Origin of the sequence: Microcoleus sp. S13_C5, from assembly GCF_036700845.1 — a bacterium.
Classification (GTDB): domain Bacteria; phylum Cyanobacteriota; class Cyanobacteriia; order Cyanobacteriales; family Microcoleaceae; genus Microcoleus.
Window position 1 is genome coordinate 1 of record NZ_JAUBPR010000052.1, and the last position, 41,693, is coordinate 41,693.

A 41,693-nucleotide genomic window follows, 5' to 3' on the forward strand; every position below is an offset into this window, starting at 1 on the left:
TTTTGGCTGGCATACATTATAACTAATGATCGCTTATTTTATATTTATATTATACAATCTAGCTGCGTATCAGCTTAACTTAACAATATTTTTCTAAAAAATACTACATTTTTAACTCAAAATCTAGTATTTTTTATTTTTGAATATACAATATGAATATCTGTTCATACAATCAAGTGTTGGGAAAAACCCAGGAAGAACTATGCAAAAAGCCAAATCGAGCGATTCCGGTTGCTGTAGTCACGACGCACACCACGAACACAGCCATGAGAATCATAACCATGACCACGACCACGACCATGACCACGGGAACGGAGATTTTAACCTCAAGCAAGAATTGATTCCTGTGATATCGATTGTTGTACTGTTTATCGGCGGTTTAATTTTTGAAGAAAAGTTGCACAACACGCCTTATTCTATAGGTGAATATCTGGTTTTCATCCCAGCCTATCTTTTAAGTGGATGGAATGTTTTAACCAGTGCGGCTCGCAACATTCTGCGAGGCAGAGTGTTTGATGAAAATTTTTTAATGACAATAGCAACACTCGGGGCTGTAGCTATTCACAAACTCCCTGAAGCAGTCGGGGTGATGTTGTTTTTCAAAATCGGAGAACTTTTTCAAGAATTTGCGATCGGGCGATCGCGTCAATCGATCAAATCGCTTTTAGAAATTCGCCCAGATTATGCCAACCTCAAGGACAACGGCGACATCAGAAAAGTTTCGCCAGAAACCGTAGCAGTCGGTGATATCATCCTTGTCAAACCAGGAGAAAAAATCCCCTTAGACGGTGAAATTATAGACGGCAACTCTCAGATTGACACATCTGCACTAACTGGAGAATCAGTACCTCGAACCGTGAAAGTTGGAGAAACAGTTTTAGCGGGAACAATTAACCAGACAGGAGTTCTCACCGTCAAAGTTACCAAACTCTTCGGCGAATCTTCAATCTCCCGAATTCTGGAATTAGTAGAAAATGCCAGAAGTAAAAAAGCTGAAACTGAGAAATTTATCAGCAAATTTGCCAGTTACTACACGCCTTTTGTAGTATTTGCATCGCTAGCAGTGGCTTTAATTCCGCCTTTGTTGATTTCAGGGGCAACTAATGCCGATCGCTTTTTATGGGTTTACCGCGCCCTTGTCTTGTTAGTTATTTCCTGCCCTTGCGGATTGGTGATTAGCATTCCTCTGGGATACTTTGGGGGAATTGGCGGTGCAGCCAAGGGCGGTATTTTGGTTAAAGGCTCGACTTTTCTAGATAGCCTGACAGCAGTCAAGACAGTGGTTTTGGACAAAACAGGAACTCTGACTAAAGGAGTGTTTAAAGTATCACAAATTGTGCCTCAGAATGGTTTTTCCCAAACAGCCTTAATGGAAATAGCTGCTAAAGTAGAATCTCAATCAAATCACCCCGTCGCGAAATCTATTATGGAAGCTTACGGCGGAAAGATAGATTCATCGGATGTTAAAGATTACGAAGAAATAGCGGGACATGGCATTCGAGCAACAGTAAATAATCAAATTGTGCTTGCGGGAAATGACCGTTTGCTGCACCGAGAAAATATCCCTCACGATGTCTGCACTGCTGAAGGTACTGTCGTCCATTTAGCAGTAGACAACCGCTACGCTGGCTATATTTTAATTGCTGACGAGCTTAAGGAAGACGCAGTACAGTCTATTCGCTCCCTCAAGAAACTGGGTGTTGAGCGAATCGTGATGCTCACAGGGGATAATCAAGCTGTAGCCGATAGTGTTGCGAAAAAGCTCGGTTTAGATTCCTACTTAGCTGAGTTATTACCCGAAGGAAAAGTAGAGGCGATCGAAAAACTGATCGGCGAATCTAAAAAAGGCGACAAAATTGTTTTTGTCGGGGATGGAATTAATGATGCACCAGTGCTTGCAAGAGCTGATGTTGGCATAGCAATGGGGGGTTTGGGCTCCGATGCGGCGATCGAAACTGCCGATGTTGTAATTATGTCAGATGCACCGTCAAAGGTGGCTGAAGCCATTAAAATTGCCCGAAAAACTCACAATATTGTCTGGCAAAATATCATTTTTGCCCTGTCAGTCAAAGCGATATTTATTGGTTTGGGTGCTTTTGGTTTAGCGACAATGTGGGAAGCAGTTTTTGCCGATGTTGGGGTGGCTTTAGCTGCTATTTTTAATGCTACTAGAGTTTTGAAATAGAGTATTCGCAGACAAGGGTGATTTTTGCCGATCGACCTCATCATAGTCGATCGCGCGCACCTCGGTTCAACCTCAAAAATATACACACCTTAAAATATACGGTGACTCCGCCGGATTTTGATCCATACGAATGATGAAATTCCGCTAAACTTCTCATATTATGAAAAGAATATGAAAAGCCTTGAACGATAAAACCAATGACTCACCCCGAAAACAGACCCAGCCTTCCTGAAGTCCACCGCAGCATCCCCGTTCCCAACAGCAAAGGTTTCTGGCGTACAATGCTGGCCTACGCAGGGCCTGGATATTTGGTTTCAGTGGGTTACATGGACCCCGGAAACTGGGCGACTGACTTAGCGGGGGGAGCAAAGTTTGGCTATGCGTTATTAAGTGTGATTTTGCTATCTAATTTGATGGCAATTTTGCTGCAATCACTCTGCGTGCGCTTAGGAGTGGCAACGGGACGGGATTTGGCACAAGCTTGTCGAGATTATTTCAGTCCGCGAGTCAGTTTTTTGCTGTGGATACTTTGTGAAATTGCTATTTCAGCTTGCGATTTAGCCGAACTTGTTGGAAGTGCGATCGGACTGCAATTGCTATTTGGTATTCCCTTAGTTTGGGGCGTGTGTATCACTGCGCTAGATGTGATAATGGTGTTATTTTTACAAGGTAAAGGCTTTCGTTATATCGAAGCCTTGGTAATTACCATTATTGCAATTATTGGCTGTTGTTTTATTGCCGAAATTATTTTTGCGAAACCAGATACCGGAAGACTTTTACTCGGTTATGTTCCCAGGCTAGAGATTTTGCAAAATCAGGCAATGCTTTATATTGCGGTTGGTATTTTAGGGGCAACTGTGATGCCCCACAATCTCTACCTGCATTCATCGATCGTGCAAACTCGCTCTTGGGAAGAAGCTTCTGATAAAAAATGGGAAGCAATTAAATTTGGCACAATTGATTCTACCGTAGCGCTGTCAATAGCTTTGTTTATTAATTCAGCTATTCTGATTTTGTCTGCTGCCAGCTTTCATTTTGCCGGCTATCAAGAAGTAGCAGAAATTCAAGATGCTTACAAACTGCTTTCTCCTGTGCTGGGTGTGGGTTCTGCTAGTGCAATTTTTGCCTTTGCTTTATTGGCTTCGGGGCAGAACTCAACCTTGACTGCAACTCTAGCAGGACAGATTGTGATGGAAGGGTTTCTAAATTTTCGACTGCGGCCTTGGTTGCGGCGCTTGCTGACTCGACTGGTTGCCATTGTGCCAGCTTTGATTTCAATTATCTTGTTTGGGGAAGGTAGTACAACTAATTTACTGGTTTTCAGTCAAGTGATTCTCAGTTTGCAATTACCCTTTGCAGTAATTCCCTTGGTAATGTTTACCTCAAACCGCCGCTTAATGGGAGAGTTTGTGAATCCATTTTGGCTGAAAGCGGTAGCTTGGTTAGTCGCTAGTATTATAGTAGGATTAAATAGTTGGCTGTTATTACAAACCATTTTCTAGCAACCTGAAGCTAAATAAAACTACAAAAACAAAACCCGCCGGCGCGGGTTTTATCTTAAAGCTAATTGTTAAGAACTGACAATTTCAACTACTTTTTAGGAACAACAACCTCATTAGCAGCAACGGGACGCGCCGACGAAGCGGTAGTTTTCAACAGTGCGATCGCCTGCGCGTAGCAAGGATCGTCCTTAGTCGCAACTAACGTCGGTTTGTTAGCTAATTTCAGCTTTTGTTCGTTAGTGACTTCGACTTTAACATCGGGAGTAACGCCTTTGTGGCTGATATCCGTACCGTTGGGAGTATAGTAGTGAGCGATCGTCACCGCCAATCCCGAACCGTCACCCAAAGAATGCACCGACTGCACCAAAGCTTTGCCAAAAGTTTGGCCGCCCATCACAGTTGCGCGCTTGTTATCCTTCAGAGCACCGGCCAAAATCTCGCTGGCGCTGGCTGAGTTATCGTCCACGAGCACCACCAAAGGCTTGTTAGTGATTGCAGTGCGGTTTGCCCGCATTTCCTGAGAATCGCCCGCCCGATCGACTGTACGGACGATCGCCCCTGTATCCATCCACATCCGAGCGATATCAATACTCACTCGCAGCAACCCGCCGGGATTGCCCCGCAAATCCAACACAAAAGCGTCAGCTTTCTGATCCGAGAGCTTTTTAATCGCCGCCTGCATTTGATCGCCAGCGTGAGAGCTAAACTCTTGCAAACGGATGTAACCCACATTCTGACCGCCTTCCTTCTTAAGGCTGTAGCGAACCGCTGGTACCTCAATTCTCGACCTAGTCAGAGTGATGTCAAAGTCGCTTTTGCCCTCGCGAGCAATCCGCAGCGTGACTTTCGTGCCTTCGTCGCCCCGAATTACCTGAGCCGCATCCGAGACAGTCATACCTTTGGTAGTTTTGCCGTCTATCACCAAAATCCTATCGCCCGCTTGAATCCCTGCCTTCAGGGCGGGGGAATTTTCCATTGGCTCGACTACGGTAATCGCTTTCGTTTTCTCGTCTTCTTCGAGCCTCATTCCCACCCCTGTCAGTTCTCCAGAGGTTTGATTCGTCAGCGCTTCGTACTGCTTCGGGTCCATGAAGCGCGTGTACTGGTCGTTTAATTTCTCTAGGGCTTTGCGGAGAGCGGTGTAGGCTGCTTCGCGAGAGGTATAGTTTTTGCTCAACAGTTCTTGGCGGGTCAGTTGCCAGTCAGTCTTGTTAAAGCTGCCATCAACATACTCTCGGTTGACAATTTGCCAAGCTTCGTCTAAGACAGCTTTGGGGCTATCTTGAAGCTCGGCGCGGACTGATTGACTCAGCCCGGGAACGAGTAAAGAGATCGAAGCGGTTGTTGCCATCGCCCCACTGAACAGGGCTGCCTGTAATTTAGAAAAGCGTTTGCGGGCTTGATTCATTGAATTTGGCTCAATTCGATTTTAGATTTTTGATGTGAGATTTTATATTGCTAAAAAATCTCACACTACTACTTAAACTATTGTGTGGAGGCTCCACCATCCCTTTGGACAGTTTAACGAGATTCATAGTCGATCGCCAACCAATTATTACTCTCTTTCAATAAACTTAATTTAAAACTTGGATTTGAAAGTGCCGTGGAAGCTAAAATCGAACAATTTTCGCGTAAGTGGTTGAGCCTGCTCGTTAATGGAGCTATCGGTCTAGCAGCGCTGGCGGGGGTCGTTACCATGCAGTCGAGCGGGCAGTTGGGCGGAATGTCCCCAGTTCGCGTTCAGGGGCAAAAGCCGCTCTCTGCAATGTCTGCTGCCAGTTTCAAGCAAGCCGCACAGCAAGAAGCGCAACAAGAAGCCCTGCAGCTGAAAATGCTCAAAAATCTCCCTAGTTTTGGGTTTGACAATTTAATTGCAGATTGGACATTTCTCAAATTTTTGCAGTATTTTGGCGACGACGAAGCCAGAGAGGTGACGGGCTACAATCTAGGCCAAGATTATTTTGACATAGTTACCCAGCGCGACCCGCGGTGGGCTGACATCTACCTGTTTCTTTCCACAGCTATTTCTTTTTATCAGGGAAAGCCTGAAACTGCTGTTAATTTGATAGAGCGTGGTACTAGGGCCCTTGCCGTTTCGCCGCAACTTCATTCGCAATCGTGGATAGTGTGGCGAACTAAAGGTCTAGATGAGTTGCTGCTGTTAGGGGATATTCCCGAGTCAATTCACTCTCACGAAATGGCCGCTGATTGGGTGGAAGGAAGCCCGGAATGGCAGAAATTGGCGCCGATGTTTCGAGCAACTGCAGAGTATTTGCGCCGAGATCCCGATAGCGTGCCGGTGCGGTTTACTGCTTGGAGCACAGTTTATGCTCAAACAACTGATAAGTTGGTGCGTCAAAGGGCAAAACAAGCTCTTGTCAAGTTGGGAGCTCAGGTGCATAAAGATAAGGATGGAAACGAGAGTTTTATTTTGCCACCTAGAAAGTAGTTGACTGTTGACTGTTGACTGTTGACTGTTGACTGTTGACTGTTGACTGTTGACTGTTGACTGTTGACTGTTGACTGTAATTCTCAAATCTCAAATCTCAAATCAGCTTGAGTTAGTTCGCGCCATTCACCGGGCTTGAGACCATCGAGACGCAAATGCCCGATCGCACATCTGACTAACCGCAGCGTCGGAAACCCTACTGCTGCGGTCATCCTGCGGACTTGGCGGTTGCGGCCTTCTGTGAGAGTCATTTCCAGCCAAGCTGTGGGCACGTTTTTGCGAAATCTAATCGGCGGTTCGCGGGGCGGCAAAGGGGGTTCTTCTAACAATAATTGCACTTTTGCCGATCGAGTCCGATAATCTTGAATTGTGACACCTGTCTGCAAAGCTGCGATCGCACTTGCATCGGGAATTCGTTCCACTTGCACCCAGTAAGTGCGGGGATGAGCGAATTTCGGGTCACTGAGGCGGTGCTGAAGGGGTCCATCATCGGTTAGCAGCAACAAACCTTCACTATCGCGATCGAGCCTTCCTACTGCATAAATATTAGGAATAGGAATATAGTCTTTGAGAGTGCTGCGTTTAGTCTCGCTGGAGTTGTCAGTGAATTGAGTTAAAACATCGTAGGGTTTGTAAAATAGAATGTAACGATAGGGCATAAGAAATTAACAAAAATCTACTAATCTCAATAATCCTGTAAGGGCGGGTTTCACCGACAATAATTGCCTAAAACCCAAAATCTCGAAAACCCGCCCCCACTTGGACGGCAATATGAATAAACTTACACCTAATTTTACCATGCCCGAACCCACACACCGCGTTTGCATCGTCTTAGGAACTCGCCCGGAAGCGATTAAACTAGCCCCAGTAATTCAACAGTTCAAAAGTTCTCCCACCTTTGACACCCAAGTAATTTTAACCGGTCAGCACCGAGAAATGGTCGAACAAGTAATGCGAATGTTCGATCTAAAAGCCGATCGGGATTTAGCAATTATGCAGCACCAGCAAACCTTGACAGATATTACATCCCGAAGTTTGCAGGGTTTGGAAGCCTTGTTTAAAGAATTGCAGCCCGCAATCGTGTTAGTTCAGGGCGATACAACGACTGCGTTTGCCGCTACTTTGGCTGCATTTTACCAGAAAATACCCGTAGGTCACGTAGAAGCCGGATTGCGGACAGACGACGTGTTCAATCCTTATCCCGAAGAGGCTAACCGACGGTTGATATCTCAGCTCACACGGCTGCATTTTGCCCCGACAGCGCTGGCTGTAGAGAATTTAGGGCGATCGGGCGTTTTAGGAGAAATTCACCGTACAGGCAACACAGTAATCGATGCTTTGCTTTCTGTCGCCAAACGCCAACCCGATTGCAACATTCCTAACTTAGATTGGAGCAAATATCGCACTATCTTAGCAACAGTTCACCGCCGCGAAAATTGGGGAGAACCTTTAGCAGGAATTGCTCACGCATTTCTCCAAATCTTAGATAAATTTCCCGATACAGCCTTGCTCTTACCTCTACACCGAAATCCCACAGTCAGAGACCCTTTGCAAGCTCTTTTGGGCGACCATCCGAGAGTCTTTTTAACTGAACCTTTAGATTACGCAGAATTAGTAGGAGCGATTCAGAGATGTCATTTAATCCTCACCGATTCCGGTGGCTTGCAAGAGGAAGCACCTAGTTTAGGCAAGCCAGTTTTAGTTTTACGAGAAACCACAGAAAGACCCGAAGCAATTTCTGCAGGTACTGCTAAACTGGTTGGTACTAATTCTGATATAATTACAGCAGCAGCGGCAGAATTGCTCAGGAATTCCGAAGCATACAACGCAATGGCAATGGCAATTAATCCCTTTGGGGACGGTTTGGCGGCTTCGCGGATTTTGAAAATTGTTGAAGAGTATTTTAGTTAGCTACCCCTCGATTACTCGGCGGTTGAAACCGGAACTATACAAATTTTTGTCCCCGCAGAGGGGGACTAATTCCTGTTAAAAAAAGTCGGTTTCTGTCTCCATTCCCGAATTACCAATCTCCACCGCCACCCCCACTACTGCTGTAGTCGCTACTGCTACTGCTACTGCTGTAGTCGCTACTGCTACTGCTGCTGTAGTCGCTGCTGTAGTCGCTACTGCTACTGCTGCTGTAGTCGATACTGCTACTGCTACTGCTGTAGTCGCTACTGCTACTGCTACTGCTGCTGTAGTCGGCGCCACCGCAATAATCGCTACTGCTGCTGTAGTCGCCACCGGCACCGCCACCACTGGAGTCGCCACCGCCAAAGCTACCCCCGCATTCACTACTGCTAATGCTGTAGTCGCCACCGGCACCGCCACCGCTGGAGTCGCCACCGCCAAAGCTACCCCCGCAGTCGCTGTTGCTAATACTGTAGTCGCTGCTATTAGTGCTGTAGTAGCCACCCCAATCATCGCTGTTACTGTTACTGCTGTAGTCGCTAGTGCTACTGTAATCGATGCTGTTACTGCTGTAGTCGCCAGCCCCACCGTAATAGTTGTGGCTGTTAATGCTGTAATTGCGATTGTTACTGCTGTAATTGCGCGGATAACGGCGGTGGCGGTAACGAGATATCCGAGAAAATAAGTTGCGAAATATCCTGAAGATAATGAAGCAAGGTATAAATGCTATGAATGCTATGAATAACAACCCAAGTAAGCCATAGATTAAATTCGATGAATCTTCACCTCTGGATGTACTACTGCTAATAACTGGCGATTGACTAGGTATTGGTGACGGTTTCACCCCTTGAGAGGGTACGATCGGAGCCAAAGGGAGCGTGAGTTGAGATTGAGCATTTACGATAGGAGTTTGTAAAACATTCACTAACGCCTTTGTCCCGGCTAATGTGCCCCCGTCAAAGTCCTGCTTTTTAAATCTGGGCGTAATTTCGGTTTGAATAATACCCACTACCTTCGCATCCGGCAAAATGCTTTGAATGCCAGAGCCTGTTTCAATTTGAACGCGGCGTTCCCCCGACGAAATCAACAATAAAACTCCGTTATTTTTACCTTTTTTGCCAATCCCCCAAAAGTTAAATAATTCTGTAGCAAACGCTTTTGGTGTCGCCGATGGCTTAGTATCAGGCACTGTCACAACAGCGATTTCTGAGCCGTTTTTCGCCTCTAAATCCGAAATCATTTGATTTAGCTGAGTTTCGGTGCTGTCGCTGAGAATGTTAGCCTTGTCCGTTACCCAAGTGTTATTTACTTGACGGGGATTCGGTACTTCTTGTACTGTTATAGCTTGGCTTGTTACGGGAAATGCAATTGCTGAAAAACACAGCAAACTGATCCAGATTATTTGTTTATTGCTAAATTGTAACTGCATTGCTTCAGTCTCCTGAATAACTGCTAGTCTGAAATGCACATATCTATCTCCGCCTAATTACAATTAAATAACCCGCTCACTGGCATGTCAATTCATATTATTCAGAAGTTTGATTCATAAAAATCATAATTTTAGGTGCGCCATCAGCACCTTACATTTATAGTCTAGGACGCAGCGGTGGCGAGAAACCGGGTTTTTAACCAAAATAATTGCTGAAACCCGTCAATCTCGGTTCAAAAACCCGGTTTCTTAGTGGGCGAGTGCGAACTAATTTAGATATTTTTAAGGAGAGGGAACTGGTGGCACAAAATTGCTGCTGCCTTTATAACCGGATAAAATAGCCAGTTTTTCCAAAGATTGCCGGCCCGTGTAATATTTACCCCGAATTTCCCAAGTGGGATAAGCTTTAATATTGGCAGCTTTGCACAAATCCGGTTGAGCATCTTTGCCTCTGGGATCGCACTCAATGTAAGTAATTGCGGTAAATGCTTCTTTGCCGAAAAGTTCTTGTTGCGTGTGACAGTGAGGACACCAGTAAGCACCGTACATTCTAGCTTTGATGGTCTGCAAATGAGTTGCTAAAGCGATTTGAGCCGGTACGGATTCGCTGCGAATAGGTGGCGCTTCTTGTTCGGTAACAGGCTTTGCGACAGGGGGAGGAGGAGGGAGGGTTTGTGCTAATTTTTGAGTGGATTTGTTGCTGAAACTGAACTGTGCAATTCTTCCGTCTGCTTTGGTAGTGACGAAAATCCCCAAAGTCAGGAAAATGCCGATCGCACAAAAGTTGAATTTACTTAGTCTCATCTTGGATTTCATCTTGGATTTACTAGGATTTCGCGAGCTTGATTCATAGCCTCTACAGCATTGTTTACCACAAAGATATTAAATTGTGCTAAACCTTTAAAAAAAAGTTGACTTTCGGCGCTGTCATTTAACAAGATAACTTGTTTGTTAGCTTTGAGGGCGAGGGCAATTTCCGAAGCTGTGCCCGTGCCCATACCGCAGGCAATTATTACATCTGAAGAAAGAACGTTAATGTTATTTCTGGCGTTTCCCATATCGGTGACAATGGCAATATCTACAGCTTCAGAAATGCCGCCAGTGTCATTGCCCGGAAGGATGCCGACTGTTAACCCGTTAGCTGATTTTGCTCCTTTGTTGGCGGCATCCATGACGCCGACATTTCTGCCGCCAGTTAGCAATATCCATCCTGCTTCGGCGATGAGTTGTCCGAGTTTATAGGCATTTTCTAAGTCGGTTGATGTGGCACTATCGCCAGGACCCATGATGCCAATGATGATTTTTTTCATATCATAGTTTTGGGGTGAATATATCGGATTATTGAAATATCGAGAACCCTTCTGAATGTGGGTGATAAATGGCTCTAGATATTTCTTAGCCAGATGCCGCAGCCTCACCAGTCACAATCGGTTTCTCTTTATTTTTATCCAGCAATATTTAGTACAATGGAGTATAATTTTGTGTAACACAAAAAATATATCAGTTTTTAGAAGCCTGCACATCATTAATTTATGTAAAAGTTTTAATTTAATTGGATTGATAACCAAGTATATTTAACTAAGTATATTTCTGTATAATAATCCTGGAAAAGGGGGAATAAGCGATCGCACATCCCCCCTTTTTCAGGTGCAGCCGTTGGAGACTTCGATAGAAAGCAGAGAGACACAGGCTTTCAGGCTGAAATCGCTCGGAAGCTCTTCTTTCCAACTTCAATCATTCGAGTTTCACACCCGTTTCCTGCGGGAAAAGCCCTACAAAAAAATCAAAAATCTCCCCAACAATCATCCCGGCCAAGTAGCAATTTTTCAACTATCTGTGAAGGTAAGGTTCGCTGTGTGCACCCTAAAGATAGTGTCTGTGCGTAAGCCCTGTAGTTGATTTTGGATGAAAAGTATTTTCTAGTTGTTTTGTTGTCATGCCATCGTGACATCAATAATTTTCATCCTAGAAAACTGGCTGCTGATTTTTTGCATCCCAGTAGAACAAAAACAAAACTATGATGGGCAATGCAGCAAGAATACTCGCAACGCACTCATAGATTAATGCGACTCCAAAGTTATCCTGTTGTCCCATCAATGATAGCGGTAGATACAAAACAAAAGACACAATCATCGAAGCAATAAACAATCCAAGATAGGTCAGAATCATCGTCCCAAATATCTTCCCTCTTTTCCCTTGAGTCAAATTTGCACTAACTTTTTGAGCCTTCGATCCTTCTACACCTTCCAGCACAACAGCGGCATCAATTAGTGCATAGCGCAATGCCAAAATGACACCTGGAACGATGAAAAGAATTAAACCACCTACCACAATCAATCCAGTAACAAAACGAGTTCCGAACATCTTGAAACACTTTCGTCCTGCGTGGGTCATGGACTCACGATAAGTTGGATGAAGTCCCCGCTTCAACTGAGCAAGTGCATGAAGTAATGCACCCACATAGATCGTACCAAAAGAGCCTTCAATGAATTGCGACACTCGCAATTCTTGCATGGTTATACGCAACTCGTCTCCGCCAGTCATCTCTGGAAAAACGTACAGGCGCAAATATATCAACAGAATTGACCCCGGCAACCATACTGTTAGCACTATCACACTAAACAGCACTAAGTTTGAGGCGAACAATCCAATAGCTTCACGGATTTTTTGAATCATAAAGTCTAGGGTCTACATTATGAATAAATTTTTATATTACAATTTAAATGTAGAGGTGCTTTCACACTAGCTTGTAAGTGTTATTTTGTCAAGTAAATAAACTGAGTTGGTGGTGATCGTCGATCGCTTTAATCTTAACTGGTACTCTTTCTTTGCTTTCACTGGGTGTTTCTGCTTCGCGCTTTTTATCTCTCTGCTTCACGATTCATATCAAGGGTAAGTTTTGTTTCGCGAGCGTTCAACCTAACCTACACTTGATATTGGCGAACTTATCAAAAAATCTCCCCAACAATCATCCCCGCCAATATGACAAACCCCACCCAAACATTTTGGCGAAAGATTTGACCGTAAACAGGCTTAGGAATATCCGCATTTCGGAGTTGACTGTACTGCAAAAACCACAAAATCGCCGCCGCACTAATTGCCATCCAAAAACCAATGTGCAAGTGCAGATTAAATCCCATTGCCGTCAATAAACCGACTGTACCAACAAAGAAAAAACCTACAGCATTAGCGGCATTATTCCCGAAAAATATCGCGCTGGAATTCACCCCCAAACGCAAATCGTCTTCGCGATCGCTCATCGCATAAACTGTATCAAATCCCATCGTCCAAAACACGACTGCACCCCACAGCAGCCAAGTAGCTAATTCTAATTCGTCAACGGCGGCGCTCCAACTAATTAAAACTGCAAAACCCCAGGCAATTGATAACACTAATTGCGGCACTGGAAAGAATCTTTTTGCCAGCGGATAGCAGATAATTACTGGTACGGCGGCGACGCACAGCCAAAAACTTAACGGATTAAGATACAAAGCCAGAATCGCCGCGCATACCAAGGAAATTAATGCAACTCCTATCCCTGTTTGCACGGTGAGGGCGCGGGATGCTAGCGGGCGCGATCGCGTTCTTTCTACTTCGGGATCAATATCGCGATCCCACAAGTCGTTGATGACGCATCCGGCCGCACTCGTGGCTAAGGTACCCAACACAATCACACCCACCAATGCTGCAGGCGGTTTCCCGTGGGCTGCTAAAAAAACGGCCCAGAGGGCTGGAATCATTAAAATGAGCCTTCCTGCTGGTTTGTCCCATCTCAAAAGCCTCACGACGGTTAGTAATGTGGATTCGGGTTGGCGATCGAGCTCTTTAAGCATTTCAATTCTAGATTTGATATTTTTAACTCTAGATTTTATCAAATTTTAGGCACAATCACTTACTATCTCTGCTGGCGAGCATACTTCTAGCGAAATTTAAAACAGGTGAAAGTCTTGCCCAGTCAGCATTTCTCGATTTTGGCTAATTTAATAGAATGCCTAACTGGATTCGTGAAATAATCATAAATATCTGTCAACCCCCATACACTCCAATGGTTAATTCACTTGCTGCTGCGGAGTCAAATCGCATTATTGCTGCTATTGATATGGGTACTAACTCGTTTCACATGGTGGTGGCGCGGATCGATCCGAAATTGCCCGCATTTACGATTATTGCTAGAGAAAAAGATACGGTTCGGTTGGGCGATTGCGAGGCAAAAACAGGGTGCTTGAAGTCCGAGGTTATGGAAAGGGCGATCGCCACTCTGGGCCGCTTTCTTGATATTGCTAAAACTTTCCATGCTGAACAAATTATCGCGGTGGCGACGAGTGCTGTTCGGGAAGCTCCTAACGGGCGAGATTTTCTCAAACAAGTTGCTAAAGAATTAGACCTGAATGTTAGTTTAATTTCCGGTCAGGAAGAAGCGCGCAGAATTTATCTCGGCGTTCTTTCGGGTATGGAGTTTAACAATGAGTCGCAGGTGATTATTGATATTGGGGGCGGTTCTACGGAGTTGATTTTAGGAGATAGTTCTGAGCCTCGCTGTCTCACCAGTACAAAAATTGGTGCTGTTCGCTTAACAGGACAATTTGTCCAAACTGACCCGATTAGCAGGGAGGAGTTTGCTTATTTGCAAGCTTATATTCGGATTTCGTTGGAAAGACCGATCGACGAATTGCGATCTCACTTCAATGCGGGCGAACCTTTGCGCTTAATTGGCACTGCTGGAACCATCGAAACTCTGGCTGCAATTAATGCTCGCGAAAAGTTGGGGACAGTGCCTAGTCCCCTAGCCGGATATCAATTAAGTTTAAAAGATTTACGCGATTTAGTCAATCGTTTTCGCAAACTTTCTTACTCGGAAAGGCTGGCAATTCCGGGAATGTCGGACAAGCGGGCGGAAATTATTCTAGCAGGTGCCTTGATTTTGCAAGAAGCGATGACACTATTAGGAATTGAATCGCTGACTGTGTGCGATCGCTCTCTGAGAGAAGGCGTAATTGTTGACTGGATGCTGGCGCACGGTTTAATTGAAAACCGTTTGCGCTATCAAGGTTCAATCCGCCAGCGCAGCATTCTGCACATGGCTAACAAATATCAAGTCAATTTAGAACAAAGTGAAAGAACCGCAGCATTTGCACTCAATTTTTTCGACCAAACCCAAGGAATTCTACACAATTGGGGAACCGAAGAACGCGAGTTACTGTGGGCTGCCGCAATTCTGCACAACTGTGGTTTGTATGTCAGTCATTCGGCGCACCACAAGCATTCTTACTATTTAATTCGCAATGGTGAGTTATTGGGATACACTGAAACAGAGATTGAAGTAATTGCCAATTTGGCTCGCTATCACCGGAAAAATCCTCCTAAAAAGAAGCATGAAAACTTTACTACCCTTCCGAAAAAATACCGGGATTTTGTCAGTAAACTGCATCCTTTTCTGCGGCTGGCTGTGGCTTTGGATAGGCGACAGATTGGCGCAATTTCGGATTTTAAATGCGAACACCGTCCGGAAGTTCGAGAGTTTCATTTGCGGCTGCAACCGCTCAATCCAGAAGACGATTGCGCTCTAGAAATGTGGAGCTTGGATTATAAAAAGCCGTGTTTTGAAGAGGAGTATCATCTCAAGTTAGTGGCAACTTTGGAACCGACACTCGTTCCAGTTTAAATACAAGACAGAGCCTGGAAATGAGAAACTTTAGGGTGCGTAGTACCAGAGAAAGTCAAGGTGGTGAAGGAAACCTTCAAACATTTGAAATCAGGCGTTGCTGGATACAGGTATGAATTCAAGATTTCCCAATTGCTATAAACTCTCGGAGGGTGAGTTTTGTAACTTCCGATAAAAGGTGATTCATACTGTGAATCAGCAACGCCTGAAATCTCGAAGGCTGCGATGCTTAAATCTTTTTCTTTCAACAGGCGATAGGCAATAAACCTAGTTTATTGCTGATCGCCAGCCGATCGGATGTAAAGTCTATCGCTCACACCCCTACGCTGTTTGAGGGCAGCGCGCAGCTACAAACTAGGAGATTGCAAGCATTTGAGGGAGTTCGCTTGACCAGGCTCGGCACTCACGCCAGACAGGGCTGATTATATAGTGCTTACCCAAAGATGGTAAAATCATTGAGATCGATCGCACTAGCTTGCACTCCATTCAAAGCAGCCAACAGTTGACCGTTCTGACCAATCCTGATGAAAGCTGTATTAGCGTTTTGGGTAATACTAAGTTGACCAAAAGTTAGACCGCCCGCTAACACCAGCAAATCTTCACCTTTTGTGAAATCAGTAATTAGATCGCTGCCTTCACCTGCTATTAAAACAAAGCGATCGCGCCCAATGCCGCCGCTGAGAATATCATTGCCCATACCGCCAATCAAACAATCGTCGCCTTTACCGCCGTAGAGAGTATCGTTACCCTCCTCGCCGCATAGCTTGTCACTACCGCCGTTGCCAAACATCAAATCATTGCCAGCACCGCCGCACAAGGAATCAGGCTCGCCGTTAAAGCCGATCGCACTGTCTCCCAAAATAGTATCGTCCCCCTCGTCGCCACAAATGCTATCACTGCCGCGATCGCCCAACAGCAGATCGTTGCCCGTACCCCCCACCACAACGTCATTGCCCTTGCCGCCATAAACAGTATCATTGCCCTCGCCGCCGCTTAGAGTATCCGCAGCATCTCCCCCATTCAAGAAGTCGTTTCCAGCACCTCCAAACAGCAAATCGCGTCCATTCGAGTCAGGGCTAGACGGGTCAAAACTGCCTCCAAACAAGCTGTCGTTACCTTGCTCCCCAACCAGAGTGTCATTGCCTTTGTCGCCCCAAATCAAGTCATCGTCTTTGCCGCCGATCGCCACATCATCGCCCTTACCCGCGAAAATGAGATCGTTGCCGGCATTGCCGTTGAGGTAGTCATTGCCATTGCCGCCAAACAGCACGTCATTGTCTGTATCCGGGCCAAGGGGGATATTGCTGGGCAATCCCCCGTAAATATTGTCGTTGCCCCTTTCACCTAGCAGAATGTCGTCGCCGTTGAAACCGCTAATAACGTCGTTGAGATTGCTGCCGATGAGGAAGTCGTCGCCGTCAGTGCCATTGAAAGTGCGATCGACTGAATTCGGGCCTGGAATCGAACTGATCGCGGGTAGGGTAATTTGTTCGCAAATGCAATCAGTATCCCCGCCGCGAACGCTGTCAGAGTCAACAGGAGTTCCTGTGGGAGTCGGAGTCGGCGTCGGAGTTGGAGTTCCCGTGGGAGTTGGAGTCGGCGTCGGAGTTGGAGTTGGAGTTCCCGTGGGAGTCGGAGTCGGAGTCGGCGTCGGAGTTGTCTGAGTTGTCTGAGTTGTCTGAGTCGGACTTGTCGGAGTCGGAGTTGTCGGCGTCGGAGTTGTCGGCGTCGGAGTTGGAGTTCCCGTGGGAGTCGAAGTCGGAGTCGGAGTCGGAGTTCCCGTGGGAGTCGGAGTTGGAGTTTCCGTGGGAGTTGGAGTCGGCGTCGGAGTTGTCGGCGTCGGAGTCGGAGTTCCCGTGGGAGTCGGAGTCGGAGTCGGTGTTGGAGTTTCCGTCGGTGTTGGAGTTTCCGTCGGAGTTGTCGGCGTTGGAGTTGTTTCCGTCGGAGTTGTCGGCGTTGGAGTTGTCGGCGTCGGAGTTGTCGGAGTCGGAGTTGTCGGAGTCGGAGTTGTCGGAGTCGGAGTTGTCGGAGTCGGAGTTGTCGGCGTTGGAGTTGTCGGAGTCGGAGTTGTCGGCGTTGGAGTTGTCGGCGTTGGAGTTGTCGGCGTTGGAGTTGTCGGCGTTGGAGTTGTCGGCGTTGGAGTTGTCGGAGTCGGAGTTGTCGGAGTCGGAGTTGTCGGAGTCGGAGTTGTCGGAGTCGGTGCTACATCGTTATCTAAAATTGTCAAATTCGCCGTACTTTGCGCTCCCACACTCGCACCATTTGTGGGATTATTCAGACTAAGCGCAACAATCTCACTTCCCTCTACTAAGGTGTCATCGTTAATCGGAATCGTAAAAGTTTTGCTTGTTTCCCCGATCGCAAAGTTTAAGGTTCCTGATGTTGCCGTGTAGTCACTGCCCGCATTAGCAGTCCCGTCGGAAGTGCTGTAGCTGATATCAGCCGCCACATTAGTATTGCTTGTCCGAGTCACGGTAATTGTGGCAAAACCACCGCTTTCACCGATCTCGTAATTGGCAGCACTAAAATTAAAACTGCCTGGGTTGGGAATATTGACATTAAAGCTTCCCAAGTTACTGGCTGCGACAAAGTTATTATTGATATCGCTAACTTGGCCCGATTCGATCGCGATCGCATAATTCCCATTGTCGCCCAAATCCCAACTACCACCTGGTGCGGTAATCTGATAGGTACCCGTGCGAAGAGTGCCGTTGCCAGTTGGGGTAAAGCTTACCAGTGTCCCTAATTGGTTAAATCCGTTCGGTCCAGTCACCCGGATGTCTGAATTATCCAAACTGCTGCTGTTGACAGCAACGTTGTCGCTGTAGTCTACCGTAAAAGTTTCTGTAGTGCCGCCACTGACGATTATGTTGGTAGCGGCTAGATTGGAAGCAGCAGGAAGGATCGTATCGGCTGTGATGTTGATGTTGAAAAGTTGGGCGGCGGAAGTGTCTACACCGTTATTGGCAATACCGCCGTTATCCTTTAACGTCGCAGAGACAGTTGCAATCCCACTGACACCGGAGGCCGGAGTGTAGGTGAGGTTGCCCGCTGCGTCGATCGCAGGCTGCACGGTAAATAGAGTGCTATTGTCGTTGCTAAGGTTGAAGTTAACGGTTTGAGTGGATTCGTTGGCAGGGCCCTTAGAGATACTTGTTGCCCAGTTGTTGACTGTTTGTGATCCCCCACCTGCGATCACGATTAAGTCTCCCCCTTTAGTAAAGGAAGGTGGGTCGTTGACAGGATTAACGGTAATTGTTGCTGTCTCGGATGCTGTACTGAAAGCTGCTAACCCCCCGATACTGCTGGGAGTCGAAATATCAGCCATCCCGCCGTTCGTGAAGGTAGTAGTGGTGCTAGAGTCTGTTGTCGTTCCATCCCATGCCTGATAAGTGATATTGGCAGTGCCGTTGTAGTCAGGATTGGGAAGAAAGCGGATGCTGGCATTGCCTGCTAGCAGTCTCGCTGCTGCTGTTGACGGGGTGCCGAATGCCGTCCAAGTCGCACCGCTATCAGTTGAATATTCCCAACTGCCGTTAGTATTGTCTGTCGCCGTGACAGCAATTCCTTGAGTGTCGGCGGTGTCGGGATCTGTAACAGCACCTGCAATTAAAGCAGAAACTAAGGTACTGGTATTGTTGGCAGCAAGTACATCTTCATTAATTGCTGTTAGTACCGGGGAACCGCTGTCGTTGAGTACAGGCGCGTTGTTGGCTGCAAACGCTGCGAATCTCGTGGGAATGGCAAAATTGTTGTCGCTGACAAGAATGAGCGATCGCTTCCCAGTTGCCGTTTGAGAAGGCCCAAATGTCATCCCTTCAAAATTGTCAACGAGTGGCGGAGTGCCTGTATTGACGAAATAAGTAGTATTAGCGATTAGAGTTTTCGATACCGCTGTAATGCCAGTAACATCACCATTCAAGCCAGTATTGCTTTGAATGTCAGTCGCACCGTTTAAAGAAATTTGATAAAGCTTCAAATCGCCTGAAGCCGGCGGCCCTGGGTTGAAAAAACGTTCGAGAACCAGCAGCGTATTATCATCAACGGCCAGCATTTCAGAAATGCCGTTGCCTGGATCGGTGTTGTAAAGAAATTCCCCGTTTGCGGTGTTTGTGCTTAAGTCATATCTTAAAATTCGCGATCGCGTGCCAATTGTAGGCGATGTATTTGTAGCAAGGCCGTCTTGTTCGAGAGCATTTTCTGTTGCTGTAAACAGAAAACTTTGACTGGGAGTAATGGTCAGACTTTCAAAAGCTTGATTGTTGCGGATGCCGCTGGTAGTATCTGCTGATGATACGTCGTATTTGGGAGAAGAAATAGGCAGCGCTAGGTTTTGTTGTCCTGTTGCAATGGCGAATCTATTGATAAAAGGCTGGGTAGTTGTCGAGAAATTTCCTTCAGAAGAGACGAAGACATTAGTGCCGATTAAGGCAATGCCCTCTGTATCCGATGTATCTGCGGCAAAGGGAGGCGGATTGCCAATCGTTCTCACCGCTGTAGGAAGCACTCCTGTCAAGCTACCCGCACTCACATTCGGTATGCTGAGGGTGTAAAAGCGAGACGGGCCGGGACTGCCAGAAATATTGCGGCCGTCGGAGATAGCGTAGTAAGTGTTGCTGCCCGCGTAGGTAAGGCCCGACAGTCCACCTACCTGGGTTCCTCCAATAGTTGTAGCTGCCGGAAATCCTGCTTGTCCCAAAAATTGTAGACCGAACACAAATTGATAGGTAGCCATTGTGGCTGGGTCGATCGCCAGCCCAGAGGACACCGCTCCTGTTGTATAATCTAATTCCCAATCTCCGCCCATAGCGGAACTGCCGATCGGCGATCTAGACGCAGCAATTTTTGCCTTCGTTAGCTGACTCAGTTGCTGCACGAAGTTAGCGCCCTGTTCGCCCGCCGCTACATCGCACCCGTACAGCAAAATCTCTGCACTGTCTGCCAGCGATCGCGACCAACGCTGCAATTGTTTTGCATAATTTTTTAAATTTGTCAAGTTTAGATCGATCGCGCCTAGCTGCAAACTCGCGGGGCGGCCGTGGGAGAGGATATGAATGCTTTTGATATTGCTGCGACTCGCTAGCGCGGCTGTGATTTGTGCTACTCCATCCCGCGCCGCATCAAGGATAATTACTTCTGTCCCCGCTGCTATGCCGTTGCGGAGAGATTGGCTGTCGGGAAGGGCAGAGTCGAGAAAGGCGATCGAACTAAAAACTGAACTAATAAAATTTGGCATAATACACCTTTGGTTAGATGACGGTAGGAAAATTAAGGCATACCTAGCTTAGCAAGTTCAAAAATCAAATGTCATCAATAAAATTAACAATCAAGGCGAATAATACTAATTTCCCGTGAGCCTGCAACAGAGGCATCTTTATAGGGGCGGGTTTAGCCAATAATTCCTTTAAAAAAGCGACAATTCTGGTACAGAACCAGCCCTATCAAGGTTCGATCGCCAAAAGTTCTTCTGCTACCAATCCTTTCTCAATAGCGATCACTGCTGCTTGAGTGCGATCTGGCATCTCTAACTTTTGCAAAATCGCGTGCACATGAACCCGGACAGTACCCGGAGCAACGTACAATATTTGTGCAATTTCCTGATTGCTTTTCCCTCCGCAACTAAAGCTAATATCTCCTGTTCTCGTTTCGTCAGCGGGTTTTCCAAAACTTCTGATTTTGACCCTACTTTCACAGGTTCAGGATTAGCAAAAACCGCCCGAATTTCCGCAGTTACCGCCTTATCCCACCACGAAGCACCCGCCGCTACCGATCGAATTGCCCAAACCAAAGTTTCCGCCGCAATTCCCTTGAGGAAATATCCCTGAGTTTCGGCTAAAATAAACCTTTCAATTAACGATTTTTGGGCGTAAGATGTTAAAATTAAAACAGGAATTTCTGGATACCCCTGTTTAATTTGGTGGCACGCTTCAAGGCCGCCCATTCCAGGCAAACCGTCATTTAATTGCTTGGCGAGAACTCCCCCTGTGAGAAGTCGCAGACAATTTTGAAGACGACGCAGCAACTTTAAAAGGTCAATCTTGCAACATTCACTAACGAGTTTTAGTGTGCAGCTCGACTTATCCAAATTCCTTGCAACTGCTGCGGGGCGCGAGGATGGCTAGCTACATGAATGCCCCCTTTTATGCTGTTTTGGTCAACCATCCCGACCGATTTTTAACAAAAGCACAAAGCTTGCACGTTGAAACTTATGGGAAACTCTGTGAAGAATTTAACAGGCAATTTTTGCTGGTAAACGGCACTAATATAGCCAAAGCAATTTCGGAGGTAGCTAAAAAGTATCCCATTATTTAAATTGTGATTGGCGAAAGCCAGCAATCCCGCTGGACATTGCTGCTGCGCGGTCTTTTGACTCAACAGTTATTGAGATATATCAAACACGTAGATTTGCACATCATTACTACCCAAAAAAGTCAGTAGTCATTAGTTATTAGTCATTAGTCATTAGTCAGCAGTCAGTAGTTGTGAGTTGTTAGTTGTTAGTCATTTAGCATAAAAACTGCAACTTCCGGAGGATAGGTGAATCTAGCGGGTGGTGGATGCCGCAGAAGCTTTTATCTGTAAAAATCGCACTTGGTAAACCTTATTAAAAGTGCGATCGCTATCGTGGATAATTACATTCTCAAATTGCTAGTTATTGGCATCCTCCTGCTGAGCGTCACCTTGGGTTCGGGATGGATCTCGCGAATGCCGATGTCTTATGCCTTAATTTATCTAATTGTCGGTATCGGATTGGGGCCCTACGGCGTCAAGCTGATTGAGTTGCGCCCCGAAGCTCAATTTTTAGAAAGACTCACAGAATTTGTAGTTATTGTTTCTCTGTTCAGTTGCGGCTTGAAAATGAATCGCCCCCTGCAACTTTGGGCCTGGAATTCCACAGCGCGGCTGATCGGTTTTTTAATGCCAATTTCGATTTTTGCTGTTGCTGCGCTCGGTCATTGGTTTGTGAAATTAGATTGGGGCCCGGCGATTTTACTTGGAGCAATTCTCGCTCCCACCGATCCAGTTTTGGCCTCAGAAGTTCAATTAGCTCATATAGAAGATCGCGATGAATTGCGCTTTGGTTTAACATCAGAAGGCGGTTTAAACGATGCTTTAGCTTTTCCCTTTGTTTATTTCGGCATTTATTCGCTAAAAGGTAATAACTGGTCGAAGTGGTTTTCACAGTGGGTAGCAGTTGACTTGATTTGGGCGATCGCCGCAGGTATCGTTATGGGAATTTTAGTAGCTAAAGCCGTCACCTGGATAGATCGCCGACTCCAACGCTATCGACCGGCAGATCAATTAATGGAAGATTTCATTGCTCTCAGCACAATTCTGCTCACCTATTCCCTCACAGAAGTAGTCAACGGCTACGGATTTCTCGCAGTTTTTGTAGCAGGAATTGTCGTGCAGCGGAGTTACCAAAACCTAGAAAAGCCGCTTTCCCAACTGCACTTTACCGAGCGCATAGAAAAGTTAATGGAAGTAGCAACTATTTTACTATTAGGTTCGCTTTTGCGCCTAGAACCTATGTTGGCCTATGGAGGATACTCCCTCTTAGTAGCTGGATTGTTGATTTTTTTAATCCGGCCTGTGGGAGCTTGGATTAGTACGATCGGCAGTCCTTTACATCCCGCCAATCGCTGGCTTTACGGTTGGTTCGGCATTCGTGGTGTCGGTTCTATCTATTATCTTACCTATGCTTTGGGTAAAGGTTTGAAAGACGAAACCGCCGAAAAAATTGCCTGGATTACCTTTACAACAATCATAATTTCTGTGGTTTTGCACGGCATTACTTCCACCCCGTTAATGAACTGGTACGAGCGCCGAATCAAACCTAAAGTACCGGATTTAATTTAATTCAGTAAGGTGCGTGACTTTAATAGTCCTGGATGCAACTGTCACACAACAATCGAGTTGTAGGGTGCGTCAGGCGAAGTTCTCTAACGCCGATCGGGAATTTCGGGAGCTGACGCACCTTACTATATAATCTAAAATCGACTTGTAGGGTGCGTCAGGCGAAGCTCTCTAACGACACCGAAAGAAAAGAAGATTATAATTTTTTGGATAACTCTAATATAAACGTTCGCGGAATCAAACATGGATCGATTTGAATTTCAGCTAGCCATGCTGCAAAAAGGAGCAGAAGAACTAGAGAAAAAAATAGCTAACTTCACAACAATTATGATGCAATTAAAAACTACGGCAATTACCATTTGGGTAGCGTTGATTGGTTAGGTTTTTACAAGCAAAATAGATGCGTTGGTTTCCCTAGGATACGTTATAATTTTTGGTTTCTGGTTTTTAGAAGCTACCTACTGGAGGGTGCAACTTTATTACATACTAAGAGCCAATGCAGTTACCGAATTTTTGAATAAGGAAAGCGCCTTAGATGAAAGTTTTAATACCCGTTCTATACCGGAAGGTCTTGTTCACCCGCTCGGTTCATTAAAAACAATTAAAATGCCTTCTTTATGGAGAGCTATCTGCGCTCCATCAATCTATATTTTTTATACCTTTTTGTTTGTTGTTAATTCTATCGTTTGGTTAATAACTCTTAAAACAGCTCTCTAACTGGGTAACATCCCAATGTGCGAGCGACCGGACAATATCTTCCATCCCAACTAACTAAAAGTGTAAATTGGAGGTTCAATTTGCTTGCTACTCAAATAAACGGTTGCTTTCTGTATGGTTTGGGTTAAGAGTTCGCCTGTTCTCTCCTCAATACTCTGTTGGTTATTTTCAAATAACCAGAACTGTTCGCGCTCAACTTCTACTACGACAGCAACCTCTTATATTCAGGACTTAGGCAACTGGCATACTTAAATCAAGCTGTAGGGTGCGTCAGGTGAATTTGTAGAACGATTATTGAGGGTTTAAAAATCTGACGCGCCTTACTAATTGTGACTATTTCCAATTTTAAAAGGACACGACAATGCAGTCCTTACCCGCAGCTAAACAGGTTTAACACCAACTAACAAAGCGAGTTCCCGCCACTTCCAATAACAGTCTGCATCCTCAAAACCAATTTCTCTAAACCAGCGCAATTGCGTTTCCACATCTAGCAATTTATTAGACGGATCGTCTGGCGAATCGCTAATACCCAGCGCCTCTCGAAATTTCTCGTGCAAAGCGGGAGTTGCTGACGCTACGTGTTCCAAGTTGCAAAAGATGCCTCCGGGATCCAAAAGCTCGAAAATCTCGGTGTAAAGCGAACGTTTGCGATCGTCTGCTACATGATGAATTGCAAAACTAGAAACAACTGCATCAAACTTGCCCAAATCCGGTAGCGATTCATCCAAATTGTGCTCGATTACCGTGACATTCTGGTCATCAGCAAAGCGAATTCTGGCTTTTTCCAGCATTGTCGGCGAAAAGTCGATCGCCACACATTCCACATTTGGTCGATCGCACTTAAGCAGACCCAGCAACCGCCCGTCTCCCGTGCCAACATCCAGAATTCGCTTCACATTTTTCGGCACTTCCTCTAACAAAACCGCTTCACCTTCAGTGCGGTGAGGAATTCCATCAGCTTTAGCAAGATACCACAAAGCGTGTTCCGCCGAAGTCCAAAGATTCACTTGACTCATATTTTTTCAACTCTCATAAATCTCGCCGTTTTTCTGAGTAAAAATCCAACTATTCCCGTTAGCTTTCGCAATTAGATCGTCATCGGGATATTCGGCACTATCTCCCGGAGTGCGATCGCCAATTTCGAGATAAACAACATCTGCATTCGAGCGGTTGACTAAATGATGCCCGTCAGCATCACCCGCCGGAAAACCCGCCACAATACCCGGTTTCAGCACTTGCTCTCCCGAATTTGTAATCAGAGTAACTTCCCCTTCCAGAACATAGATTAACTCATCTTGACGGGTATGCCAGTGCCTGAGAGCAGAACAACTTCCCGGTGCCAACCTCACCAAATTTACTCCAAAATTATGCAATCCGGCAGCATCGCCCAAGCGTTTTTTAACTCTCCCGGCAACAGCAGAGTGGAATTGCTGAGGGTACTTGGAACCCGTAATTTCCGGCACATTTTTAGGATCGATAATCATAAAACCTTCCTTTTACCAATTGCCCACTCTTATCAAAAAAAATATCTATTCTAAAGGTTTTAAAGTAGTAGGATTTTCCCGAATCGGTTTAATAAAACGGCTGTTCGCCCGCACAAAACAATTACCCTTATCCGTTGAAATCGGCAGCCAAGGTTTGCCCTGAGAGTCAGCAATCATAATTTGATTGGCATTATTTCCTGTCACCGCTTGCAAGCGCTGTCCTCGCCGAAACGCAGCCACGACAGGCCACTGGGAAACATTGTGTTTATTTCTTTCAAACAACTCACCAGGCGCATCCAAAGCGTCTACAGAAATTGATCGAAATCTCTGAGCCATCCGGCAATTCAACCCTTGGGAATCCGAGTCAACAACCAACCAATTTACCTGCCTGTTGCCCCGCTGTCTCGCAGGTGGCACCGGATAATCACCTTGCTGGTTAGCAACAGGTATTGCTGAGGCTAAATTAGCCCCCATTCCTAAAATCCAAGCCACTGCGAGAAAGACAATTCTAATTTCTGCTTTCATTGCTACCAAAAATCCTTTAATTCGAGCTCATCATAATTTTATAGTACCTGCCACCTCCCCCTCAGTTTCGCATCCCACCTCCGACAGTTCCCGCAACTCATTAAGAATGTGTTATAAATATTGAGATTCATTAAGAAATATTGCTCAAATGCTCCTTTCCCCCTCTGGCACCAGCAAACTCAAAGAATCTTTAAAAGAAAAAGTATTCTTCGGGAATGAGCCAACCCCCGAGCTCATAGCTATCTTACTGATTTACTTCGTCCAAGGCATTCTCGGACTCGCCCGCTTAGCCGTCAGCTTCTTTCTCAAAGACGAACTCGGCATGAGTCCGGCAGAAGTCTCGGCAATGCTGGGCGTCGTAGCCCTGCCTTGGATTATCAAACCCGTGTTCGGCTTCATGTCCGACGGTTTGCCGATATTCGGCTACCGCAGACGGCCTTACATCGTCCTTTCCGGGCTGCTGGGAACGTCAGCATGGGTGGGCCTAGCAACAATTGTACACACCCCGCTTGCCGCTACAGGCGCGATCGCCCTGAGTTCCCTCTCCCTCGCCGTCAGCGACGTAATCGCCGACTCCCTGGTAGTCGAAAGGGCCAGAAAAGAATCCGTTACCGACGCCGGTTCCCTGCAATCCTTGTCTTGGGGCGCTTCAGCCCTCGGCGGACTAATTACCGCCTACCTCAGCGGTTCCCTGCTGCAACACTTCAGCACCCACACAATATTTTTAATCACCGCATCTTTCCCGCTAATTGTATCAGCAACAGCTTGGTTAATTGCCGAAGAAAAAACCGACAAAAGAACCGACTTTGAAGCTGTCAAAGACCAATTAAAACAACTGCGGCAAGCTGTTACCCAAAAAACAATTTGGCTGCCCACCGCCTTTCTCTTCATCTTGCAAGCCACCCCAAGCTCTGACTCCGCCTTCTTCTTTTTCACCACCAACGAATTAGGCTTTCCACCAGAATTTCTCGGCCGAGTGCGCCTCGTTACCAGCATTGCTGCCCTCGCTGGCGTCTGGCTGTTTCAGCGCTTCCTCAAAACAGTTCCGTTTCGAGTAATTTTTGGCTGGTCAACGGTCATTGCGACTGCTTTGGGCATGACTACTTTATTATTAGTAACTCATGCGAACCGAGCTTTAGGAATTGACGATCAATGGTTCAGCATCGGAGACAGCTTGATCCTGACAGTAATCGGACAAATTGCTTATATGCCGATACTGGTACTCTCCGCTCGGTTGTGTCCCAGAGGCGTCGAAGCAACTTTATTTGCGCTGCTGATGTCAATCATAAATTTAGCAGGACTTTTGTCCCACGAAGGCGGTGCACTTTTGACCCACTTGCTAGGAATTACCGATCGCAATTTCGATAACCTCTGGCTGCTAGTCGTCATCACAAACCTGTCCACACTTCTGCCCCTACCGTTCTTAAATTGGCTGCCCGCCGAAAGCACAGAAAGCGGCGATCCAAACTATCAAAACTCTCTTCCCGTATTAGAACCAGAACTGGGCAGTTCCAAACCAGGCGGACAGCATTTCATGCCCGAATACTTTCCCGACTTAGTACCGACAGTAAGGTCACAAAGCCGCAGGGCAGATAGCAAATAAAAGAAGGCACACACGGATAGACGGATGAATTTAACTGTGTTTCCCCATTCTCCGAATTTCCTTCTCTCTGCGCCCTCTGTACTCTCTGCGGTTAAAAAATTCGCTCCCGTAACACCAATGCCAAACTTACAACTTTCCGCACCTCAAACAGCCGCCCCAAAAGCATCATACGATCGCACAGACTGGCAGCGCGGCTACGAATCCCAACCCAACGAATCCGATTACTGGATTGACGACATAGAAGGCGAAATCCCCGCCGACTTGCAAGGCACATTCTTTCGCAACGGGCCCGGATTATTGGATGTCAACGGCCAGCGCATCCACCATCCGTTTGACGGCGACGGGATGGTTTGTGCGATCGCAATATCCGAAGGCCGCGCCCATTTCCGCAACCGATTCATACACACAGAAGGCTATCTCGCCGAACAAAAAGCAGGAAAAATCCTCCACCGAGGCGTTTTTGGCACACAGAAGCCAGGCGGCTGGCTAGCCAACATCTTTGATGTCAAACTCAAAAACATTGCCAACACCAACATCATTTATTGGGGCCAAAAACTGCTAGCACTTTGGGAAGGAGCACAGCCCTACAGACTGGACCCCCGCACCCTAGAAACACTCGGCTTAGACACCCTAGACGGCGTTTTACAACCCGGTGAAGCCTTCGCCGCCCACCCGAGAATCGAAAAAGGGAAAAATGGCAAAGGAGACAGATTAGTAAACTTTTCTGTCAAGCCCGGTTTGTCGAGTACCATCACGATTTACGAATTCGACGAAAGCGGCCAACTTTTGCAGCGTCACGCCCATGCAATACCGGGTTTTGCCTTCCTCCACGACATGGTAATTACCCCGAATTACTGCATATTCTTCCAAAATCCCGTCAGCTTCAATCCCCTGCTTTTCGTGTTAGGATTTCGGAGTGCATCCCAGTGCATTCAATTTTCGCCAAACAAGCCAACGCAAGCAATTTTAATTCCCCGCAACGGCACTGACGAGGTGAAGATATTAGAAACGGAACCTTGTTTTGTCTTCCACCACTGCAACGCATGGGAAGAAGGAGACGAAGTTTTTGTAGATTCAATTTGTTACGAATCATTTCCAACTGTAGAAGCAGACGGCGATTTTCGCGAGAGCGATTTTGACAGCATTCCAGCGGGCGAATTGTGGCGCTTTAAGTTAAATTTGCAAGACAAAACGGTGCAGCATCAAGTTGTTGAAACTCGGTGCTGCGAGTTTCCGACTCTGCATCCCAATAATGTCGGACAACCTTACCGATATCTTTATATCGGTGCTGCTGATGCTCCCACGGGAAATGCTCCTTTGCAAGCTATCCTCAAAATGGATTTCGTGACTGGTGAAAGGCAAATTTGGAGTGCGGCACCGCGCGGTTTTACGGGAGAACCGGTGTTTGTTCCCCGTGCTTCAGGCGTCTCGCCTGAAGGTCCAACGGCTGAGGATCACGGCTGGCTGCTGCTTTTAATGTATGATGCAGCTAATCATCGATCGACCTTAGTGATTTTAGATGCTCGCGACATCAGCAAAGGCCCTGTAGCGCGCTTGCATTTAAAACAGCACGTTCCCTACGGTTTGCACGGCTGTTTTACACCAAATGTACTGCTTCCTCTCGGTTCGTAGTTGCGCGTTGATTCGCCTGGTTCTTGCGCCGCTCGCCCCAGCCCGCCGGGAGTTTAAACCCCCGGCTCACAGCGAAAGTCCTCTAAAAGAGGACTAAAACCAACATTTATTATCGATCGGGTTTCTTCAGTCGGTTTCAACCGACTTTAGCTATGAGCCAGGGGTTTAAACCCCTGGCGGAATGCGGGAAATACTAACAACAATTTAACACATAAAAATCCCTAGTAAATGCAAACTGTCAACAAATTTAATCTTAAAAAAATACTTATTTTAATTTGCATTCTCGCAATTTTGGCAATCATCTTATCGATTTACTCTCACAATGCTAACGCCCAAGAGCCTTACAATTCCCCTCCAGAAAGCGCTGTAGCGTCCAAAGGCTTGGTTGAGGTCAAAATGACAGTAATTGCAGTAGATCCCATTAAAAACGAATTAGAAGCCCGCTTGCAGTTTGAACTCAAAGGTATTTATAAAAAAGGGCCAACTTACCCGGCTCAAGACTTGTTAATGACAGTTAACGGCGCAAATGTACAGGATTCGGAAATTACCTTTAAAGAAGGCAAACCGATGATTGTCCCTGCATTAAAGTTTAACTTAGTCAAGGGAAAAATTAATAATTATCCGTTTGACAGGCACATTGCTAAAGTAGCTATTTCGCTCGACCCGCTGCCTTCAATTGGTAAAAAGTTTGCTCCTTTTGAACTGAATCCCGTGCCGCTGCAATTTAATTTTCATGCCGACTTTCCCGGTTTCGACATCAGTTATAAACCGATGGAAGAGAATTCGTCTATATTTATTTATATCGATGTTTCTGCAACTCGCTCAATCCCGGTGAAATTCTTTGCCTTAGTAATTATTGTGATTATGTGGGTGCTGTCAATTATGGCGCTTTTGCTAGCATTAAAAGTGATGAAATCGGGCAAGGTGCCGGAAGTGGGAATGCTGAGTTGGACTGCTGTGATGCTGTTTGCTTTTCCCGCTATTCGCAACGCTCAACCGGGGGTGCCTCCGGTGGGAACTGCCAGCGATTTCCTTTCGTTTTTTTGGACGGAAATTATTGTTGTGGTGGCGTTGGTGATTATCGGTAGCTGTTGGTTGAAGCGGTATCATCCGCCAATTGAATGATTTTATAGTTGAAGAATTTACCCCCTAGACCAATCAGGGGCTTGTACCCTGGATACTTTCAATCAACAGCCAACAGTCAACTGTTAACTAAATTCAAAGATTCAATTTGTGACTTCCAAATTCTCAATATCTTTTGCGGGTACGCCCAAACCGCGCAAGATAGTAAAAGCAATAATTCGATATCCCGACGGATTGGGATGAACTCCATCTGCCGCTAACAAATTCAGAGTCTTGCCCGCGTGCTTTTGATACGTGCCGATAACTTCCCGACAAGGCCCATTCAAATCGATAAACAAGCACTGATTCTGCAACGCAATTTCTCGCATCGCGGCAATATACTCTTGCAACCTGCGATTTTCTGGGCCGTCGAGAATTTCGCCGATCGGAGTAGGAGAAAGCAGTACAACTCGAATTCCTGCGGCTTTTGCCGCCAGCACCATTTGAGTTATTTTCTCCCGATATTCTGCCAGTGGCACTCCCTTGGGCAACTTGCCTTGCGGATAAAACTGACGGTTTTGAAAGTCGAAGAAAGCGTGCCAAACGTCGTTGACTCCGACATTAATCATCACTAAATCTGGCTTTTGGTCGATCGCGTCTTTCTGGAAGCGCGCTTGCATATCACTCGCCTTGTTACCGGAGATTCCGGCGTTGACGATTTCGATTTTGCGATCGGGATAAAGGGCATTCAGATAGCGTTGCAGCAGCCAAACGTAACCTCCGGGGTATTTCCCGCCCTCGGTGATGCTGTCGCCCACTATCACAATTTTGCGCTTGCCGGCGAGCACGTTTTGGATTTCTGGGGGCGGCGTTGCTTCGGATACGGATTCTTTAAACACGGGAATTAAGGAGTGAGGAATGTTGAAGGCGATAACAGCAGCAATTACGGCGATGGCAAGTGTAATTAAAACTTGCCTCAGCCGGCATGTCGGACGGGCTGATCGCGCATTTGCAGACATTATGCGGTTTTTTACTCAAAGTCTAACTATTTATGCCTGCAATAATATTATCCATTTGTGGTTTTTTTGTCACTTATTTCAATAACTCAGTCCTGGACTAACAAAAACCTGGTTTGGACGGCAAATCCTAAGTTATGAGCGTTAACGCAGAAACCTGGGTGTTAACCCCGCCTGCGTAAGTTGTACACGTGAAATTACTGAGGTTTTTGTCGCCCTCATCTGTCCCTGTAATTGCCATCACAAAAAAGTTCGCCAAATGTCACATGATTTCTGCTACTTACAGCACAACTTTAGCAAGTAATCGCGGTATATAATAATATTGATTAGTTCAGGAAATAAGTTTTCATGCGAGGTTAAAGCAATGGTAGCCAATTCAAATTTTTTATATCCTCAAAATCGCTATTACGGTGAAGTAAAGCCAGAGAATTTGGTATTTAATGCGAATTTACAAGAGTTTTCTCAGCGAGTGGGTTACATCAGTTCCTTGACATCTAACGGTAAAATCTCTGTGGAACAGGCATTTACTCAGATCCAAACACTCTGGGAACAGGTGGAAAAGTCCAAAAAGCAGTTGGGAATTGGCGAAAATCCATTTTCCGCTTGAATAATTAGCGGTTGGGTTGGAGATTGATTTACGCACCATAGATGCTGATCGATTAATCGAGAGCTTAAGATAAAAAAGCAGCTAGTGGCGATCGACCTTTTTGCCTATGAGTTCCGATTTAGTACCCCTCCTTCCTAAAGTATCCGTCGGCCGCCGCGCAGCGGCCTTCTGCATCGACGGAATCGCAGTTTGGCTGCCCAGTTTGCTTCTGGGTACTAATGCGATCGTCCAAACCATATTTTTTGTCCTACTGTGGCTGATCCTGCGCGTAGCCATCGTCAGGAAAAACCAAGGTCAAAGTATTGGACGCTGGGCTTTGGACATGAAAGTTGCCGATACCAGATTCCTACGGACTCCGGGAGTGCAAGAACTGTGCAAGCGCGAGGCATTGCTGGGCATTTGCGCCGGCTTAGCCTTCGCAGGTATAGGCGGACTCACCTCTACCAACGCCGCCGTCTTGCTGCTGATGCTGCCCCTGGCGATCGACTGTAGCGTTGCCCTCAACTCCGGCGAAAGGTTTCCCCAAGCTTTCCACGATCGCATCGGGGGGACGATGGTCGTCGGGACCCGCCGCGGCTACTCCCTCGACATCAAAGTTAGAAGATTGCTTGACCAAGTGCAGAGCAATGTGAGAAGATAATAAATTGTGTTTAAATTAGTCGAAATTTATTTAGAATTATGGCTAAAGGCGTCCGCATCATAATTACTCTAGAGTGTACTGAGTGCCGTACAAACGTAAGCAAACGCTCGAAAGGCGTGTCTCGGTACACCACCACCAAGAACCGTCGCAACACGACGGCGCGGCTGGAACTCAAAAAGTTCTGCCCCCATTGCAACCAGCACACTGCCCACAAAGAGATCAAGTAGTGATTAGTCATTAGTCCTTAGTCATCAGTCATCAGTTGTTGGCAATTGATATTGACCCACAAAAAGCAGATAACTAACCAATGCTTTCCTGACGGCTAACAACTAACGGCTAATAACTAAAAACTAACAGTCAACAGTCAACAGTCAACAGTCAACAGTCAACAAACAACAAACCATGACTTACTTTCGCCGGCGCGTTTCGCCAATCAAACCAGGAGACCCGATCGACTACAAAGATGTCGATTTGCTCAAAAAATACGTCACAGAACGCGGTAAAATTTTGCCCCGCCGGATAACCGGTTTGACGGCAAAACAGCAGCGAGACCTGACCAGAAGTATCAAAAGAGCAAGAATTGTAGCTTTGATGCCCTTCGTAAACCAAGAAGGTTAACAGGATTTGGGATTTTGGGTTTTAGATTTTGGACTGGGATAAGACTTGCGCGAAAACAACGTCTTTCTGCCAATAAGAGTGCAGCAAGAATGCAGCGAAATAATCGCGAAATAGGGTTAAGAGTCGCCGCAGCGCAAGTCTTAATCAAAAGTAAAAAGTTAAAAAATAAGGAATAAAAAGAACAACTTTTTAGATTTTAACTTTCACAATTGACCAGAGAAATTGCCAAAATCCAAAATCTAAAATCGCAAACTCGAAACTCGATAAGTGGCTATTGTAAAAATCCAAAATCTCAAATATAAAGCTGGCAAGTGGAGAAGGGAACGTTAGTAGAATTTAGAGTGCACGGCGACCGCCGTCTGGCAGTTGCCGATCGCCCCGATGGCAAGAAAAACTGGGTCGTGGTAGACGAAAACGGTCAACCGCACAGCATACCGCCCAAACAAATCACCTACGAAGTAGTGGGAGAAACTTACAAACCCTCCGACATTCCCAAATTTCTCAAAGAAGTAGAAGCATACTCAGATCCGTCGAGTTTGGAAGTAGCTTGGGAACTCCTAGTCGGGGACGGAGAAACGACAGATCCCGAATCCCTGGCAATGCTGTTATTTTCCGAACGCAGTGCGGCCCAGTGTTACGCGGCTTACTGTTTGCTATCAACAGACAAATTGTATTTCAAACAAAAGGGCGATCGCTACGAACCGCGATCGGCCGCCCAAGTAGCCGAAATCAAACACCAGCAAGAAGTAGAACAGCAGCGACACCAAGAATCCCAAGGATTTTGGGATCGAGTCAAACAGCGGCTGGCAGGAAAAAATGTAGATTGGGAAAATAGCGATCGAACTCGCCTCGACGCCCTAGAACGCTTTGCCCTCCTCGGAGAAGAAGCAACGCACCGCACCCCGGCATTAGAAACTTTAGCCAGCTTAGAACGTTCCGAAAACCCCGAAGCAGCATTTAGCCTCCTAGTCGATCTCGGCCTCTGGAGTACCCACGAAAACCTGTTTTTGCGGCGCAGCCAAATTCCCCTACAATTCTCCGCAAAGGTATTAGAAGTGGCCCAACGCTGCCTAGAAAATCCCCCAACCGACTCGGACACAAATCGTCTCGATTTAACTCACCTCAAGGTTTACACGATCGACGACGAAAGCACCACCGAAATCGACGACGGCCTCAGCTTAGAATTCCTCGAAAACGGTCAGCAGCGGATCTGGATACACATCGCCGATCCCACCCGCTTGCTTTCCCCCGGAGACGAACTCGACCTCGAAGCCAGAAAGCGCACCACTACGGTTTACCTGCCCACGGGAATGATTCCCATGTTTCCCCCAGCTTTGGCAACCGGGCCGATGAGTTTAATTCAAGGCAAAGAGTGCAGCGCGCTCAGCTTCAGCGTCACCTTAGACGAAATCGGCGCGGCTCAAGATTACAGCATCCACATCAGCACCATAAAACCCACCTACCGCTTGACCTACGATGACGTAGACGAAATGCTGGAGTTGGGAATCGAAGCAGAACCAGAAATAGCAGCGATCGCCTCTGCGGCCAAACTGCGGCAAAAATGGCGGGAAGCCCAAGGCGCAATCAGCATTTTTATGCCCGAATCCGTCATCAAAGTCAACGGCGACGACATCAAAATCCACGTCATAGACGACTCCACAGCCCGGATGCTAGTAGCCGAAATGATGATTTTAGCCGGCGAACTAGCCGCCCGCTACGGTCAAGTTCACAGCCTGCCCATACCCTACCGCTATCAGCCGCAGCCCGAACTCCCTCCCGATGAAGAACTGCTGGCCGTGCCCGCAGGCCCCGCCCGCGCTTGCGCCGTGCGCCGGTGTATGCCCCGCAGCGAAATGGGCCTCACCCCCGGACGCCACGCCGGCTTGGGTTTGGAGTTATACACTCAAGTTACTTCCCCGATCCGCCGCTATACCGACTTGCTGGCTCACTTCCAAATCAAAGCCCACCTGCGGGGCGAACCCCTACCTTTTACGGCCCAAGAAATACAAGATATTGTGATGTGTCTAGGCACCGCAGTTAAAGAAGCATCCACCGTCGAACGCCAAACTAACCGCTATTGGGGATTGGAATATTTGCGACGCAACCCCGATGAAGTTTGGGAAGCTTTAATGCTGCGCTGGCTGAGGGAAGACAGCAATCTGGGATTGATTTTATTGGAAGATTTGGGTTTAGAATTGGCAATGCGATTTGGTCGATCTGTCGCCATAGGCGATCGGCTAGAAGTCAAAGTCACACACTGCGATCCGCGATCGGATGTCATTAACTTCCAAGAAATGATTTTTGAAGCCGCCCAATAGGATTTTAGATTTTAGATTTTGGATTGCAAAAATTTGTGTTGAAGACTGAAACTGACGATAAATCTCGTTTTTAGTCAAGTTTCCAGCCCCTTCGCATCCCCCTTGTCAAGGACAATGGGGTAAAAAAGATGATGGGTTCATATCGAGTCCTGTAAAATAATCGTAATTCTTGTCAGGGCTAGTTCACCCCCGATCTGTAATATCTGTAATATAAGTCAGAAATCCCGTAAACCGGCCCCGACAAAAATATTGTGGTCGATCAACTAGACATAATATTCGATCCAAGACGGGTAATACTTTTGACGTTAAATTGACACGCTTTGCTATCTCCTCTCTTCCTCTGCGTCCTCTGCGGTTAATCAAAAAACTTCAGCATTGTAACAATTGGAAGTTTTTACCGCAGCCTAGTAATCTAAAATTTAAAATTTAAAATCCCAAAATGCCCAATTCAATTAGCCAAGTTCAGCCGCCACTGGAATTCATACCCCCAGCCTACAACCCGCTAGTGGTGCAAGGTTGTAAGCAAATATTCCCCTGGTGGCTGCGATTTCGGACGAGTATCAGCCACGTTCAAGCCGAAAACGTCGAAACCCTCGCTGAACTATTCCACCAATTTCAAAATCAGAAAGTTCGCTTCTTGCTAGCCTTCCGCCACCCCAACTCAGACGATCCCTACTGTTTGGGACAACTAATTTGGAAACTCGTTCCCCAGGCGGCGCGGGCCAAAGGCATTCCCCTGCAATTCCCGGTACATTCCCACTTTATCTACGATCGCGGCATTCCCCTGTGGGCCGGTGCGGGAGTCGGCTGGCTGTATTCCCAACTCGGCGGCACTCCCATTGTTCGCGGTAAGATCGATCGCGTCGGATTGCGATCGGCCCGCAATTTATTTGCCAACAGCCAATTCCCGATCGCCGCAGCCCCAGAAGGCGCTACCAACGGTCACAATGAAATAGTTAGCCCCCTGGAACCGGGAATTGCTCAAATGGGTTTCTGGTGCGTTGAAGATTTGCTGAAAGCCGGACGCACTGAAAAAGTTTTAATTGTGCCGATCGGCATTCAATACCGCTATGTCAATCCACCTTGGCAACCCCTAGAAAAACTTTTAACTCAATTAGAAATTGATTGCGGACTGCCACCCTTAGAACGCACCGAGTTCGCTAATTTAGAGACTGGAAATCCCGATTCCGAAAACCACAATCACAAATTCCAATATCTGCGCCTGATTCGACTGGGCAGCCATTTGCTAGCAGTGATGGAAGAGTTTTACAGCCGTTTTTATCATAAAAATTTACAGCCTGAAACATCTATTTTAACATCATTATCCCTCCCCAACAAAACGGGCAATGATTCGGGCAATGAAGTAATGATGGCTCGGCTGAAAGCCCTGTTAGACGTGGGTTTGCAAGTAGCAGAAGAATATTTTAACTTAAAGCCCAAAGGCAGTTTAATAGACCGCTGCCGCCGTGTGGAACAAGCAGGCTGGGAGTATATTTATCGAGAAGATATCAAAGATATTGCAGCACTTTCTCCCTTAGAAAGAGGATTAGCCGATCGCCTCGCTGAAGAAGCAAGTCATCGGATGTGGCACATGAGACTTGTAGAAAGTTTCGTGTCCGTCACGGGCAGGTATGTCGCAGAACAACTGACGGCAGAACGTTTGGCAGAAACAACTTTACTGCTGTGGGACGTACTGGCTCGCATCAAAGGGGGAAATCCTTTCGGCAGACCGAAGTTGGGCAAACAGCAGGTACAAATGACCGTGGGCGAACCCATATCAGTGAGCGATCGTTGGGATCGATATCAAACCAGTCGCAGGTTAGCAGTTGCCGAACTCACTCAAGACTTGCAATCAGCTTTAGAAGCAATGATTAAATCTTAACTACTCAGATAAGGAAGAGCTTCTAGGTAAGAAGGAATATATATTTTTCTTCACTACCTTTTTTTGTGGTGAACTATAAACAGATTGTTATAGACTTTTGAAATAGGTCTAATGAACCGCAAACGCTCGCTCGACAATGAACCAATAAAAATTAGCGATGACTAACAAACCTATCGATTTGTCTACTAACTCAATTAAAGTAAAACTGCTGAATAATTTAGCGCAGGAATTGCTCACACCGCTCACTTCTGTCCTCGGCATGGCAAGCGTGTTGAAACAAGAAATTTATGGCCCCTTAACGAGCAAGCAAAAAGAATATATTGACGTGATCCAAGACAGCAGCCGCTCTTTACGATCGCTAGTTGAAGAAATTTTGGAACTGGCAGAACTAGATGATTCCGCTTTCACCTTGAAGCGAACCGCAGTCGATATAGAAACTTTGTGCCAGCAGGTTGTGACAATCCTGTCGTCGGCGGCAAGTAGACGAGAGCAAGAAATTAATTTGTCGATGGGGCCCGGGTCGCGCATCTGGTTGATAGATAAAGATAAGGTTCAGCAAATGCTGCACCACTTAATTTTTAGCATTATTCAATCTGCTGGTGCAGGCAGCGTGATTCGAGTCCACGTTTCTCGGAAAGAAGAGGGTATCAACATTGGAGTTTGGGTTTTTCATCCTTGGTTAGGGGAAAGTTTGCCCCATGCTAAACTCTACACCGACTACTTGTTGAAGGCCGGATCTGGTAGCGGTTCGCCATCGCACTCCGAAACCGACTCCCTCGGACTCGAAGCGCAACTCCCGACACAGGGTTCGCAGCGATTAACGCTGGCGTTTTCTGAGTTGGCGGCTTTGGTGGCCCAGAATGCCGAGGATACCGCACCGGTGTTAGCTGGTTACGGGGCGCGGGAACGCTTGGGGCTGCTGCTTTGCTGCCAATTGGTGGAAATTCAAGGCGGTCAACTCTCAATTCAAGGAGCCCCGGAATCTGGATATCGCTACGTGCTCTGGCTGCCCTGCACAAATGCTACGGAATTGTTGGAAGGCTAAAGAAGGAAGAAGGAAGTTCGGCAACGGATTTTCTAACGGATGTAACGGATGGAAAGAAGAAGGAAGAAGAAACAAGTCATTTGTTAATTAATACTGAGATGTTGGACCATTCTCAATAAGGCTTTTATGCGCGGAATTGCGTGCCCCGCCCACAAGAAATTTACTCTTTGTGGAGCCGACTCGAAAAGCCTTAAGCGAGAATGGTGCAAGATGGGAGTTACTACCAATTGTCGATGCTTTTAGACTCAATTCCCAATTCCCAATTCCCAATTACCAATTACCAATAATCAATCTAAAAATGAATTCAGTTTGGCAACAATTAACTCTGGCAAATTTGCCCCTCTCTCAGTGGCAAAGTAGAAGTTATTTATTCAATTTGGCGATCGGCTCTTTACGCAGTTGGCGGCAGAGTAGCTGGCTGATGCAGTGGGCCGAACCCTTGGGTTTTGTTTTGCTGGCCTTGACTTTCGGTTTGGCGCCGTTTGTAAACAATGCCTTGGTGGGCGTGTTGATGGCGGCTAGCGCTGCATTTTGGGTGCTGCTGACTGTTTCGGACGATCGCGAGATCCCCTTCACGCCGATTCACTTGCTCGTACTGCTGTACTGGGGAATTGCCACCGTCGCAACGGCGATGTCGCCGGTGAAAGTCGCCGCTGCTACTGGTTGGAGCAAGCTAACGCTGTATTTGCTGTTTTTTGCGCTGATGGCTCGGATATTGCGATCGCCCCGTTGGCGATCGTGGTTAATTGCCGTATTTTTGAACGTCTCTTTAATTGTCAGTTTCTACGGCGTGCGGCAGTGGATTGACAAAGTGCCACCATTAGCTACTTGGAACGATCCGACTTCTACTCAAGCCAATGTCACGCGAGTTTACAGTTTTCTGGGAAATCCTAACTTGCTTGGTTCCTATTTGCTGCCGGCCATTGCATTGAGCGCCGCCGCACTTTTTGTGTGGAAAGGATGGGGAACAAAAATTTTAGCATTGACCATGCTGGTGGTGAATTGCGCGTGTTTGCGCTACACGGACAGCCGGGGTGCTTGGATCGGTTTTGTGGCTCTACTGGTGGTATTTTTAGTGCTGCTGTGGTACTGGTACAGCCCTTTAATGCCTCGGTTCTGGCGAACTTGGGCGCTGCCGTTAGGGTTAGGAGGTTTGGCGGGAGCCTTAATTTTAGGAGTGGCTTTAGTGGAGCCTCTGCGCGATCGAGTTTCGAGTATGTTTATCGGCCGAGATGACAGCAGTAACAATTTTCGGATTAATGTTTGGATGGCGGTGGTTGACATGATTCGCGATCGACCAATTCTCGGAATTGGGCCGGGAAACACTGCTTTTAATAAAGTTTATCCGCTTTATATGAAGCCGAAATTCACTGCTTTGAGCGCTTATTCCGTGCTGCTGGAAATTGCGGTGGAAACTGGTTTTATCGGTTTAATGTGTTTCCTTTGGCTGATGACTGTCACCGTCAATCAAGGTTTGTTGCAGATAAAAAATCTCCGGGATGCACAATTTAACATCTCTAATTTAGAGGAAAAATCCCGAAATCCCCAATCTAAAATCCCAAATCTCAAATCGAATCACGGGTTTTGGTTGATAGGGGCGATCGCAACTTTAGCCGGCATGATGGCCCACGGTTTTGTCGATACAGTTTGGTACAGGCCGGAAGTTAATATGCTTTGGTGGTTGATGGTAGCGATTATTGCTAGTTTTTACAGCAACTCGCATCAGCAGCAGCAAGATTCAGCTTTGACGGAGGGCGAGTAGATAGAATTGGTGGCGGGGATTTTTTCCCCGCCCCGTGCGGATTCCAGCAATAGCCGATACCGCAATGATTAAGAGTTATATCAGTACAAAAAAAGAATGCAGCTTTATGCAAGCTGCAAACCATTATAGCCATAAGTTATTTCCAATTCTTCAATTCTTAATCTCAAATCTCAAATGCTATAAGGTGCGGACGGCGCACCCTGCATACTACTATTACTACATACTACATACCTGTTGCTGTAAAGTGGTGAGGGTACACTCTACAAAATTTATTGAAAATAACCCTTATTCTTCGCTCTCGGGAGACATGACAAACCTCGGACACGGATAATCACCATCTCTATCTCTGCACCACCGCCGTCGCATCGACTGATTCGAGTTGAACGGCATTTGGACTGATGCATTAACTGTGGGTTTAACAGTCGCAGGAGTTGGCAGTGCTGTTGAGGCTTGACTTAGCTCCAGTACCGTTATAATTGCCAGTATGGTTGATGAAAACAAAACTGTGCGTTTCATTTATTTGTTTTTTCCTCTTTTACTCGTTGACGTGCCATTCCTATCCATATATCCTCATCGAATTCTTGGGAATCCGCATACTTTAGACAAATAGTCCACTGCGGTAGCGCTTCCTTAGTATTTTTCATCTTTTCTAGGACTTGCGCTTTTAAGCAGTAACTTGCTGGTATTTCACTATCAAGTTTAATCGCTGCATCCAGATGTTGCAATGCTTCTGAATATCGACCCTGTTCTAGGCGAGCCCATCCCAAGTTTTTGAGTAAAGAATATTTTACTCGCTCGTCCTCAGCTAATTTCAAACCTTGGAACAGCAAGTGAACGGCAGCAGCATAGTTTTTTTGATCGACGATATATAATCGAGCAAGATTGCTGTAAGCAGCCGGTAAACCGAGTTTAGCAGCTTGCAGATATTTTCCTCGGGCGCATTGTAAATCTTGCACCTCTTCGCAAAGCCATCCCAAATTGTAAAGAGCCGTTCGGCTTTTTGGATCTACGGAGAGTGCTAACTCATATGCTTGTTTAGTATTAGCCAATCGATTGGCTTTGTAGTTTTCAAAGGCCATTTTATTGAAAAATGATGCCAGTTCCGGCAACCCAATTTGCCAGCCGCCAAAGCCTACTGCTAGCAGCAGCAAGAAGGCTCCCCACTTCGAGGGGTGATCCTTTTTTCCTGGCTCTTTCATGACATTGAAAATGTTAGCTAATGGTGTCATTTTTAGCATATTTAAACTTGAAAGTTGGGCGATATTTTATTTACCCGATTTAATTGCCACCCTAATGGCATCATAATCTTACGAAATGACTCAGGTTTGAGCCCCTTTCTCCATAAGAGTTTGTAAGTCCACAGCCGAATGCTTGAGTAATGCTGCCACTACCTAGATGTATTCGAGCATAGGTTAATCATTCATGAGGCTCCACAAGCCATCCGGATATTTTCAAAAAAAAAGAACCGGGAAGCCGGAGCCTGGAAGAAGGCACGACCGTTGGCTCTCGATAAGTAATAATACTTAGTTGACAGGCGAGGAGCGCCAATATGCGACTGTATTAGGAGATAAGATGGCTCGCCTGAGTTTTAAGCGATTATAAAAATAAAACTTCTTGTGGTACGAGTCCGAAAGCCTGGGTAAGGGAGACGCTCACACTACCGTTTCCAGCACAACCCCAAGAGAGCCGATGGGATGGACTCCGGTGAAATAAGCTGTTGTGCATTTAAAACGCATATTGGTATAATATAACATAATGATATTCAGAAAAAGTGAATGCCTGCTAAA

General features: G+C 46.4%; 35 protein-coding genes. 19 read left to right on the forward strand and 16 right to left on the reverse strand.

Annotation, left to right across the window (positions count from 1 at the left end):
- Positions 1-202: 202 nt before the first annotated feature.
- Together QUA04_RS15405 and QUA04_RS15410 are read left to right on the forward strand one after the other, a co-directional pair.
- On the forward strand, positions 203-2,185 hold the full coding sequence (locus QUA04_RS15405; RefSeq protein ID WP_333258201.1) for a heavy metal translocating P-type ATPase: 1,983 nt from the start codon (positions 203-205) through the stop codon (positions 2,183-2,185).
- 197 nt (positions 2,186-2,382) lie between these two features.
- The gene (locus tag QUA04_RS15410; protein WP_333258202.1) at positions 2,383-3,687 is read left to right on the forward strand and encodes an Nramp family divalent metal transporter; all 1,305 of its coding nucleotides are present in this window, start codon (positions 2,383-2,385) and stop codon (positions 3,685-3,687) included.
- Between the two features lie 88 nt (positions 3,688-3,775).
- Here QUA04_RS15410 and ctpB read toward each other — a convergent pair whose 3' ends face one another.
- Positions 3,776-5,095 (reverse strand): carboxyl-terminal processing protease CtpB, encoded by a 1,320-nt coding sequence (gene ctpB / locus QUA04_RS15415; protein ID WP_333258203.1) that lies wholly within the window; start codon positions 5,093-5,095, stop codon positions 3,776-3,778.
- Positions 5,096-5,290: 195 nt separating this feature from the next.
- Here ctpB and QUA04_RS15420 point away from each other — a divergent pair, with 195 nt between their 5' ends.
- On the forward strand, positions 5,291-6,136 hold the full coding sequence (locus QUA04_RS15420) for a hypothetical protein (protein WP_333258204.1): 846 nt from the start codon (positions 5,291-5,293) through the stop codon (positions 6,134-6,136).
- 83 nt (positions 6,137-6,219) lie between these two features.
- On the opposite strand, the gene QUA04_RS15425 is transcribed toward QUA04_RS15420, so the two are convergent.
- Positions 6,220-6,795 carry a pseudouridine synthase gene (locus tag QUA04_RS15425; protein ID WP_333258205.1) on the reverse strand — a complete coding sequence of 192 codons (576 nt, stop codon included), beginning with the start codon at positions 6,793-6,795 and terminating at the stop codon, positions 6,220-6,222.
- Positions 6,796-6,934: 139 nt separating this feature from the next.
- On the opposite strand from QUA04_RS15425, the gene wecB reads away from it, so the two are divergent.
- Complete coding sequence (gene wecB / locus QUA04_RS15430) at positions 6,935-8,047, forward strand: non-hydrolyzing UDP-N-acetylglucosamine 2-epimerase (RefSeq protein ID WP_445242332.1); 1,113 nt, start codon at positions 6,935-6,937, stop codon at positions 8,045-8,047.
- A gap of 109 nt (positions 8,048-8,156) precedes the next feature.
- Here the strand turns inward: wecB and QUA04_RS15435 are convergent, their stop codons facing one another.
- The 5 genes from QUA04_RS15435 to QUA04_RS15455 all read right to left on the reverse strand — a co-directional run bounded on the left by QUA04_RS15435 (position 8,157) and on the right by QUA04_RS15455 (position 13,309).
- The gene (locus QUA04_RS15435; RefSeq protein WP_333258207.1) at positions 8,157-9,476 is read right to left on the reverse strand and encodes a TPM domain-containing protein; all 1,320 of its coding nucleotides are present in this window, start codon (positions 9,474-9,476) and stop codon (positions 8,157-8,159) included.
- A 282-nt stretch (positions 9,477-9,758) separates the two neighbouring features.
- Positions 9,759-10,280 carry a hypothetical protein gene (locus QUA04_RS15440; protein WP_333258208.1) on the reverse strand — a complete coding sequence of 174 codons (522 nt, stop codon included), beginning with the start codon at positions 10,278-10,280 and terminating at the stop codon, positions 9,759-9,761.
- An 8-nt stretch (positions 10,281-10,288) separates the two neighbouring features.
- A complete protein-coding gene (locus QUA04_RS15445; protein WP_333258209.1) occupies positions 10,289-10,786 on the reverse strand; it encodes a TIGR00725 family protein in 498 nt (165 codons plus the stop codon).
- Positions 10,787-11,441: 655 nt separating this feature from the next.
- Complete coding sequence (locus QUA04_RS15450; RefSeq protein ID WP_333258210.1) at positions 11,442-12,152, reverse strand: hypothetical protein; 711 nt, start codon at positions 12,150-12,152, stop codon at positions 11,442-11,444.
- A gap of 272 nt (positions 12,153-12,424) precedes the next feature.
- Positions 12,425-13,309 (reverse strand): 4-hydroxybenzoate solanesyltransferase, encoded by an 885-nt coding sequence (locus QUA04_RS15455; RefSeq protein ID WP_333258211.1) that lies wholly within the window; start codon positions 13,307-13,309, stop codon positions 12,425-12,427.
- Positions 13,310-13,521: 212 nt separating this feature from the next.
- On the opposite strand from QUA04_RS15455, the gene QUA04_RS15460 reads away from it, so the two are divergent.
- A complete protein-coding gene (locus QUA04_RS15460) occupies positions 13,522-15,138 on the forward strand; it encodes a Ppx/GppA phosphatase family protein (RefSeq protein WP_333258212.1) in 1,617 nt (538 codons plus the stop codon).
- Between the two features lie 433 nt (positions 15,139-15,571).
- Here QUA04_RS15460 and QUA04_RS15465 read toward each other — a convergent pair whose 3' ends face one another.
- The 3 genes from QUA04_RS15465 to QUA04_RS15470 all read right to left on the reverse strand — a co-directional run bounded on the left by QUA04_RS15465 (position 15,572) and on the right by QUA04_RS15470 (position 21,160).
- Positions 15,572-20,374, reverse strand: coding sequence for an esterase-like activity of phytase family protein (locus QUA04_RS15465; RefSeq protein WP_333258213.1), 4,803 nt, complete (start codon positions 20,372-20,374; stop codon positions 15,572-15,574).
- Between the two features lie 205 nt (positions 20,375-20,579).
- Positions 20,580-20,720 carry a LuxR C-terminal-related transcriptional regulator gene (locus tag QUA04_RS29970; protein ID WP_445242331.1) on the reverse strand — a complete coding sequence of 47 codons (141 nt, stop codon included), beginning with the start codon at positions 20,718-20,720 and terminating at the stop codon, positions 20,580-20,582.
- Positions 20,663-21,160, reverse strand: coding sequence for a response regulator transcription factor (locus tag QUA04_RS15470; protein ID WP_333258214.1), 498 nt, complete (start codon positions 21,158-21,160; stop codon positions 20,663-20,665). The genes QUA04_RS29970 and QUA04_RS15470 overlap by 58 nt, the downstream gene beginning before the upstream one ends.
- 41 nt (positions 21,161-21,201) lie before the next feature.
- Between QUA04_RS15470 and QUA04_RS15475 the strand changes: the two genes are divergently transcribed.
- From QUA04_RS15475 to QUA04_RS15485, 3 genes are all read left to right on the forward strand, one after another.
- The gene (locus QUA04_RS15475; protein ID WP_333258215.1) at positions 21,202-21,450 is read left to right on the forward strand and encodes a hypothetical protein; all 249 of its coding nucleotides are present in this window, start codon (positions 21,202-21,204) and stop codon (positions 21,448-21,450) included.
- A 279-nt stretch (positions 21,451-21,729) separates the two neighbouring features.
- On the forward strand, positions 21,730-22,998 hold the full coding sequence (locus tag QUA04_RS15480; RefSeq protein WP_333258216.1) for a sodium:proton antiporter: 1,269 nt from the start codon (positions 21,730-21,732) through the stop codon (positions 22,996-22,998).
- A 240-nt stretch (positions 22,999-23,238) separates the two neighbouring features.
- Entirely contained in the window at positions 23,239-23,376 is a 138-nt protein-coding gene (locus QUA04_RS15485; protein WP_333258217.1) for a hypothetical protein, read from the forward strand.
- Positions 23,377-24,092: 716 nt separating this feature from the next.
- Here the strand turns inward: QUA04_RS15485 and QUA04_RS15490 are convergent.
- The 3 genes from QUA04_RS15490 to QUA04_RS15500 are packed head-to-tail and all read right to left on the reverse strand — an operon-like array spanning position 24,093 to position 25,721.
- The gene (locus QUA04_RS15490; RefSeq protein WP_333258218.1) at positions 24,093-24,728 is read right to left on the reverse strand and encodes a class I SAM-dependent methyltransferase; all 636 of its coding nucleotides are present in this window, start codon (positions 24,726-24,728) and stop codon (positions 24,093-24,095) included.
- A gap of 6 nt (positions 24,729-24,734) precedes the next feature.
- Complete coding sequence (locus tag QUA04_RS15495) at positions 24,735-25,196, reverse strand: cupin domain-containing protein (protein ID WP_333258219.1); 462 nt, start codon at positions 25,194-25,196, stop codon at positions 24,735-24,737.
- A 45-nt stretch (positions 25,197-25,241) separates the two neighbouring features.
- Positions 25,242-25,721 (reverse strand): hypothetical protein, encoded by a 480-nt coding sequence (locus tag QUA04_RS15500; protein WP_333258220.1) that lies wholly within the window; start codon positions 25,719-25,721, stop codon positions 25,242-25,244.
- A gap of 148 nt (positions 25,722-25,869) precedes the next feature.
- Here QUA04_RS15500 and QUA04_RS15505 point away from each other — a divergent pair, with 148 nt between their 5' ends.
- The 3 genes from QUA04_RS15505 (at position 25,870) to QUA04_RS15515 (ending at position 30,081) form a co-directional block, all read left to right on the forward strand.
- Positions 25,870-27,324, forward strand: coding sequence for a folate/biopterin family MFS transporter (locus tag QUA04_RS15505; protein WP_333258221.1), 1,455 nt, complete (start codon positions 25,870-25,872; stop codon positions 27,322-27,324).
- Between the two features lie 117 nt (positions 27,325-27,441).
- The gene (locus tag QUA04_RS15510) at positions 27,442-28,956 is read left to right on the forward strand and encodes a carotenoid oxygenase family protein (RefSeq protein WP_333258222.1); all 1,515 of its coding nucleotides are present in this window, start codon (positions 27,442-27,444) and stop codon (positions 28,954-28,956) included.
- Positions 28,957-29,247: 291 nt separating this feature from the next.
- A complete protein-coding gene (locus QUA04_RS15515; RefSeq protein ID WP_333258223.1) occupies positions 29,248-30,081 on the forward strand; it encodes a DUF4436 family protein in 834 nt (277 codons plus the stop codon).
- Positions 30,082-30,182: 101 nt separating this feature from the next.
- Here QUA04_RS15515 and QUA04_RS15520 read toward each other — a convergent pair whose 3' ends face one another.
- A complete protein-coding gene (locus QUA04_RS15520) occupies positions 30,183-31,037 on the reverse strand; it encodes an SGNH/GDSL hydrolase family protein (RefSeq protein WP_333258224.1) in 855 nt (284 codons plus the stop codon).
- 361 nt (positions 31,038-31,398) lie between these two features.
- Between QUA04_RS15520 and QUA04_RS15525 the strand changes: the two genes are divergently transcribed.
- The 8 genes from QUA04_RS15525 (at position 31,399) to QUA04_RS15560 (ending at position 39,906) form a co-directional block, all read left to right on the forward strand.
- The gene (locus QUA04_RS15525) at positions 31,399-31,641 is read left to right on the forward strand and encodes a DUF7219 family protein (RefSeq protein WP_190658612.1); all 243 of its coding nucleotides are present in this window, start codon (positions 31,399-31,401) and stop codon (positions 31,639-31,641) included.
- 106 nt (positions 31,642-31,747) lie between these two features.
- On the forward strand, positions 31,748-32,281 hold the full coding sequence (locus QUA04_RS15530) for an RDD family protein (protein ID WP_333258225.1): 534 nt from the start codon (positions 31,748-31,750) through the stop codon (positions 32,279-32,281).
- Positions 32,282-32,319: 38 nt separating this feature from the next.
- Positions 32,320-32,508, forward strand: a complete 189-nt coding sequence (gene rpmG, locus QUA04_RS15535) for a 50S ribosomal protein L33 (RefSeq protein ID WP_190658616.1) — start codon at positions 32,320-32,322, stop codon at positions 32,506-32,508.
- Between the two features lie 175 nt (positions 32,509-32,683).
- On the forward strand, positions 32,684-32,899 hold the full coding sequence (rpsR, locus tag QUA04_RS15540) for a 30S ribosomal protein S18 (RefSeq protein ID WP_006631377.1): 216 nt from the start codon (positions 32,684-32,686) through the stop codon (positions 32,897-32,899).
- Positions 32,900-33,210: 311 nt separating this feature from the next.
- Entirely contained in the window at positions 33,211-35,217 is a 2,007-nt protein-coding gene (locus QUA04_RS15545; protein ID WP_333258226.1) for a ribonuclease R family protein, read from the forward strand.
- 439 nt (positions 35,218-35,656) lie between these two features.
- On the forward strand, positions 35,657-37,099 hold the full coding sequence (locus tag QUA04_RS15550; protein ID WP_333258227.1) for a 1-acyl-sn-glycerol-3-phosphate acyltransferase: 1,443 nt from the start codon (positions 35,657-35,659) through the stop codon (positions 37,097-37,099).
- Between the two features lie 157 nt (positions 37,100-37,256).
- Entirely contained in the window at positions 37,257-38,144 is an 888-nt protein-coding gene (locus tag QUA04_RS15555) for a histidine kinase dimerization/phospho-acceptor domain-containing protein (RefSeq protein WP_333258228.1), read from the forward strand.
- A gap of 298 nt (positions 38,145-38,442) precedes the next feature.
- The gene (locus QUA04_RS15560; RefSeq protein ID WP_333258229.1) at positions 38,443-39,906 is read left to right on the forward strand and encodes an IctB family putative bicarbonate transporter; all 1,464 of its coding nucleotides are present in this window, start codon (positions 38,443-38,445) and stop codon (positions 39,904-39,906) included.
- 285 nt (positions 39,907-40,191) lie between these two features.
- On the opposite strand, the gene QUA04_RS15565 is transcribed toward QUA04_RS15560, so the two are convergent.
- Complete coding sequence (locus QUA04_RS15565) at positions 40,192-40,422, reverse strand: Osc7112_2153 family protein (RefSeq protein ID WP_333258230.1); 231 nt, start codon at positions 40,420-40,422, stop codon at positions 40,192-40,194.
- A complete protein-coding gene (locus tag QUA04_RS15570) occupies positions 40,419-41,135 on the reverse strand; it encodes a tetratricopeptide repeat protein (protein ID WP_333258231.1) in 717 nt (238 codons plus the stop codon). The genes QUA04_RS15565 and QUA04_RS15570 overlap by 4 nt, the downstream gene beginning before the upstream one ends.
- Positions 41,136-41,693 lie beyond the last annotated feature (558 nt).

Coding starts and splice junctions, on each gene's coding strand:
- QUA04_RS15520 (WP_333258224.1), bottom strand. CDS start 31,037: ATGTCTGCAAATGCGCGATCAGCCCGTCCGACATGCCGGCTGAGGCAA.
- QUA04_RS15560 (WP_333258229.1), top strand. CDS start 38,443: ATGAATTCAGTTTGGCAACAATTAACTCTGGCAAATTTGCCCCTCTCT.
- QUA04_RS15550 (WP_333258227.1), top strand. CDS start 35,657: ATGCCCAATTCAATTAGCCAAGTTCAGCCGCCACTGGAATTCATACCC.
- QUA04_RS15455 (WP_333258211.1), bottom strand. CDS start 13,309: ATGCTTAAAGAGCTCGATCGCCAACCCGAATCCACATTACTAACCGTC.
- ctpB (WP_333258203.1), bottom strand. CDS start 5,095: ATGAATCAAGCCCGCAAACGCTTTTCTAAATTACAGGCAGCCCTGTTC.
- QUA04_RS15485 (WP_333258217.1), top strand. CDS start 23,239: ATGGATCGATTTGAATTTCAGCTAGCCATGCTGCAAAAAGGAGCAGAA.
- QUA04_RS15555 (WP_333258228.1), top strand. CDS start 37,257: ATGACTAACAAACCTATCGATTTGTCTACTAACTCAATTAAAGTAAAA.
- QUA04_RS15505 (WP_333258221.1), top strand. CDS start 25,870: ATGCTCCTTTCCCCCTCTGGCACCAGCAAACTCAAAGAATCTTTAAAA.
- QUA04_RS15490 (WP_333258218.1), bottom strand. CDS start 24,728: ATGAGTCAAGTGAATCTTTGGACTTCGGCGGAACACGCTTTGTGGTAT.
- QUA04_RS15495 (WP_333258219.1), bottom strand. CDS start 25,196: ATGATTATCGATCCTAAAAATGTGCCGGAAATTACGGGTTCCAAGTAC.
- QUA04_RS15435 (WP_333258207.1), bottom strand. CDS start 9,476: ATGCAGTTACAATTTAGCAATAAACAAATAATCTGGATCAGTTTGCTG.
- rpmG (WP_190658616.1), top strand. CDS start 32,320: ATGGCTAAAGGCGTCCGCATCATAATTACTCTAGAGTGTACTGAGTGC.
- QUA04_RS15570 (WP_333258231.1), bottom strand. CDS start 41,135: ATGACACCATTAGCTAACATTTTCAATGTCATGAAAGAGCCAGGAAAA.
- QUA04_RS15460 (WP_333258212.1), top strand. CDS start 13,522: ATGGTTAATTCACTTGCTGCTGCGGAGTCAAATCGCATTATTGCTGCT.
- rpsR (WP_006631377.1), top strand. CDS start 32,684: ATGACTTACTTTCGCCGGCGCGTTTCGCCAATCAAACCAGGAGACCCG.
- QUA04_RS15500 (WP_333258220.1), bottom strand. CDS start 25,721: ATGAAAGCAGAAATTAGAATTGTCTTTCTCGCAGTGGCTTGGATTTTA.
- QUA04_RS15510 (WP_333258222.1), top strand. CDS start 27,442: ATGCCAAACTTACAACTTTCCGCACCTCAAACAGCCGCCCCAAAAGCA.
- QUA04_RS15450 (WP_333258210.1), bottom strand. CDS start 12,152: ATGATTCAAAAAATCCGTGAAGCTATTGGATTGTTCGCCTCAAACTTA.
- QUA04_RS15465 (WP_333258213.1), bottom strand. CDS start 20,374: ATGCCAAATTTTATTAGTTCAGTTTTTAGTTCGATCGCCTTTCTCGAC.
- QUA04_RS15410 (WP_333258202.1), top strand. CDS start 2,383: ATGACTCACCCCGAAAACAGACCCAGCCTTCCTGAAGTCCACCGCAGC.
- QUA04_RS15565 (WP_333258230.1), bottom strand. CDS start 40,422: ATGAAACGCACAGTTTTGTTTTCATCAACCATACTGGCAATTATAACG.
- QUA04_RS15530 (WP_333258225.1), top strand. CDS start 31,748: ATGAGTTCCGATTTAGTACCCCTCCTTCCTAAAGTATCCGTCGGCCGC.
- QUA04_RS15525 (WP_190658612.1), top strand. CDS start 31,399: ATGGTAGCCAATTCAAATTTTTTATATCCTCAAAATCGCTATTACGGT.
- wecB (WP_445242332.1), top strand. CDS start 6,935: ATGCCCGAACCCACACACCGCGTTTGCATCGTCTTAGGAACTCGCCCG.
- QUA04_RS15425 (WP_333258205.1), bottom strand. CDS start 6,795: ATGCCCTATCGTTACATTCTATTTTACAAACCCTACGATGTTTTAACT.
- QUA04_RS15440 (WP_333258208.1), bottom strand. CDS start 10,280: ATGAGACTAAGTAAATTCAACTTTTGTGCGATCGGCATTTTCCTGACT.
- QUA04_RS15445 (WP_333258209.1), bottom strand. CDS start 10,786: ATGAAAAAAATCATCATTGGCATCATGGGTCCTGGCGATAGTGCCACA.
- QUA04_RS15405 (WP_333258201.1), top strand. CDS start 203: ATGCAAAAAGCCAAATCGAGCGATTCCGGTTGCTGTAGTCACGACGCA.